Source organism: Streptomyces sp. LMG1-1-1.1 (assembly GCF_040815545.1).
Lineage (GTDB): Bacteria > Actinomycetota > Actinomycetes > Streptomycetales > Streptomycetaceae > Streptomyces.
In genome coordinates this window covers 1-56,377 of record NZ_JBFPNH010000026.1, presented here as the reverse complement: position 1 = coordinate 56,377, position 56,377 = coordinate 1, and the positions used below count along the sequence as shown (strand labels likewise).

Sequence of the window (56,377 nt, the reverse complement as noted above, 5' to 3'; positions counted from 1 at the left end):
CGGTGTCGCTCCTCCTCACCAACTTCGTCCTGCTGCGCAGGGCGGTGCCGCAGCACGTGCGGTCGTCGACGGCGGCGGAGCGCCCGACCGGGGCGCTGCGGTACGCGTCCGCCGACTACCTCGGCTCGCTGTTCCGGATGGCCGCGTACACGCTGGTCCCGCTGATCGTCCTGAACGGGCTGGGGGCCGAGCAGAGCGCGTACTTCTCCCTGGCGTGGATCGTCGGGTACGTGCTGTACCTGGTGGCCCGCAACCTGGGCAGCTCGCTGGTCGTGGAGGCCGTGCGGAGCCCCGGGCGGCTGGTCGAGCACGCGGTGAAGGTGCTGCGGCACACGGCGCTGCTGCTCGGGTCCGCGGTCTTCCTCGTCGTGGCGCTCGCACCGCAGATCCTGTACGTGTTCGGGGCCGAGTACGCCGAGCACGGGACCACGCTGCTGCGGCTCCTGGCCCTTTCCGCGCTGCCGAACATCGTCGTCAGCATCGCCATCGACCTGGCGCGGGCCCGGCGGCGGCTGCGCTGGGCGGTCGGCCTGCAGATCGCGATGTGCGTGCTCGTACTCGGGCTCACCAAGCTGCTGCTGCCGGTCATGGGGATCACCGGGGCCGGCGTCGCCTGGCTGGTGACGATGTCCCTGCTCGCCGCCCCCCTGCTGATCTGGCGTTCCCGCTGGCTCACGGCAGCACCCGGGAGGTCCTCGTGAACACCCTGCCGAGCGTGACCGTCGTCGTCTGCGCCTACACCCTCGACCGGTGGGACGACCTGCGGGCGGCCATCGGGTCGCTGCGCGCCCAGCGGCACCCCGTCGACGAGATCGTCCTCGTCGTCGACCACTGCCCCGAGCTGTACGAGCGGGCGACCACCGCCTTCACCGGGGTACGGGTCCTCGCGAACACCGGCCGCCAGGGCCTGTCGGACGGCCGCAACACCGGCGTCGAAGCCGCCCGTTGCGAGGTCGTCGCCTTCCTCGACGACGACGCGGCCGCCGAGCCGGACTGGTCCGAGGGGCTCCTCGCCCGGTACGCCGACCCCGACGTCGCGGGCGTCGGCGGCCTCGTCCGGCCATGGTGGGCGACCCGGCGGCCGGCGTGGTTCCCGCCCGAGTTCGACTGGGTCGTCGGCTGCTCGTACCGGGGCCTGCCCCGGCACCTCGCGCCCGTACGCAACTTCATCGGCGCCAACATGTCCTTCCGGCGCGCCGAGGTCGTCGCCGCCGGAGGCTTCCGCGCCGACCTCGGCCGCGTCGGCACCCGGCCGCTGGGCTGCGAGGAGACCGAGCTCTGCCTGCGCATCGCGGCCCGCCGCCCCGGCGCCGTCCTGCTCCACGAGCCCGCCGCCGCCGTCCGCCACCGGGTGCCCGCCGCCCGCGCCGGCTGGGCGTACTTCGTCTCCCGCTGCTACGCGGAAGGCCTCTCCAAGGCGCAGGTCGCCCGGCTCGGCGGCACCCGCACCGCCCTCTCCAGCGAACGCGCCTACCTCCGCTCGACCATTCCCCGGGCCTTCGCCCGCGCCCTGCGGCCCGGCCGTCCGGCCGGCCTCCGCACGGCCGGCGCCCTCGCCGGCGGCGTCGGGGCCACCGTCGCCGGCTACGCGGTGGGCCGCGCCCACCGCCCCGCTCCCTCCCCCCGGCCGACCGCCCTCCCGGAGTCGCGGCCTTCGGCACCCCGGCCGGCCGCGGCGGGCAGGGGGCGGCCGTGAACACGGCACCGGGCGACAGGACGGGGCGTGCGCCCGCCGGACCGGGTGGCGGGGAGCGCCGTGTGACTCCTGTGCCGGGTGGCGGGGAGGGCCCTGTGACCGCTGTGCCGGGGGACGGGGAAGGCCGTATGACCGCCATGTCGGGCGGCCCGGGGGGACGGGTGGCCGCCGTGCCGGGCGGCCGGGAGGGGCCCGTGGCCGCCGTGCCGGGGCGCCGGAAGGGGGTGGTGGGCGTGGGGTCCGCCGGGCTGGACGGGCCCGGGGCCGCCGTGCCGGTGTTCCTCTACCACTCGGTGGCGGTCGATCCGCCGTCGTGGATCGCGCCGTTCACGGTCAGCCCGCGGACGTTCGCCGAGCAGCTGGGCATGATCGCGGACAGCGGTCTGCGGATCGTGCCGCTGCGGGCGCTGGTGGCCGCGCAGCGGGGTGGGGCGCCGCTGCCCGAGCGGGCGGCGGTGCTGACGTTCGACGACGGGTTCGCGGACTTCCGGGCGACCGTGCTGCCGCTGCTCGTACGGTGGGGGATGCCCGCGACGCTGTACGTCACCACCGGTGGTCCGGTCGGCGGCGCGGCGGGCGGACCGTTCCCGCCGGGGTCGCGGATGCTGAGCCGGGGCCAGCTCGCGGAACTCGACGCGGCCGGGGTGGAGATCGGCGGGCACACCCGGACGCATCCGCAGCTCGACGTCCTTAGGGCCGGTCGGCTGCGGGAGGAAGTGGCGGGGTGCGTGCGGGAGTTGGAGGACGTGCTGGGGCATCCGGTGACCGCCTTCGCGTACCCGCACGGGTATTCGAGCCGCGCGGTGCGCGCGCAGGTGCGGGCGGCCGGGTGGACGTCGGCGGCGGCGGTGCGCGACGCGTTCAGTTCGGTGGGTGACGATCCCTGGCGCATCGCCCGGCTGATGGTGCGGGCCGACATGGGCCGGGAGCGGTTCCGGGAGTGGACGAGCGGCGCCGGGGCGCCGGTCGCGCCGTTCCCCGAGGGGGTCAGGACCCGGGGCTGGCGGGCGTACCGGCGGACGAGAGAGCGGCTGAACGTGCCGTACAAGGCGCTGCCCTGACGTCGACCGTCCAGCGTGCGGAAACGCTCTGACGCCGACTCACTTCTGCCAGACCCGTACCCAGTCCACCTGCATGCGGGCCCGGTCCACGCCGGCGGGCGGTTCCTTGGGCACGCCGACGGCCAGGTTGATCAGCACCTCCATGGGGACGTCCGGGATCCGGTCGGGGTCGGTCACGCGGAAGCGTTCGACGCCGTCGACGTACCAGACGAGGGCGTCGGGCTCCCAGAGGAGGCCGAACACGTGGAAGCGTCCGGCGAAGTCGGAGGGCCCGTAGGTGCCGCGCTGGCGGGCCCGCTCGCCGCCGGGCTCGCGCCAGTGGACGTACATGCTGACCCGGGTCGTGGAGTCGAGGAACTCCATGATGTCGATCTCCGGCGGGGTGAAGCGGGAGGCGGGCATCATCCAGAACGCGGGGAACATGCCGGCTTCGGCCGGGATGCGGATCGAGGCCTCGAAGTAGCCGTAGGTGAAGGTGCGGCGGGGTTCGCCGTACCACTGGTCGCGTCCGGTGGAGATCATGCCGGACCGCCAGGGGTAGGTCTTGTGGTCGCTCCCGCGCGTGGCGCGGCGCTGGGCGGTGAGGGTGAGACGGCCGTCGCTCACCGAGACCTGGCTCGGCAGGTACCACTCGGACTCGTCGTTGCTGCTGATGGTGCAGCCGTCCTTGTTCCAGTCGTAGCAGGTGGCCCAGAGGGCGGAGTCCAGGGTCGAGCCGTCGAACTCGTCGTCGAGGACGACCCGCCACGGTCCCGGCGTCGCGGGGCCGGAGACGGCGGTGGTGGGCGGGGGCGGCGGTTCGTCGCCGCCGGCCGGGCCGCCGCAGGCGGTGAGCGCGAGGAGGGCGGTGGCCAGCGTCAGCGCCGCCGGCCGCCCCCGGGACCGGCGGGTGCCGCTTCGGGTCACCGCGGTCCGCCCGCGACCGATCCCGCCACCCGGCGGGCGGCGAAGTCCGTACCGCAGACGAAGCGCAGGACGGGGCCGAACGTGGGGGCCGCGGCCAGGCTGGTGAAGTACAGGCCGGGTACGGACGACTCGAAGCCCGCCGACAGCACCGGCGCGCCGCCGGGCAGGGTGCGGACCGCCTGACGCAGGGTCGGCTCCAGGAGGGAGAGCCGGTCCACGTTCACGCGGTAGCCCGTGGCCGTGAGGATGTGGTCGGTGTCCACGAGCTCCGTCCCGCCGGCCGTGTCGGCGACCTCTAGACGGAGCGTCCCGTCGCCGTTCGCCTGCCGTGCCGAGGCCACCCGGTGCCCGCACATCACGGGGAAGCGGCCGTCCACCCGGTTCCGCAGCCACCAGGCGCCCGACGGGCCGAGCACGGTCTTCAGGAAGTGGTCGCGCACCGGGAGCGGCAGCCGGCGGTAGGCGCCCGCGCCGCGGCTGACGGCGGCGTGGGACCAGCCGGGGCCCAGCGGGGACGCCGGTTTGAGCAGTCGGGTCGCCCGGGAGCGGGACTCCGGCCGGTCCGTCTCCGGGGGCACGCCGAACAGGAGGGACCCGGTGCGGGCGATGACCGTGGGATGGGCGCCCGCCTCGTACAGCAGCGCGGCGCTCTCCAGCGCGGACTGGCCCGCGCCGACGACCGCGACCCGGCGGCCGGCGAACGTGGAGAGGTCGGCGTGGTCGCAGGGGTGGGACGCGAGGCCCGCCGGGAAGAGCGGGGCGAGGCCGGGAGGACGGTACGCGTACGGCACGAGACCGCTGGCGACCACCACGGAGCCCGCGGTGATCTCCTCGCCGGAGTCCAGGGTGACCCCGAACCCGCCGTCCGCGGCCCGCACGTCCCGCACGGCCGTCCGCTCGACCTCCGGCACCCGGTGCTCCTGGAACCACTCGCCGTACGCGATGAACTCGTCGACCGGGATCGGATACGTGTCGCCCACCGGCCGTCTGTCGTGGGCGGTGCGGAAGTCCGCGAACCGGTGGCCCCCGTCGGGGGTGGAGATCGACGAGGCGTTCGGGACGGACTTGAGGTACATGCCGTCGGGCATGTGGGCCCGCCAGCTCTCCATCGGCTCGCCGAAGACACGGGTCGTCACGCCGGCGGCTCGCAGCCAGGCGGCGGTGGCGAGCCCGTACGGACCTGCTCCGACGACCACGACGGGAAGCCGGCCGCGGCCGGTGCTGCCAGGCTCCGGGACCATCACGGACCTCCTCTCCCCCCGCTTTCCCCTCCACCAGACTGCACCTCGCCGGCCTGTTCCCGCTCGCCGTGGCGGCGGGGCAGCAGCGCGAGGACGGACGTCAGCACGGCGAGCACGAGCAGGCCCCGGGTGGCGGTGAAGACGCCGCCGAGGAAGAGCCCCACGGCCGCGAGCGTGGCCATCGCGAGGCCGAGCACGAGACTGAGCAGGGCGGCCTCGAGGACCGCGTACCGGGGCATGCCGCGCGCGGCGGCGGGACGCAGCGCGAGGACGGCCGCGAGGCCGGGGCAGACCAGCAGGAACACGGTCACGGTCGCCACCCGCAGCGGCGACGCCTCCGGCAGCAGGGTGGCGAGGAGCGCGAGCCACCCCGAGGCGGCGAGTCCCAGGCGGGGGAGCGTCGGGGCCGCGGTCACGGCTGCCTCCTCGGGACCGGGGGCCCGTGCCGGGTCACGGGGTGCCTCCGCCGGGTGGCGGGGTCACGTAGCGGTAGACCACGGCGTCCTCGTCGGCGTAGACGAGGGTGAAGCCCGGTGCTGCCGCCATCGCGGCCCGCATCCGCTGGGACGTGTCGGCGGGCAGCGTCCCGGTGAGGTAGCCGTTCATGTCCTGGGCCCGGCTCAGCACGACGTACGCGGGCTGCTTCTCGGTGGCGCCGTACAGGAACGCGGTCACCCCGGCCAGCGGGTGCCGCACGAGGCGTTCGGTGTCCTTGGTGCTCTGGTGGGCCAGCTGGATCCTGCGGTGCTGCTCGTAGCCCATGTCGAGGCCGGGGACGTCGGAGGTGAGCGTGACGATCGTCGAGCCCGGTGGGGCGTGGTCGGTGACGTAGCGTGCGGCGGCGACCTCGCCGGGCGTGTACCGGTTCACGGCCTCCTTGCCGTAGTAGCCGAAGACCAGGCCGCCGAGCAGGGCCAGGAACAGGGGGTAGACGACGAGCGGGCGCGAGGCGCGCTGCCGGGCTCCGGACGGCAGCAGCAGCGCGCCCACCAGGAACGCGGCGGAGGGCAGGGTGAAGAGGTAGGCCCGGAAGAGCATCTCGCCGCCGTAGGCGTTGGCGGCGAGCAGCGGGATCGGCGCCACGGCCAGCAGGGGCAGTCCGGTGCGCCGGGTCCAGGGGCGGACGACGAACGCGGCCACGGCCAGCACGATGACCGCGGCGGACAGCCCGCGGTCGATCCAGGACAGCAGGATCTGCCCCGGAGCGGCGTTGCCCGTCGAGGCGAGTCCCGAGGCGACGTTCTCGTCGGGCTGGACGAGGGACCGTACGAGGTTCGTGATGTGGACGGAGATGTACGACCGGGCCACGGTGGCGTCCCAGAGGGCCGTGAGGGCGACCGCGGCGGTGAGGACCGGCAGGGCGACCCGCCGGTTGCGGCGCGGCAGCGACAGGGCGGTGAGCGCGCTGATCAGCATCAGCGGGGTGAGGGGGTGGGAGACCACGATCGCGGCGACGAGCACCACGACGCCCGCGAGGAGCGGGGGCGGCCAGCCGCCCCGCCGGCGCGGATCGGGGCGGGGGAGCGCCGACGACGGCAGCTGCCGGAACAGTACGGCGATGACGGTCATGAAGAGCAGGAAGGCGAAGGTCTGCGGCGCGAAGTAGTCCTGGCCCACCCACGAGCAGCTGTAGAAGATCCAGACGGCGCCCCACACGAGCCGCCGGTCGCGGGTCACGGACCGGTACAGCAGGAGCAGCGGGGCGAGCAGCAGGGCGTTCGCGAAGGCGGGCGCCCAGGCGGCGTACCCGACGGCGGAGTCCAGCCCGGTGGCCCGCAGGAACAGGGCGTTGAGCTGGAAGAAGCCCGGCCAGTCGTTGTAGATGGAGAACCTGTCGGCGTGCGGCACCTCGCCGCCGTGGCGCAGCATCGCGTCGACGACCGCCAGGTGTTTCCACGCCCAGGAGTAGCGCAGGGTCGGGTACAGCAGCGTGGGCGTGGCGTGCAGCAGGGCGATCAGCCCGAACACGTAGCCGGTCAGCCAGGCGCTGTGGGTGCGGCGGTCGCTCAGGGCGAGGCAGAAGCCGAAGGTGAGCAGGGCCGCGGCGATCCAGAACAGCGGGGGCAGGACCTGGAGGAGTCCGAGGTCGCGCATGCGGTCGAGGGGGACGGAGCGCAGCGAGAGCAGCCAGAGGCCGAGCGAGAGGGGGAGCGCCGCGCGTACGGACCAGCGGCGCACGGCGGCGGTGCGGGTGGGGGCGGCGGCCGTGGGTGCCGTCGCGGATGCCCGGTCCCGCCCGGGCGGGCGGGACCCCACACGGGTGGCGGCGGGGTCCTCGGGGCCGTCCCGTGCGCCCGTCATGGCGTTCCCGCGCCGCGGGCGCACTCCCGCAGGACGGGGGCGACGGAGACGCCCAGCCAGCGGCGGCTGCGGCCGAACTGCCGGGCCTTGCGGAGGTTTCCCGACACGTGCCAGAGCCAGGTCAGCAGCGGCAGCGCCGCCGGGTCGGCGCCGCTGTCCGGGTCGACGCCGTGGGCGGACAGCAGCGCGCGGTCGGCTTCGGGGAGCCGGCCGCGGCGCAGGGCCTCGGCGACCTGCCGTCCCATCGGGGGGCCGCCGAGGGTCTCGCGGGTCGCGAGGACGAAGGTGCACGCGTCGATCTCGGCCGGGCCGTCGGCGCGGGCGTTGCCCCAGTCGAAGACGCCGGTGATCCGGGTGCGGTCCTCGTCGAGCAGGAGGTTGCCGATGTGGAAGTCGCCGTGCGTCCGGCCCCGCGTCAGGGTGGCGCCGGCGAGGGCCTCGTCGAGCCGCCGCCGCAGCGGGTCCAGGGCCGTCGAACCGGCGCCCGGCCTGCCCCGGCCGATCTCGTCGGCCAGGACGGCCAGCTGGTCGTGCGCCCAGTCGGCGGTGTGGTCCGCGGCGGCCTCCCTGCGGCCCGTCGCGCCCCGCAGGTCGGCGAGCAGGCGGAGCGCGGCGGTGACGGTGCGGTGCAGGTCACGGGGGTGCTCGGGGAGGAGCGGCCCGGCGGGGACGCCGGGGAGCCGGGTCTGCACGAGGGGCCGGCGGGGCGGCCCGGCCTCCGGCCGTCTGCCGACGGCGTCGGGCAGGAGCGGTCGCCACGGGTCGAGGCGCCGGTCGGCCGCGAGGCCGCGCAGATGGTCCCACTCCAGGGCGAGGGCCTCGCAAGCCCCGTCGTTCCTGGGGTACTTGACGACGACGCCGGTGCCCGCCCAGTCCACCGTGAAGACCAGCAGGTTCGCGTGGGACAGGGTGCGCCGCGGCATCACGGTCACTTCGCAGGGCCCCGCGTGGCGCACCATGCCGTGCGCCGCGGTCCGGTCGGCCAGTGCTCCCAGGGGCCGTGGCGTGCTGAGCGGGAGAGCGTTCCCCAAGGCGGACATATCGCTACCAACTTTAGAACACCCCCTGTTTTCCTGCCTTATGGGACAATGAGAGAGGCGCCTGGGGCGTCGGCCCGTACCTCCCACCGGGGCGCGGGCGAAGGGAGAACCGTGAGGCGCGCGCCGGAACGATCGCCTCTCGACCCGGCGGTGCCCGCGCTGCTCGCCAAGGTCGGCAGGTACCCGCAGCACCACGGCGGGCTCGGCGTGGTGCGCACCCTCGGCCGGGCGGGCGTCACCGTGCACGCCGTCGTCGAGGACCGCCTCACCCCGGTCGCGCTGTCCCGGCACGTGCGCCGCGCGTTCGTCCGGCCGACCACCGGCCTGGAGGACCCGGACGCGCTGCTCGCCGCCCTGCTCGCCGTCGGGCGGTCCGTCGGCACGCCGTGCGTCCCGGTGCCGACCGACGACGAGGCGGCGATCCTGATCGCCGAGCACGCCGACGCCCTCGCCGAGCACTTCCTGCTGCCCCCGGTCCCCCCGGGGCTGCCGCGACGGCTGGCCGGAAAGGCGAGCCTGCACGCCCTCTGCGAGGAACTGGGCGTCGGCTCCCCCCGCAGCCGGGCCCCCGCCGACCGCGACGAACTCGTGGACGCGGGACGGGAACTGGGCTTCCCCGTCGTCCTCAAGAACCGCGACGCGTGGACCCGGCTGCGCACCCCGGCGGTCGGCAGCACCACCGCGGTCCGCGACGAGCGCGACCTCCTCGACCGCTTCCCGCCGGGCGCGCTCCCCCCGGTCCTGGTGCAGGAGTACATCCCGCGGGAAGGGGCCGAGGACTGGATCACCCACCTGTACTGCGGTGCCGGCGGCGAGCCCCGGGTGGTGTTCACCGGCCTGAAGCTGCGGTCCTGGCCGCCGCACGCCGGGGTGACGACCCGGGCGGTGACCCTGGACAACCCCGTCCTCGCGGAGCTGGCGGCGGACCTGTGCCGCCGGACCGGCTACTGCGGGGTCGCGGACCTCGACTGGCGTTACGACGGCCGCGACGGGCGGTACAAGCTGGTGGACTTCAACCCGCGGACCGGCGCCCAGTTCCGCCTCTTCGAGACCGTCGACGGCGTGGACGTCGTACGGGCCCTGCATCTCGACCTGACCGGCCGTGACGTGCCCCGGGGTCCGCAGGCCGAGGGGCGGACCTTCGTGGCGGGGCAGCTCGACCTGCCGTCGGTCCTGGCATGGCTGCGCGAGGAGCGCCGCCGCCCGCCCGCCCCGCCGCCGGGGTCGGAGACCGAGCGCGCCTGGCTCAGCCGCGAGGACCCGCTGCCGGCCGTGGCCGAAGCGGTCCGGTTCCTCGGCACCGTCGCCCGCCGCGTCGGCCGGGACGTACGCGCCTCGCTCAGGTGAGATGTCCGGGTACGGGAGGGCCCCGGCGCGCTCCCGCGCCGGGGGCGGGGACGTGGCGGCGGCCGCGGCGGGGTCCGGAGTGTGCCGCGCTCGGGCCTGGCTTTTGTCGGCCGGATAGGCTCAGCGTCGTGGAGTCGCAGGAGAAGAAGAGTCGTCGGCCCTGGGTGGTGGGGGTTTCCGGGGCGTCGGGTACGCCGTACGCCGCCGCCGTACTGAGGGGGCTGCTGGCCGCGGGGGAGAGCGTCGACCTCGTCGTGTCGCGGGCCTCGCGGCTCACGCTGCTCGACGAGACGGGGATCTCCTTCCGGGACGCCCACTGGCGCGAGGACCTGGCGGCCTGGCTGGCGCGGGGCGCCGACGGGAAGCCGGACACCTTCGACGTCGCGGGCTCCCTGGACGACGTGCGCTACTGGGCGGCCGGTGACCTGGCCGCGGGGCCGTCCTCGGGTTCGTACCCGGCGAAGGGGATGCTCGTGGTGCCGGCCTCGACCGCCGCGGTGGCGGGAGTGGCGCTCGGACTCTCGAAGGACCTGCTGCAGCGGGTCGCGAGCGTGACGCTGAAGGAGCGGCGTCCGCTGGTGGTCGCGGTGCGGGAGACCCCACTGAACGGGCAGACGCTCAAGCACATGGTGACGCTGGACGAGGCGGGCGCCGTGGTGCTGCCCGCCTCTCCGGCGTTCTACGCGGGGGCGACGCACATCCAGGATCTGGTGGACTTCGTCGCCGGGCGGGTGCTCGACGCGGCAGGGGTGCCGCACGGGCTGTACCGCCGTTGGGAGGGAGAGCTCGGTGGTGGGGGCACCTCCCGGCGAAGCTAGGGGGAGCTCCCGGCTGATCAGCGCTTCTTGGCGCGCTTCTTCGCGGCGCGCTTCGAGGCGGCGGACGGCTGGTGGGCACGCGAGCGGTCGGCCAGGTCCTGCAGCTCGCGCATGCGTGCGTAGGCCATCTCGATCGTGTACACGGTGAACACCACTCCTGAAAGATCGTCGTTGATCTGCTGAAAGATTCACAGGGTGTCGCCCCTGTGTACCTTAGATTCTACACCTAAACTCGCGGTATCGCTGGACAATGGAAGGTTCCTCCCTATGGACGCCGTGGACAGGCAGCTCATCCAGGCCCTGCGTGAGAACGGCCGTGCCTCGTACGCCGAGCTCGGCCGGCTCGTGGGGCTCTCCGGCCCCTCCGTCACCGACCGCATCAACCGCCTTGAGGCGGCGGGAGTCATCACCGGCTACCGGGCCACCGTCGACGCCGCCTCGCTCGGCCTCGGCGTCACCGCCCTCATCGGCATCTCGCTCTCCGACGCCGCCGACCACGAGGACGTGGCCCGCCGGCTCAAGGACCTCGCCGAGATCGAGGACTGCTGGTTCATCGCCGGCGACGACTCGTTCATGCTCAAGGTCCGCGCCAACGACGTCGACGGCCTGGAGAAGACGATCCGCCGGCTCTCCGGCACCAAGGGCGTCTCCCGCACCCGTACCACCATCGTGCTCTCCACGAAGTGGGAGAACCGGGTCGGGGACCTCCCTGAGGAGGCCTGAGAGTACGGTGGTCAGAGCTTGATTTCGGAGATAAAGGGAGGCGGCCGTATGGACGCGGGGCTCAAGCGTGAGCTGGAGCAGAAGGTCCGGGACGGTGAGCGGCTCAGCCGCGAGGACGGCATCGCCCTGTACGAGTCCGACGACCTCGCCTGGCTCGGCGGTCTGGCCCACGAGGTCAGGACCCGCAAGAACGGCGACGTGGTCCACTTCAATGTCAACCGGCATCTGAACATGACCAACGTCTGCACCGCCTCCTGCGCCTACTGTTCCTTCCAGCGCAAGCCGGGTGAGAAGGACGCGTACACCATGCGCATCGAGGAGGCCGTGCGCCTCGCGAAGGCGATGGAGAACGACAACCTCACCGAGCTCCACATCGTCAACGGGCTGCACCCCAACCTGCCCTGGCGCTACTACCCGCGCTCGCTCTCCGAGCTCAAGAAGGCCCTGCCGAACGTCTCCCTCAAGGCGTTCACGGCCACCGAGATCCACCACTTCGAGACGATCTCCGGGATGTCGGCCTCCGACATCCTCGACGAGCTGATCGAGGCCGGTCTCGAGTCCCTGACCGGCGGCGGCGCCGAGATCTTCGACTGGGAGGTCCGGCAGCACATCGTGGACCACCGCACCCACTGGGAGGACTGGTCCCGGATCCACCGGCTCGCCCACGAGAAGGGGCTCAAGACCCCCTCGACCATGCTGTACGGGCACATCGAGGAGCCGCGCCACCGCGTGGACCACGTGCTGCGGCTGCGCGAGCTCCAGGACGAGACCGGCGGCTTCCAGGTCTTCATCCCGCTGCGCTACCAGCACGACTTCGTCGACATGCAGGACGGCAAGGTCCGCAACAAGCTCCAGGCGCGCACCACGATGGCGACCGGCGCCGAGGCCCTGAAGACCTTCGCGGTCTCCCGGCTGCTCTTCGACAACGTGCCGCACGTCAAGGTCTTCTGGGTCATGCACGGCGTCCAGACCGCGCAGCTCGCGCTCCAGCACGGCGCCGACGACATGGACGGCTCGGTCGTCGAGTACAAGATCACGCACGACGCCGACAACTACGGCACCCCGAACAAGCTGGGCCGCGAGGACCTGCTCGAACTGATCCGTGACGCCGGCTTCCGCCCGGTCGAGCGGAACACCCGGTACGAGATCATCCGCGAGTACCCGGGCCCGGACGCCGACCGCCGCGAGACCCCGCAGGCGATGCGTTTCTGACGCGGCTGTACGGAGGAAGGGCCGGCGGGAATCCCGCCGGCCCTTCCTCCGTATGACGTCCGTACGCCCTATGACGTCCGTACGCCCCTCAGGTCAGGGGCAGCAGCATCACGATGTCGTCGCGGTCGTCGCCCGGAGCCACCCGGATCGCTCCGGGGACGCGGCCGACCTCCTTGTAGCCCGCGCGGGCGTAGAAGCCTTCGAGGCCGAGGCCGCCCCGGCAGGTGAGGCGGATCGCCTCGATCTCCTCGAACCCCTCGGCCGTACGGGCGGCCCGCTCGACCGCCGCCATGAGGTCGAGGCCGTATCCCCTGCCCTGGTGGCGGGGGTGGACCATCACCGTGTAGAGCCACACCCAGTGGCCCATCAGCGGATGGGTGTTGAAGGTGAAGAAGGCCGTGGCGGCGATCTCGCCGCCCCCGTCGCGCCCGACCAGGAGGCGGGTGCGGCCCTCGGCCATCGCGACGACGTGCCTGAGCAGCGCGGGGCGGATGTCGTCGGGGGTGGCGGGAGCCACGAACCCGACCGCGCCGCCCGCGTTGGTGACGTCGGCCCAGAGGGCGAGGACGCCGTCGCGCAGGGCGGGGTCGACGGCCGGGTCCACCTCGAAGGTAAGGGACATGGAGCGAGTCTAGCTATTACGCATCGAGGGCCTCAAGGGATTCCGACCCGTGGACGCGCGCCCCTTCCGCGGCCGTGCAACCCCCGCTCCCGGCCGGCCTCCCGCCCCGTGCTTCACTGGAGGTGCGCTTGTCCCGTATGGGATCTTGGGTACTTTTCGGAACGTCGGAACGGAAGAGTGGGCTGACATGCTCCGCTACACGCTGATGCGTCTCGGCATCTTCGCCGGATGCTTCCTCGCCCTGTGGGGTCTCGTCTACGCCGGTGTGCTGCCGCGCGGCCTCGGCGACTCGAACCTCCTCTGGGTCCTCGTCCTCTCCCTGGTCGTCTCCGCCCCGCTGAGCTTCGTCCTCCTGCGCAAGGTGCGGGACGAGGCGAGCGCCGATGTCGTGGCGAGGGTCGACCGCGCGAAGGGCCGACTGGCCGAGAACCGGTCGCAGGAGGACGCGCTGTAGCGCCGTACACGAGGCGTGAAGGCTGCGTAAGCTTCCTCACAGACACCCACCCCTGGCAGGGCCTTCCAAGGCGCCGGCCAGGGGTGTTCTGCGTTTCGGAGGTGAAACGGGGCTCTCGCGCCCCAAAGAATGGCTTTGAGGTTCTCAAAGTTCAAGTGTTAACGTGTTCGACATGACGACAGCAGTGCGCCCCTCTCATGCCGCGAGCATCCCGCTCGTGGCGCGCCTGCACGTCGACCTGTGCCGCTGTATGTCCGCGGTCTGTCGCCGCGAGTCCTGACCTCCCCGGCATCATGCAGCGGCCCGCGCCCGAGCGCGTGCGTGCCGCACCCCGTCCTCGTACGTCCCCATACGCACCTGTGGAGTGTGTCTGTGTCCGCGCCCGCGAACGCGCCTGAGGCCAAGCCCTCGTCCCGCATACCGAAGATCCCCTTCTGGGCCCAGATCATCGCCGGTCTGGTCCTCGGCGCCCTGCTCGGCTGGGTCGCCCGCAGCCAGGACGTCTCGTGGCTGAAGGAGACCCTCGGCCAGGTCGGCGACATCTTCGTCCAGCTGCTCAAGCTGGCCGTCGCCCCGCTCGTCTTCTTCGCGATCCTGGTGTCGATCACCAACCTGCGGAAGGTGAACAACGCCGCCCGGCTCGCCACCCGCACCCTGCTCTGGTTCATGATCACCTCGCTGATCGCGGTCGGCATCGGCCTCGCGATCGGCCTGATCACCAACCCGGGCTCCGGCACCGGCCTCACCCCGCAGGACGGCAAGCTGCCGAAGCGCGAGGGCTCCTGGATCGACTTCCTCACCGGCATCATCCCGACGGACGTCATCACGCCGTTCACTGAGCTGAACGTCCTCCAGATCGTCTTCATGGCCGCCGTCGCCGGCATCGCCGCCCTCAAGCTCGGCGACCGCGCCAAGCCGATCCTCACCCTCTCCGAGTCGATCCTGGAGCTCCTCCAGAAGGCCCTGTGGTGGGTCATCCGCCTCGCCCCGCTCGGCACCGTCGGCCTCATCGGCTTCGCCATCGCCGACTACGGCTGGGACCTGATCGGCAAGTACGCGACCTTCACCGCCGACATCTACGTCGGCTGCGCCCTGGTCCTCTTCGGCGTCTACCCGCTGCTGCTCGCCACGGTCGCCAAGGTCAACCCGCTCCACTTCTACAAGGGCGCCTGGCCGGCCATCCAGCTGGCCTTCGTCTCCCGCTCCTCGGTCGGCACCATGCCGGTCACCCAGAAGGTCACCGAGCGCCTCGGCGTCCCGAAGGAGTACGCCTCCTTCGCCGTCCCGTTCGGCGCCACCACCAAGATGGACGGCTGCGCCGCGATCTACCCGGCGCTCGCCGCGATCTTCATCGCGCAGATCTTCGACGTGCAGCTCGGCATCGGCGACTACCTCCTGATCGCCTTCGTCTCCGTCATCGGCTCGGCCGCCACCGCCGGCCTCACCGGCGCCACGGTCATGCTGACGCTGACCCTCTCCACCCTCGGCCTGCCCCTGGAGGGCGTCGGCCTGCTCATGGCGATCGACCCGATCCTCGACATGATGCGGACCGCCACCAACGTCGCCGGCCAGGCGCTCGTCCCGGTGATCGTCTCCGCCCGCGAGAAGATCCTCGACCACACCGCGTACGAGAACGCCTCGGCCTCCCCGATCGACGACCTCGTCGAGATCGGCGAGACCGACCAGAAGGTCGCGGTCACCGCCGCCGCCTGACGCGTACGGCCCCGTAGGTCCACGTGCCCCCTGCCCCCGTCCGGGCAGGGGGCACGTACGCTTTCGCGGGGCATCCGGCGGATCTTGGAAGCAGGGGTGGACGCCATGGCCGACGGGGTGAAGGCGCGGCGGTTGCCGCGGGCCGTGCGGGAGCGGCAGATGCTGGACGCGGCGGTGCGGTGCTTCGCGCGGCACGGGTACCAGACCGCGTCCATGGACGAGATCGCGGAGCTCGCGGGGGTGTCGAAGCCCCTGGTGTACCTGTACCTGAACTCCAAGGAGGAGCTCTTCACCGCGTGCATCCGGCGCGAGGCGGGGGAGCTGCTCGCGGCGGTGGCCGCCGGCGTCGAGGACCGGAGCCTGCCGCCCGACGAGCGGCTGTGGGCGGGGCTGCTCGCCTTCTTCACGTACGCGGCGGAGCACCCGGACGCGTGGGTGGTGCTGAGCCGGCAGGCGCGGACGCAGGGGGAGCCCTTCGCGACGGAGGCGGCGCGGATGCGGGACGAGATCGCGGACTTCGTCGCCGCGCTGATCGGGGAGGCGGCGCGGGAGGCACGGGGCGGCACCGAGATCACCGTGCGGGACGTGGCGGCGCTGGCCCAGGCGCTGGTCGGGTCCGCCGAGTCCCTGGCGAGCTGGGCGAACGAGACGCCGGGGGTGACCGCGCGGGAGGCGGCGGCGACGCTCATGAACTTCGCCTGGGCCGGGCTCGGGAACCTCATGAAAAGCGAACGATGGTCTCCCCGACGGGCCTTACCGCACAGTAAGGTTACCGGCTAGTTAAAGCTTCGCCAGGGCGCAACGCACCGACGCACGACCTCAGTTCATCGCGATAACCGAGGAGCCGCACGTGTCCGTCGCCACCGCCGCATCCGGGACCGAACCGGTCGAACCGCACAAGACGCTGGTCGACGGGCAGGTGCGGGAGGTCACCGTCCCCCCGCTCGTCCCCGTGGTGCGCCGCGGCTCCCTCGCCGACCTGCCCTACGACAACGCCCGCCAGGACCCCGAGACGCCGCTCTTCTCCCGCAAGGACGCGGAGGGCCACTGGCACGACGTCACCGCCGCCCGCTTCGCCGCCGACGTCCACGCCGTCGCCAAGGGCCTCATCGCCCACGGCCTGCGCCCCGGCGACCGGCTCGCACTGATGGCCAGGACCACCTACGAGTGGACCCTGCTCGACTTCGCCGCCTGGGCCGCCGGACTCGTCACCGTCCCCGTCTACCCGACCTCCTCCGCCTTCCAGACCCGCTGGATCCTCCAGGACTCCGGCGCCGCAGGCTGCGTCGTCGAGGACACCGAACAGGCCCGGCTCGTCTCCGCCGAACGGCGCCAGGCCCCCGGCCTCGCCCACCTCTGGGTCCTGGACGCCGGCGCCGTCGACCAACTCCGCAGAGCCGGCTCCCGCGTCGCCGACGAGGCCGTCACCGCCCGCCGGGGACTGCTCACCCCGGAGACCCTCGCCACCCTCATCTACACCTCCGGCACCACCGGCCGGCCCAAGGGCTGCGCCCTCACCCACGCCAACTTCTTCGCCGAGGTCGACAACGCCGTCCGGCTCCTCCACCCCGTCTTCGTCTCCGAGAGCAGGGAACCCGCGGCCACCCTGCTCTTCCTGCCGCTCTCCCACGTCTTCGGGCGGATGGTGTCCGTCGGCTGCGTCCGCGCCCGGGTCCGGGTCGGCCACGCCCCCTCGGTCGAGGGCGAGGAACTCCTCACCGACCTCGCCGGCTTCCGGCCGACGTTCCTCCTCGCCATCCCGTACGTCCTGGAGAAGGTCTTCAACACCGCCCGCGCCACCGCCGAACGCGGCGGAAAGGCCGGGGCCTTCGACCGGGCCGCCCGCATCGCCCGCCGGTACGGGCGGCAGCCCTCGCCCTCGCTCGCCCTGCGGGCCGCCCGGGCCCTGTACGACCCGCTGGTCTACCGGCGCATCCGGAGCGCGCTCGGCGGCCGGGTGAAGTACGTGATCTGCGGCGGCTCCCCGCTCGGCGCCCCGCTCGCCGAGTTCTTCGCCGGCGCCGGCGTCGAGGTCTTCGAGGGGTACGGCCTGACGGAGACCACGGCCGCCTCCACGGTCACCCCGCCGCAGCGGCCGCGCACCGGGACCGTCGGCTGGCCGCTCCCGGGGACGTCCGTCCGGATCGCCGACGACGGCGAGGTGTGGCTGAAGGGCGGCCACGTCTTCGCCGGCTACTGGGACGCCCAGCGCGGGGTGGCCCTGCCGTACACCGACGACGGCTGGTTCCCCACCGGGGACCTCGGCTCGCTCGACGCCGAGGGCTATCTGCGGATCACCGGCCGCAAGAAGGACATCATCATCACGTCGGCCGGGAAGAACGTGGCCCCGGCCCCGCTGGAGGACTGGCTGCGCGCCCACCCGCTGGTCGCCCAGTGCCTCGTCCTCGGCGACGACCGGCCCTACGTCTCCGCCCTCGTCACGCTGGACCACGAGGGCCTCACCCACTGGCGGCGGATGCGGCACAAGGACCACCTGGCGCTCTGGGAGCTGGCCCGGGACCCGGACCTGCTCGCCGCGGTCCAGCGGGCCGTCGACGACGCCAACCGCCTCGTCTCACGGGCCGAGTCCATCCGCGCCTTCCGGGTCCTGACCGCCGAGTTCTCCGAGAGCTCCGGCCACCTGACGCCGTCCCTCAAGCTCAAACGGCGGGCGGTCCTGCGGGACTTCGCCCGGGAGATCGAGGAGATGTACGGCCCCGGAGCCGAATAGGCGCTCGGCCGCGTCGGCGGACCGGGGCCCAACGGGCCCAACGAGCCCGACGGGTCCGACGTGCCTTACGGCCAGAGGAGTTCGCGGGTCCAGCCGTCGGCCTCGCGGCGGTAGCGGAGGCGGACGTGGCGGCGCCGCTCGTCGCCCTGGAAGAACTCGACCTCGGCCGGTTCGACCACGTACAGGACCCAGGTCGGGGCGGGGGCGTCCGGCTCCGCCTCGGCCCGGCGCCAGGCGGCGGCGCTCGCCTCGGCGAGGGTGTCGAGGGAGTCGAGGACCTCGCTCTGGCGGCTGACCAGGGCGGAGGCGAGGGCGCCGGTGCTGCGGGCGTGGAGGTCCGCGTACGACTCCTCGGGGGTGCCGGTGGCGACGTGGCCGCGGACCCGGACCTGGCGGCCCCGGGCCGGCCAGTAGAAGCCGAGCGCGGCCTCGGGGCGGGCGGCGAGCTGGCGGCCCTTGGCGCTGGTCGCGTGGGAGGCGAAGTGCCAGCCGCGCTCGTCGGCGTCGTGCAGCAGCACCGTACGGACGTCGGGCCTGCCGTCCTCGTCCACGGTGGCCACGGAGAGCGCGTGCGGCTCGGTCTGGCCGGCCTCGACGGCCTCGGCGAACCAGTCGTGGAAGAGGGCGAGGGGCTCGGGCGGGGCGCCCGCCGGGTCGAAGGAGGGGAGCGTGGTGTCCCAGACCCGGAGGGAGAGCAGGGTGCGGTGGAAGTCGGTCATACGGCCACGTTAGGGCGCGGGGCGGCGGCGCCGCCGGTCGGCGCGGCGTAGTCCTCGATCGGGACCGCGTTCGCCGCCGCCTGGATGCCGTCGCGGATCTTCTTCGCGATGAGGTTCTTCCAGGGGGTCTTCGGCAGCGTCCGCACCATGAGCATGCGCAGGGCGATCTTCCACTTCGAGCCGACGGTCATCTCCTTGACGAAGCCCTCGGCCATGCGCTGGTTCTGCTCCACGCCCGGCCGCATCCGCTCCTCGTAGCGGGCGAAGGCCACCGTGTGGTCGCCGTGGGCCCTGGCCAGCTCGCCGGCCAGGACGTACGCGCCGGTGAGGGCCAGGCCGGTGCCCTGTCCCGAGGCGGGGGAGGCGCAGTGGGCGGCGTCGCCGAGGAGGACGACGCGCCCCTTCGACCAGCGGTCCATCTCGACCAGGGACATGGAGTCGAGGTAGAAGTCGTCGGCGTCCGCCGCGTGCCCGAGGAGCCGCGGGATCTCCCAGCCGTCGCCCGTGAACCGGTCGGTGAGGGCGCGCTTCTGGGCGGTGACGTCCCGGGGGTCGTGGGGGAGTTCCTCGGGCGAGGAGAAGATGAAGAGGTTCTTCGCGTCGGCCTCGCCGGCCGAGCTGTAGACGCAGACCAGCTTCCCGGGCAGCGCGTGGTACGTCTCCCAGCGGTCCAGGCCCAGGTGGTTGGGGGCGGTGAAGATGGAGATGTACGCGCCCAGGTGGCGCTTGAACCGCTCCTCGGGGCCGAAGGCGAGCTTCCGGGTGTTCGAGTGGAGTCCGTCGGCGCCGACGACCAGGTCGAAGCGGCGGACGGTGCCGCTCTCGAAGGTGACGGTGACGCCGTCCGCGTCCTCCGCGAGGGCGGCGATCGAGTCGCCGAAGACGTACTCGACGTCGTCGCGGGTCCGGTCGTAGAGGATCCGGGCGAGCTCGCCGCGCATGATCTCGTCGTCCTCCTCGACGCGTCCGCCAAAGATGTCCGCGGGCAGTTCGCCGATGGTGCGGCCGGCGCCGTCGACGTACGAACCGCCGCGCATGTCCGTGGACTTGGACCGGATCTCGTCGAGGACGCCCATCCGACGGCAGACCTCGATCGCGGTGCCGCGGATGTCCACCTTGTAGCCGCCGGTGCGGAGTTCGGGGGCGCGCTCGACGACGGTGGGGGTGAAGCCGTAGCGGTGGAGCCAGAGGGCGAGGGCGGGGCCGGCGATCGAGGCGCCGGAGATCAGGACGGTCTTGGCGGCGGGCCGGGCGGTGTCGCTCGCGTTGCTGTTCACGGCAGGACTCCTTGTCGGGTGTCTGCGGGCCGTTCTCCCTGCCCGCAGACATGACTATACGGATGTCCTACACGGTTGTCTATGACGCTTGTATAGATTCTTCGGCGGCTACCGGCCCCGGCCGAGCACCACCGTCCCCGAGGAGCAGAACCAGCCCCCCGTCCCCGACGCCACCGCCAGCTCCGGCAGTGAGCCGTCCGGCCGCCGCACCTGCCGCCCCGGAGCCTCCCCGCGCAGCTGCCGCACCGCCTCCACCAGCAGGAACAGCCCCCGCATCCCCGGGTGGCAGGCCGAGAGCCCACCGCCGTCCGTGTTCACCGGCAGCCGGTCCTTCTCCGCGAAGAACGCGCCGGCCTCACCCTTCGCGCAGAACCCCAGGTCCTCCAGCGTCACCAGGGTCATGTAGGTGAAGGCGTCGTAGACCTCGGCCAGATCGACGTCCGCCGGGGACACCCCCGCCCGCTCGAACGCCAGCCGGCCGCTGACCGCCGCCGGCGACACCGTGAAGTCCTCCCACTCCGACATCGTGGTGTGCGAGACGTGCTCGCCCGTGCCGAGCACCCACACCGGCTCCGTGCGGCAGTCCTGGACGTACTCCTCGGCCACCAGCAGCACCGCGCAGCCGCCGTCGCTGCGCAGACAGCAGTGCAGCTTGGTGAACGGGTCCGCGATCATCGGCCCGCCGAGCACCTCGTCCACCGTGATCGGGTCCCGGAACATCGCCTCCGGATTGAGCGCCGCGTTCGCCCGCGCCTGGACGGCCACCTCGGCGAGCTGCTCCAGGGTGGTCCCGTACTCGTGCATGTGACGGCGCGCGGCCATCGCGTACTTCGCGATCAGGGTGTGCCCGTACGGCACCTCGAACTGGAGCGGGCCCCGCGACCCGAACGACAGGTTCGCGGTGCGGCGCCCCGCCCGGATGTCGGCGCGGGCGGTGGAGCCGTACACCAGCAGGACCGCGTTCGCGTGCCCCGCGGCGATGGCGTCGGCGGCGTGCCCGGCCATGACCTCCCAGGTGGCGCCGCCGACGGCGGTCGAGTCCACCCAGCGGGGGCGCAGGCCCAGGTACTCGGCGACCTCCACCGGGGCGAGGGTGCCGAGCCCCGCCGAGGCCAGGCCGTCGATCAGCGAGCGGTCGAGGCCGCTGTCCACGAGGGCGCGGCGGGCGGCCTGGGCGTGCAGGGCGTAGGGGGTGGCCTCGTCGACACGGCCGCAGTCGGAGAGGGAGACCCCGACGACGGCGACACGGCGGGCGCTGCGTGTGATGGGCATGAATCTGACGGTACATCAGATTCTTTGAATCGGGACCGGCGGTTCTCTGGGCAACCGACCCCGCACCGCCCTAGCATGACGCACCGTCAGATACGGAGGGAGCCCCATGGACGCCGCCGATCACGCCGCGCTCACCGCCTCGCCGGCGGACCCGCTCGCCGCCCCGCCCCCCACGGCTCAGGCGGACCCGCCCCCCGCGCCACGGGACCCGGTCGCCGCGCGAAGGGAGCCACGCGCCGCGGGACGGGACCCGCTCGCCGCCCCGCTCACCGAAGAGCAGCGGGAACTCCGCCGCACCCTGCGGGAACTGCTCGCCGAACGAGCCGGACCCGACGGGAACCACGCGGCCACCGCCACCCCCGAGGGATACGACACCGCGCTCTGGACCCACCTGTCCGGCACCCTCGGCCTCACCGCACTCGCCCTCCCCGAGGAACACGGAGGCGCCGGCCGCGGCCTCGCCGAACTCGCCCTCGCCTGCGAGGAGACCGGCCGTACCCTCGCCCCCTCCCCGCTCCTCGCCACCACCGTCCTCGCCGCCCCCCTCCTCACGGCGCTCGGCACCCCCGCCCAGCGCGCCGAACTCCTCCCGCGCCTCGCCGACGGCAGCCTGACCTGCGCCCTCGCCGTCCCCGGACCTCTCGCCCTCGCCCTCGGCCTCACCGGCGACAACGCGGCACACGACTGGTCGGGCGGCGGCCGGGCCGGCGGCATCCAAGCGGCCCGCACGCCCGACGCCGGCTGGCGGCTGTACGGCGAGGCCACCCGCGTCCTCGACGGACACAGCGCCGGACTGATCGTCGTCGCCGCCCACACCGGAGGCTTCGCCCGCAGCCGCACCCTCCTCTTCCTCGTACGGGCCGGCACCGACGGCGCCCCCGGCCTCGTCCGCACCCGGCAGCCCGCCCTCGACCCCACCCGCGCCCAGGCCACCGTCCAGTTCCGCGACACCCCGGCCGAACTCCTCGGCGAGGAACCCGCCGACGTCCTCGGCGCCCTCGCCGCAGCGGGCCGGGCCGCCGCCGTCCTGCTCGCCGCCGAAGCCGTCGGCGCGGCCCGCGAGGCCCTCGACCGCACGGTCGCCCACCTCGCCTCCCCCGCACGGTCCGGCCGGCCCGCGACCCCCCTCCCGGGGGCCGGACACCGGCTGGGCGACCTCCACGTCCAGGTCGAAGCGGCCCGCTCCCTGACCCACTGCGCCGCCCGCGAACCCGGCCCAGGGCCCGAGAGCGGCCCCCTCGCCCTCGCCCACGCCCTGGAAGCCCTCCGCACCACCGCGGGCGAGAGCGTCCAGCTGCACGGCGGCACCGGCCTCACCTGGGAACACGAGGCGCACCGCTACTTCGAGCGGGCCGCCTCCGACGAACTGCTCTTCGGCCCGGCCCGGAGCCTGCGCGCCCGTGCCGCCGAACGGACCGGACTCTTCGGAGAGGTGGCGGCGTAGATGCCCGTCGGCGTGAGACTCGTACAGAAGGTGTCCTCCACCCGGACCTTCGCCAGGATCGCCCCGCACGTCATCCCGGCCATGGACCGGACCGTGCACCGGCTGACCCGGGGCAGAGTCCTGCTCAGCGCGCGCATGCTCCCCGGCGTGATCCTCACCGCCCGCGGCGCCAAGACCGGGCAGCCCCGCGTCACCCCCCTCGCCTGCATGCCCGAGCCGGACGGCGGCTGGCTCCTCATCGGCTCCAACTTCGGCCGCCCCGGCCACCCGGCCTGGACGGCGAACCTCCTCGCCCACCCCGACGCGCACGTGAACTGGCACGGCGAGGACATCCCCGTACACGCCGAACTCCTCGCCGGCGAGGCACGGGCCGCCGCCTGGCGGTCCGCCCTGGAGTTCTGGCCCCCGTACGCCTCCTACCAGGCACGGGTGGAGCGCGAGATCCGGCTCTTCCGACTGACCCGGAGGTGACCGGGGGCCGGCCGTCCGGCTCCGGTCTGTCCCGGACACGGCGACGCCGACGGCGGTACCGCTCCGCCGATCGGGGAGCGGGCCGCCGCCGGCGTCGACGACAGGACGGGTGAAGGGGCGGACGGGGCTATCTGGTCGGCTTCTTGCCGGTGATGCCCAGATGTACCAACAGGGCCAGGTTGGGCTTGAGTTCGGCCTGCTTCACGCCCCAGGTCTGGAAGCCCTTCTGGTGGCCGGCGACCGACGCCAGCATCGCCACCAGGGAGCCGGCCATGGCGGCGGGGTTGACTTCCTTGTCGACCTTGCCCTTGGCCTGGAGCTCCTTCACCGCGTCCGTGAGGGAGTTGGTGACCGAGTTCAGGATCTTCATGCGGATCTTGTAGAACCGCTTGTCCCCCTCGGCCGCGCCGAGGTCCACGACCCGCAGGATCGCGTCGTGCTTCCGCCAGAAGTCCAGGAAGCCTTCGACGAGTTCCTCGGAGGTCTGCCAGCCGGCCTTGCCGACCCACGAGCGGCCGGAGACCAGCTCGGTCAACCCGGCGCCCTCCTTGGCCATTTCCTCCGCGATCTCGAGGACCGCTCCCTCGACGTCCGGGAAGTACTGATAGAACGTCGCGGGTGAAGTACCCGCCTTCCGGGCCACATCGATGACCTTGACGTCCCGGTAGGGCGAGGAGCTGAGCATCTCACCGAGGCAGTCGAGCAGCTTCTGCCGCGTCGCCTGGCCGCGTCGTCCGGCCACGCGGCCGTCGACGGTGCGTACTTGTCCTGTCATGCCGTCAGCTTACCGAGGGGCGATCGGCGCGCGATTCGGCCGAGTGCAAATGGGGTGCGGACCCGCTCCGGGGCGTTCTGCGAGGTGGGCGCGGGTGCGCGGGCCCGGGCGCGGGGGCGGGTTCAAGCCAGGTTGCCGGCGCTCTCCAGGGGACCGGGGGAGCTCCGCACCCGAATAGGCTTATGAACAGCCTGTGGACAACTTCGGTGGACAACCCAGTCACCCCAAGGGTCGCAGGCCCGTAAAGGCCCCGTAAACACCCCTTCCCACCCGTACCGCCCCCGCGCGGGCCGTGCGGGGCCGCCTCCGCCGTCCTAGCGTGGAGTCATGGCCGTACGCATTGAGGGCACCCCCAGCTGGGTGGACGCACAGCTCCCCGACCTGGAAGCGGGCAAGCGCTTCTACGGCGAGCTCTTCGGCTGGACCTTCGACGCCGACCGCGACGAGGCCCTCCTCGACGGGCGCCGCGTCGCCGGACTCGTCCCCAAACGGGACGGCCGCATGCCCACCACCTGGACCCTCTACCTCGCCACCCAGAACGCGGGCACCCTCGCCACCCGCATCAAGGCCGCCGGCGGCCAGATGGTCATGGAGCCCTACCCCGTCGGCCCCTTCGGCGTCCTCGCCCTCGCCGCCGACCCCGGCGGCGCCGTCTTCGGCCTCCGCCAGGCCGGCGACGACGACGGCTTCGCCACCACCAACGAACCGGGCGCCTTCTGCTGGATGGAGGTGTACACCCGCCGCCCCGACGCCGTCGACACCTTCTACGCCACCGTCTTCGGCTACCTCGGCCGCCAGGCCGACGCCGCCGAGGAAGGCCGCGACGCCTCCTTCGACTACCGCGTCTGGTCGCCCCCCGGCTCCCGCCCCGGCGACGACACCGCCTTCGGCGGCCGCGCCGTCATCACCGACGACTTCCCCGCCGAGATGCCCGGCCACATCCTCGTCTACTTCGCCGTCCACGACTGCGACGACGCCTGCGCCACGACCGAACGCCTCGGCGGCCGCATCGCCACCCCGCCCTTCGACACCCCCCACGGCCGCATCGCCGTCCTCCACGACAACCAGGGCGCCCGCTTCGCCGTCCTCTCCGAACCCAAACCCCCGGAGTAACCCCCCCACGGCAGCCACCCGCCCGCCGCCGAAATGACCTGTGACACCGTTCCTAGAGGCCGAGCAGCAGGGGGTCCTGTCGCCAGGCCCCTTGCTCAGCCGCGTGCACCGAACGGTCTTGGGCACGCTGGTCGCCCGCGTTCGCTCCGCGTCCGGGCGGCACGGATCGTGTCCGTGGTCCGGGATCGCGGCGGCGGGGTTCCTCACGCCCGAGGGCGCCCGGTCCGGCCTGGACGGTCCGATGCCCCGCAGCATCACTCCGGTGCTGCGGGGGCGGTGCCGTCCGTCGCCGGATCGGGTGCCCTTGGGCGCGTCGTCCGATCGCCACGGCGGCTGCGTCGTGACGGGTGGTCCTACGGGTCTCGCCGGTGAGCGGTTTCCGCCAGTGCTGGGCGCCCCAGCGGCTGGTGTAGGCCGGGTCGACGGCGATGACCGTGATGCCGCGGGCGGCGGCCATGGAGGTCAGCCGGGACCTGAATCCGCTGGTGGGCATGACGGAGACGAGTTGCCTGAACCGGCGTTTGCGGCCGTGCTTCTCCCGTGTCTTCTCCATCGTGAAGTCGAGGTCTTCGACCGCGATCGCGCGGATGCCGTAGGCCTGTGCCCAGCGGAGGAGGCGGGTGAGGGCGTGGCGGACCTGTGCGTCGCGGTGTCCGGCCGGTCCGTTCAGGGTGAAGGGGAAGCGTCGGGGGCGGCCGATCGGGTTGCCATGGGTGTCGAGGCGCCAGGCAGCGAGGTGGTCGGCGTTCATGTCCACGCCGACCACGCCGCTGGATAGTGCCATGGCCGGGGGGACGGCGGGAGCCGGGGGGATCTGCCAGGACGCGGTCAGGTACCAGCGCCCGCGCTGCGCGTCGTAGTGGATGCGGTAGGCCACCGCCCTGTTCGCCCGGACCCGATCAGTCCACTCCTGACCCCGATGTGCGAACCGCACCCGCCCCGCGGGTACGTACCGGCCGCGAGGTGCGTTTGCCAGGGGCGCGAGCGGGGCCGGGAGCTTGATGCTGACCTCGCCGTCGGGGGCGACGCGGATGGTCTCGTTGCCGAACGGCTTGCCCGACTCGCCGTCGGCCTGGCAGAACCAGCGCTCTGCTTCCCACCGCGTACGCCAGTGAGCCTCGTCGGTTCGTGCCGCTTCGAGGTGGTGGCGGGTGTGGAGTAGTCCTTTCCCGCCGCGCACCACCCGCACGAGGCCCGCCTCCCAATCGGTCCGCGCGGCTACCAGCCTCTCCTCCAGTACTCCGAGGCGTCGTGACTTCACGAACCATTCGTGCTTCGACCGGTACCCGCCTGGGGCCTTCTTCGTCCCCTTCGCTCTGATCGGCTGGGAAAGCCGGTGCCGGATCATCCCGATCCCGGCCTCGAGCCGCTTGATGTGGGCGAGCTGAGAGCGCCGGGCCAGCGCCCACTGGTCATGCGTGGCCCTCGTCAGGCTTCCCGCCCAGCGTGACGACGACATCGGCGTCAGTGATCGCTTGCGCATGGCCCAGGACTCGGCCGAATGGCTCAGCCCCTCGTTGCAACGGGCCCTGAGGTCCCGCGACGCGAGGGAGCCCAGATGTGCACCCACCAGCGCGAGGACCTTTTCGTCCGTGGGCGTGAGGCCGTTGAGGCGAGTGCGGATCGTCACGCCTGACGGCCCCTGGGGCACGAAGGGCGGTTGGATCCGCGCGGTGGGCTTCACGCCACCCACCGTGCCATCGGCACCCGCACAAACGCATAGGTACCGCACACCTACAGCACAACAAGCGACATCTCGAACAACCGCTCGCATTCATTGAAAGGGAACACGTGACACCCCGATCCGCCCCCGGGTTCGCAACCGGGCCCTCGGACAGGAAGAATCAGGGCCACGGGGCCGTACCCTCATGGCCCGTACGGGGAGGTGGCAGGCAAGTGGAACAGCTGACGCAGCACGACCCGAGACGTATCGGGCCCTTCGAGGTGCTGGGCCGGCTCGGCGCGGGCGGGATGGGCCTGGTCTATCTGGCGCGGTCGGCCTCGGGGCGGCGCGTGGCGATCAAGACCGTGCGCACGGAGCTCGCGGAGGACCAGCTGTTCCGGGTCCGCTTCACCCGGGAGGTGGAGGCGGCGCGGGCGGTCTCCGGCTTCTACACGGCCGCCGTCGTCGACGCGGACCCGCGGGCGGCGGTGCCGTGGCTGGCCACGGCGTACGTGCCGGCGCCCTCGCTCGAGGAAATAGTGAACGAGTGCGGGCCGCTGCCGGCCCAGGCGGTGCGGTGGCTGGCGGCCGGTGTCGCGGAGGCCCTGCAGTCCATCCACGGGGCGGGGCTCGTGCACCGTGACCTGAAGCCGTCCAACGTCCTCGTCGTGGAGGACGGCCCGCGGGTGATCGACTTCGGCATCGCGTCGGGGGTGTCCAACACGCGGCTGACGATGACCAACGTCGCCGTCGGAACCCCCGCCTACATGTCGCCCGAGCAGGCCCGCGACTCGCGCAGCGTCACCGGCGCGAGCGACATCTTCTCGCTGGGCTCGATGCTGGTCTTCGCGGCCACCGGCCACGCGCCGTACCACGGTGCCAACCCGGTCGAGACCGTGTTCATGCTGCTGCGCGAAGGGCCCGACCTGGCCGGTCTGCCCGACGAGCTGCGGCCGCTCATCGACTCCTGCATGCAGATGGACGTGACCAGGCGGCCGTCCCCGGCGGACCTCCAGGCGCAGCTGGCCCCGCACCTCTTCGGGCCGGGCAGTGACGACAGCGGGACGGCCTCGGCGTGGCTGCCTCACAGCGCCACGGCCATGATCGAGCGGCGCCGGGGCGGCGGCCGTACGCCGGTGCCGCCGGTTCCGGCGGACCCCCCGGAGGGGTTCGCGGACCCGCGGTTCCCGGACCGGGCGCCCGCGGGCGGCCGGCGTCCCGCGCCCGGCGGTGCCCGGCACCCGGAGCCCGTGGGCGGCCCCGGCGGCCGGCACGCGGGTCCCGCCGAGAGCGCGGGCGGTCCCGTGCGTCTCGGAGGAGCGACGGTGCCGATCGGCCCGGGTCCCCGGGTCGCCGACACCCGGGCGGCGCTCGCCGTCGGCCTGAGCGCCGACGGGGGCCCGGCGACGGGCTGGATCCGTCCGCCCGGCGGCGGTCCGCACGGTGCGGAGCCGGGCCCGGCGCCCGGTTCGCGTCCGCTGAACGTCCCGGCGCAGGGCACCGACCAGACGGCGGCCCCGCAGCCCCCGTCGGAGCCGGGGCACTGGCGTCCGTGGCGTTTCCGCATGTCGAACGACGTGTGGGGGACGCCGGTCGTGGACGGCGACCTGCTGTACGTGACGTCGTTCGAGGTGCACGCCCTGGACACGGGCAGCGGCCGGCGCCAGTTCAAGACGCGGGACGTGGCCTGGTCGATGGCGGTCTCCTCGGGCCGTATCCACGCCTCGGACGGCCCGACGCTGTACGCGCTCGACGCCACCGACGGCGGCGAGCGCTGGCGGCTGCACACGGACGCCTGGGTGTACTCGCTCAAGGTGGACCGGGGCACGGTCGTCACCGGGACGCGGGGTGGCGGGGTGCAGGGCTGGGAGGCCTCCAACGGCGCCAAGCTGTGGGAGATCACCGGCGCCCAGACGGACTTCGAGACCCCGGAGGCGGGGCCCGCCGTGCACGGCGACACCGTGTACGTGTGGCGGGACGCCCGGCTCCAGGCCCTCGACGCCCGTACGGGGGTGGAGCGCTGGTCGTACCCGATCGGCGACGCCGCCTCCTGTGCCAACGTGCCGGTGCGGGTGGCGCCGGCCGAGGACGGCTGCGTGTACGTCTCCGCGGGCACCCGGGTGCTGTCGATCGACATCGCCGGCGGGCACGTCCGCTGGCACTTCGAGGCGCCGGCCGTGTTCCTGTCGCCGCCGGCGTTCGCGCCGGGACCGGCGGTCACGGGCGGCGGGGTGTACCTCTCCGACCACCTCGGCACGGTGTACGCGCTCGACGCCACCACCGGCCAGGACCGCTGGCGCATCGCGACCGAGCCGCGCCAGTCGGCCGAGCCGGTGCTGGTCGCCGACGGCAGCGTGCACGTCGGCAGCGGCAGTGCGCTCTACACGCTCGACGCGGTCACCGGCACTCCCCGGTGGCGGTTCGCGGCGGGCGGCGAGCTGGTCGGCTCGCCGGTCGTCGCCGACGGCCGGGTGCACTTCGGTTCGGCCGACCACGTGCTCTACACCCTGGACGCGACCGGCGGTCAGCTCCGCTGGAAGCTCGCCACCGGCGGCGAGATCACCGGCTCGCCGGTGGTCCGTGGCGGGGTCGTGTACGCGTGCAGCAAGGACCGCTGCGTGTACGCGCTCGACGCGGTCAAGGGCACGGCGACGGGCCGGGGGTCCGGCGCGCGATAGGTCCTGCCCAGCCCGCGGGGCCGGGCTGGGGAATCCGGCGAACCCGCCGCCCGCAGGGTGCTAGCCCTGCGGCGGCGGGTTCTCCCGTTCCTGGTCAGAGGTCGGTACGTCGAAGGTCCGGGTCGGCGCCTGCGGGGCCGAGGCCTGCGGGGGTCGGCCCGGCTCCTCGGGGGTGTCGGGACCGGTCACGGGCGGGCCGTCGAGCGTGGGGTGGGTGGGGCGGTACTCCCGGTCGAGCCGGTCCCGGGCCTTGCGGTCCGCCCGGTGGGCGCGGCTCTCGCGGCGCTCGCGGCTTGGCATGACGAGGGCGCCGAGGAGCAGCAGGACTCCGCCGCCGAAGGCGTTCGCGACGCCGTCGCCGAGGCCCTTGCCGTCGCCGGAGACCACGAGGCTGCCCTCGGCCTGTCCGACCCGGACCATCCAGAAGATCGTGAAGCCGAGGACGACGAGTCCGGCGAGGGCGACGAGCAGGCGGGAGCGGAAGACGACGCCGACGAGGGCGAGCAGGGCGCCGAAGGCGAACGGGAGCAGGATCGAGCCGAGCAGGTCGGGCCGGGCGTCGGTGATGCCGGTGAAGAGTTCGTCGATCGCGTAGTCGCGGCCGTGACGGCCGTCGTACCAGGCACGGAAGGGGCTCCAGACGGCGGCCGTCGCTCCGGCGAGAGCAAGGATCGAGCCGACGACGTTGCGGATCATCGATACGGCCTCCTTGGCGGTCCGGCTCTCGTTCCCGACGCTACGCCGGGTGCGGGGGGCCCGCCACGCGGCACCGGGGCATCCCCTAGGGTGTCGCGGACACGACGAAAAGGAGGGAGGCGGCGATGATACGGACGCGTCTGAAGCTCGCGGCGACGCTGGCGGTGGTGGTGCTCGCGCTGACCGGTTTCCACACCGGGAAGGGCGGCCACGGCAGCAGCGGCGGCAGCGGCGGCAAGAGCGGCAAGAGCGGCAAGAGCCGGAGCCACTCGGACTCGGACGACGACTCGGGCGGCGGCTGCTCCAGCGACGAGAAGAGCAACGACGACTACAGCGGCTCGGGGAGCTCGTCCGGCTCGTCCGGCTCGGGCGAGTACACCTACGACCCCACGCCCTCCGCCTCTCCGACGACGGACGCGATCGTCGAGGTCGTCGACTGCGTGGACCCCGCGCAGAAGAAGCGCAAGGGCAAGCCGGCCCGCAGGGCGGACACCACGGCCACGGTGAGGATCACTTCGGACGACTGGACGGAGAAGACCTTCCGCGTCGTCGTGTACTTCGAGGACGCGGACCGCAAGGAGGTCGACCGGGCCGAGACGACGGTCACGACCGGGCGCACGAAGACCTTCGAGGTGGCGATGGCCCACCCGGGGACCGTCGGGCGGGTGAAGAAGTGCTTCGCCACCGTCATGGGCGAGGTGACGGGGGCCACCCCCGCGGGCACCCCCACCACCCCTTCGCCTACCTCGTCCTGAACTCCGGCCCCCGCCGGGTGAACAGCTCCGCCTGCCGGTCCGAAGGCAGGTTCCCGAGCGTCACCAGGTGCGGGGCGTGGGCGAGGGCCTGGGTGCGGGCCGCCTCCCTGGTGGACCAGAGGGCCCGGACCGTGCCCTGGACGGCCTCGGTGGGGGCGGAGGCGATGACGGCGGCGGCCGCCCGGGCGGCGGCGAGCGCGCCGCCCGTCTCCGTGACCTCGCTGACGAGGCCGGTCTCGTACGCCCGGCGGGCCGAGATCCGCTCGGCGGATCCCATCAGGGCCATCCGGGCGATTTCCCCGTGGGGCATCCGCTGGGCCATGTGGATCGTCTCGAAGGCGCTGACCATGCCGTAGGTGGTGTGCGGGTCGAAGAAGGCGGCGTCCTCGCCGGCGATGAGGAACTCGGCCTCGCCGAGCAGGTAGAAGGCCCCGCCGCAGGCCATGCCCTCGACGGCGGCGATCACCGGTTTCCACAGGTCGTTCGCCTTGGGGCCGATCGCGAGGAGCGGGTCGTCGATCGTGTACGGGGACGAGGGCTGCGGCACGTTCCCGGCGGCGTCCCGGTCGATGCCGGTGCAGAAGGAGCGGCCACCGGCGCCGGTGACGACGATCGCGCGGACCTCGTCCTCGTACCGGAAGCCGCGCCAGACGGCGGCGAGCTCGCGGGCCATGTCCAGGGTGATCGCGTTGTGCTTCGCGGGGCGGTCGAGGGTGACGACCGCGACCCCGGTCTCCTTGTCGCGCTCGACCCGGACGCTCATCCGCGCTCCAGGAGCCAGCGCGGGACGGTGACGCCGTCGATCTCGGTGAAGGCGACCCGCACCGGGGCGCCGATGCGGAGCCGGTCCGGGTCGACCGAGTTCAGGGGGGCGTCCGGGGTGGCGACGACGTTGCCGACGAGGCGGATGCGCGGGGCGTCGGCGAGTTCGACGAGCACCGCGTTGTACGGGGCCTGGGCGGCGTACTCGGGCAGGAGGGGCGGGTGGGGCAGCACGTACGACCAGATCCGGCCCCGGCCGGACATCAGCCGCCATTCGCTGTCGAAGGAGTGGCAGTGCGGGCAGCAGGGGCGGGGCGGGAAGCGGAGCTCGCCGCAGTCGGGGGCCGCGCAGGCCTGGACGCGGAGCTCGCCCCGGGCGGTGTACTCCCAGAAGGGCGCACCGTCCTCGTCGGCGACGGGTGTCAGCATGTCGGGATCAACTCCTCACGCGCGAAGCAGGATGGCCGATGTGGGGACGCCCTCGCCCGCCGTGACCAGGCAGGTGGCGGCGTCGGGGACCTGGGCGGTGGAGGTGCCGCGGAGTTGCTTCACGCCTTCGGTGATGAGGTTGAAGCCGTGGACGTAGGCCTCGCTCAGCCCGCCGCCGCCGGTGTTGAGGGGCAGCCGCCCGCCGATCTCCAGGGCGCCGCCCTCGGTGAACGCGGCGCCCTCTCCTCGGCCGCAGAAGCCGTAGCCCTCCAGGGAGAGCGGTACGAGCGGGGTGAAGGCGTCGTAGATCTGGGCGACGTCGACGTCCTGGGGGCCGAAGTCGGCCTGCTTCCACAGGTGCCGGGCGGCGGTCCAGGCGGGTCCGGAGAGCGGGTCGTCGTTCCAGTAGTTGACCATGCCGTGGTGCTGGGCGGGCAGGCCCTGGGCGGCGGAGTGGACGTAGACGGGTCTCTGCCGGCAGTCGCGGGCCCGTTCGGCGCTCACGATGACGCAGGCGAGGGCCCCGTCGGTCTCCAGGCAGTTGTCGAAGAGGCAGAGGGGTTCGCTGATCCAGCGGGAGGTCATGTACATCTCGCGGGTCAGCGGGCGTTCGTACATGATCGCGGCGGGGTTCTGGTTGGCGCGGTTGCGGCAGGCGAGGGCGACGTTGAAGAGGTGGTCGCGGGTGGCGCCGTACTCGTGCATGTAGCGGCGGGCGAGCATGCCGATCTCGTCGGCGGGGCGGAGCAGCCCGTAGGGGCGGGTCCACTGGCCGGGGGTGGGCAGCTGGACGGCGGTGTTCTTCCAGGGGCGGGGGCCCGAGCCCCGTTTCCTCGACCGCCAGGCGACGCCGACGCTCGCCTGGCCGGTGGCGACGGCGGCGGCGAGGTGGCCGACGGTCGCGCAGGATCCGCCGCCGCCGTACCCCACTTTGGAGAAGAAGGTGACGTCGCCGGCGCCGATCGCCTTGGCGACCTCGACCTCGTCGGTCTCCTCCATCGTGTACGAGGCGAAGCCGTCGACCTCGGAGGGGTCGATCCCGGCGTCGTCGAGGGCGGCGAGGATCGCCCGGCAGGCGAGGGCCTTCTCGGTCTCGGGCAGGTTTTTGGCGAAGGTGGTCTGACCGATTCCGACGATCGCCGTGGCGTCCTTGAGCACCGAACCTCCTCATGGGGCAGCACTGCTGACAGCGCGTCAGGCTACCTCTAATCTGACGGATAGTCAGCTACAGGGAGGTTGGGTATGGACATGCGCGGTGACCTGGAGTGGGCCACGATCCCCGGTCTCGTACGGGCGGCGGCCGAACGGTACGGAAGGCGCGAGGCCGTCGTCGACGGACGGGTCCGCGTCACCTACGCCGAACTCGGCGAACGCGTCGAACGAGCCGCCGCCGCCTGCCTCGCCACCGGGATACGGGTCGGCGACCGCGTCGCGATCTGGGCCCCCAACACCCTCGACTGGATCGTCTCCGCCCTCGGCGCCGTCACCGCCGGCGCCGTCCTCGTCCCCCTGAACACCCGCTTCAAGGGCACCGAGGCGGCCCACGTCCTCCAGCGCTCCCGGGCCCGCCTGCTCTTCGTCACCGGCACCTTCCTCGGCACCTCGTACGTGGCCTCCCTGCGGCGGTCGGGCGTCGAACTCCCGCACCTGGAGAAGGCGGTGGTCCTCGGCGACACCGCGCCCGACGAACCCGGCTGGACGACCTGGAAGGCCTTCCTCGCCGAGGGCGACCGGATCCCCGCCGCCCGGGTCCGCGCCCGCGCCGACGCCGTCGACCCCGAGGACCCCTCCGACATCATCTACACCTCGGGCACCACCGGCCGCCCCAAGGGCGCCGTCATCGGCCACGCCCAGTCCCTGCGCTGCTACGCGATCTGGTCCGAGCTCGCCGGCCTCCGGGAGGACGACCGCTACCTCGTCGTCAACCCCTTCTTCCACACCTTCGGCTACAAGGCCGGCATCCTCGCCTGCCTGATGCGCGGCGCGGTGATCGTCCCCCAGCCCGTCTTCACCGTCGACACCGTCCTCGCCAACATCGCCGCCGAGCGCATCACCGTCCTCCCCGGCCCGCCCACCCTCCACCAGTCCCTCCTCGACCACCCGGCCCGCGGCGCCCACGACCTCTCCTCCCTCCGCCTCGTCGTCACCGGCGCGGCCGTGGTCCCCCTGCGGCTCGTCGAACGCCTCCGCACCGACCTCGGCGTCGGCACGGTCCTCACCGCGTACGGCCTCTCCGAGGCGAGCGGCATCGTCACCATGTGCCGCCGCGACGACCCGGACGCGACCGTCGCCACCACCTCCGGCCGCCCCATCCCCGACACCGAGGTACGGCTCTCCCCGACCGGCGAGGTCCTCGTCCGAGGCCACCACGTCATGCGCGGCTACTTCGAGGACCCGGAGGCGACGGCCGACGCCGTCGACGCCGACGGCTGGCTCCACACCGGCGACGTCGGCGTCCTCGACGACGCCGGCAACCTGCGCATCACCGACCGCCTCAAGGACATGTTCATCGTCGGCGGCTTCAACGCCTACCCCGCCGAGATCGAGCAGCTCATCGGCCTCCACCCCGACATCGCCGACGTCGCCGTCATCGGCGTCCCCGACCCCCGCCTCGGCGAAGTCGGCAAGGCCTACGCCGTCCGCCGCCCCGGCTCCCGCGTCACCGCCGACGACCTCATCGCGTGGTCCCGCCGCGAGATGGCCAACTACAAGGTCCCCCGCCAGGTCGAGTTCGTCACCGAACTCCCGCGCAACGCGAGCGGCAAGGTCGTGAAGGGGGACCTGCGGGCACGGGCATCGGGGTGAGACCGGCGGGCGTGCGCGGCGGGTACGTCCGGCGAACCACGCGAAGAGGGGCCGGGCATCTGCCCGGCCCCTCTTCGCGGTGGTCCGATCGCGTTGCGCACGGGCTCTGCCCGGACGGATCCCCCCTGGTTCCGTCGGGTGTCCCCCGCGTCCGTGTGCTCCCCCGTCGACCGGACCTCCCCGGTCGGCCCCGGCGACTCCCCCGATGGCGCCGCCGCGGCCGTTCTCCCCGTCGGGAATGGTCTACTTGGCCGGCTCCGTGGTGGCGTGCATGTTGTCGGTCGTGGCCGTGCCGGCGCTGCCGTCGATGGGCTCCGTGGTGGCGTGCATGTTGCCGCTGATGCCGAGCTTGTCGGCCACCGAGTCGGTGAGCGGAGCGTCCGTCGCGTGCATGTTCTTGCTGACGATGTCCTCGCCGGTGGCGAGCGTGGTCGGGTCCAGGTCGGCCATGCTGATCAACTCCCGTAAATGACTTCGGATGGGGCGAGTGGGCCCTGCCCTGCCGTTCCCCCGTGGACAGCCGGAGGGCCCACTCGGAGCCGTTCACCCTAGTGCGACGGTGTGACGGCCGTACCACCGACCCGTCTGCCCCCCGACGCGGCGGATCGATGAGTGAAGACTGCCCGACGGTCATAAACGAACGATGAACGGGCAGCTCAGTGGTCAGGCCGCGGCGGTCTCCAACAGCAGGGCCCGTACCTCGGATTCCTCCGGCGAGCCCAGCTCCACGAAGATGCCGAGGGCTTCCTGCCAGCAGACCCGTGCCCGCCCGTGCTGCCCTATCCCGGACAGCGCGCGCCCGAGGACGACGAGGACCTGTCCCCGGCGCCACTCGCCGCCCACTCCCCAGAGGATGGCCAGCGCCATCTCGGAGTTCGACGCGGCCTGGGCGTACCGGCGGGCGGCGATGTCGACCTCGGCGATCCTGAAGAGCGACATGCCTTCCCAGAGGCGCTGCCTGCTGTCCTGGAACACCTCGAGGGCTTCGGCGAGCCGGGCCGCCGCCTCGGCGAGCTGGCCGCCTTGGGTCAGGGCGAGTCCGAGTGCGTAGCGGCCGTTGGCGCCCTTGAGGGAGTGGCCCAGGGCGTCGTACATGTCGGTGCCCCGCTGGGCCAGTTCGACCGCGATGTCCGTCTGGCCCATGGCCAGGTGGATCCGGGAGAGGTTGCACAGGGCGCTGGCCTCGCCGGCCGCGTCGTCGCAGGCGCGGAACGCCGCCGTCGCCTGGGCGAGGAAGCGCTCCCCGTCGGCGTTGCGCCCCTGGTAGAGGGCCATGATGCCGAGGGCGTTGGCCGCCCAGCACAGGGGAAGGTCGTCGCCCGTCGTGGAGGTGAGGTCCATCGCCTCGTGGGCGTGGCCGTCGGCCTCGTCGAAGCGGCCCGCCACGTGCTGGACGTACGCCAGGGTCAGCGCCGCGCGGCCCTCGGCGCGGACGTCCCCCGCCGTGCCCGCTGCCTGCCGTAGGACCGTGGCCACCGCTTCGTACTCGCGGGAGTTGGCGCCTGACTCGGCGAGGTCCAGGGAGGCCCAGAGGAGGTCGACGCCGCGGCGGAGGGTGGTCGGGGAGGAGGCGGACTGGCGGGCGGTGGCGAGGAGGCAGTTGGCCTCGGCGTAGAGCCAGTCCTGGGCGGGGTGGCGGTCGGTGAAGGTGAGGCCGTCATGGGTGGTGGGTTCGAGGTGGTCGACGAGGCGGTCGCCGGGGCGTTCGATGGCGTAGACCCGGGCGGCGGTCGAGAGGTAGAAGTCGAGGAGGCGGGAGAGGGCGGCCTCCTTCTCGGAGGGGGGCTGCTCGTCGCGGTCGGCGCACGCACGCGCGTAGAGGCGGACGAGGTCGTGGTAGCGGTAGCGGCCCGGGGCGGCCGATTCGAGGAGGGACGTGTCGACGAGGGCTTCGAGGAGGTCCTCGGTGTCCCAGGCCGGGAGGTCGAGGACCGCCGAGGCCGCCGCGAGGGAGATGTCGGGTCCGTCGGCGAGGCCGAGGAGACGGAAGGCGCGGGCCTGGGCGGGTTCGAGCTGGCCGTAGCCGAGTTCGAAGGTGGCCTTGACGGCGAGGTCGCCGGCCTGGAGTTCGTCGAGGCGGCGGCGCTCGTCGGCGAGCTTGGCGGCGAGGACGGAGACGGTCCAGGTGCGGCGGGCCGCGAGGCGGGACGCGGCGATGCGGATCGCGAGGGGGAGGAAGCCGCAGGCGGCGACGACGTCGAGCGCGGCCTCCCGCTCGGATCCGACCCGCTCCTCGCCGACGATCCTGGTGAAGAGCTGGAGCGCCTCCTCGGGGGACATCACGTCCAGGTCGACGAGGTGCGCGCCCGCCAGGTCGACCATCCGGATCCGGCTGGTGACGAGGGCCGCGCAGCCCGCGGTGCCGGGCAGGAGCGGGCGGATCTGGGCGGCGTCCCGCGCGTTGTCGAGGAGGACGAGGACCCGGCGTCCGTCGAGCGTCGAGCGGTAGAGCGCGGCCCGGTCGTCGAGGGAGTCGGGGATGGCGGAGTCGGCGGTGCCGAGGGCGCGGAGGAACGAGCCGAGGACCGTCTCGGGCGCGGCGGCGCGGTTGCCGGCGCCCTGGAGGTCGACGTACAGCTGGCCGTCGGGGAAGTGCGGGCGGGCCTCGTGGGCGACGTGTACGGCGAGCGTGGTCTTGCCGACGCCGCCGATGCCCGCGAGCGCGGAGACCGCCATGACGTGGCCCTCGGCGGTGGCGAGGCGGGCGCCGAGTTCCCGTACGAAGGAGGCGCGGCCGGTGAAGTCGGGGACCGTGGCCGGCAGTTGGGCGGGGCGGGCGACGGGCGCCGCGGCCGGTGCGGGTTCCTCGACCGGGCGGGCGAGTTCGGCGTCGGCCTGGAGGATGCGCTGCTGGAGTCGGGAGAGTTCGGGCGTGGGGTCGACGCCGAGCTCGTCGGCGAGGAGCCGGCGCGTGTCCGCGTACACGGCGAGCGCCTCGGCCTGCCGTCCGCTGCGGTAGAGGGCGAGCATGAGCAGTTCGCGGAGCCGCTCGCGCAGCGGGTGCGCGGCGGTCAGCGCGGTCAGTTCGGAGACGGCCTCCGCGTGCGCGCCGACCTCCAGGTCGATGTCCAGGCGGGTTTCCAGGAGGGTGAGCCGCCATTCCTCCAGGCGGGTCCGCTGCGTCTCGGCGTACGGCCCCGGTACGGAGGCCAGCACCTCGCCGTCCCACAAGTCGAGGGCCGCGGCCAGCCGCTCCCGGGCGCCCGCCCGGTCCCCGCCCGCCCGCAGCTTCTCGGCCTCGGCGGCCAGCTCCTGGGCGGTCGTGACGTCGAGCGCGGCGGCGGAGGTGCGGAGCGCGTACCCGCCGGACTCGCTGACCAGGACCTTCGGGTCGAGCGCCTTGCGCAGGCGGGACGCGTACGTCCGGACCGCCGCGAGCGCCTGCGACGGCGGCTCCTCGCCCCACAGGGCGTCGATCAGCTCGTGTGCGGTGGCCGTCCGGCCGCCCCTGAGCAGGAGGGCGGCGAGCAGCGCCCGCTGCTGCGGCGACCCGGTGGGTACGGGCTCGCCGTCCCGCCATGCCCGTACGGGTCCGAGCACACCGAAGCGGAGGAGCCCGGGAGCGCCGGAGCCCGCCGCACCGGAACCCGCGTCGGCCTCCGCCCCGGCCTCTGCGCCCGCGCCGCCGGCCGCGGCCGTCCTCGGAGCCCGCTGCACCGGAACTCGCGGCCCGTTCTCACGGTCCATCGCTCCCCCTGCCCCTACCGCTGGTTTCGCCCAGGACAGTCTGCCTTGTCCGGAGCGGGTCCGTCAGCATCGGGTCGGCCGTAGTGCGGCCGTAGTGCGGCCGTAGTGGGGCCGTAGTGGGGCCGTGGTGCGGGCGTCGTGCGGCTGTCGTGTGGGCGTTGTGAGGGCGTTCTGCGTTCCACTAGCTGACGGGTCGTCAGATCGGCGCTACCGTGAAACCCATGGAGACCTTCCCGAAGATCATCTCGGTGGACGACCACACCGTGGAGCCCCCGCACGTCTGGCGGGACCGGCTCCCGTCGCGGTACCACGACACCGGACCGAGGATCGTCCGCGCACCGCTGAGGGAGATGACCTTCCTCGGCGGGAAGTTCGCCCCGGTCATGGGGGCGAAGGGGGACGAGGGACCGATCGGCGACTGGTGGGTGTACGAGGACCTGCACCGGCCGCTGACCCGGCTCGACACCGCCGTCGGCTACGACCGTGACGAGATACGGCTCGAAGTCATCACGTACGAGCAGATGCGGCCCGGCTCGCACTCCGTGCCCGAGCGGCTGGCCGACATGGACGTCAACCACGTCCAGTCCGCGCTGTGCTTCCCGACGTTCCCCCGCTTCTGCGGGCAGACGTTCACCGAGGCGGCCGACCGGGAGCTCGGACTGCTCTGCGTCCGCGCGTACAACGACTGGATGGTCGAGGAGTGGTGCGGGCCGGAGGCGCACGGCCGGCTGATCCCGCTCACGCTCATCCCGCTCTGGGACCCCGAGCTCGCCGCCGCCGAGGTGCGGCGCAACGCGGCGCGGGGGGTGCGGGCGGTGGCGTTCTCCGAGATCCCGCCGCACCTGGGGCTCCCCTCGGTCCACACGGACCACTGGGACCCGTTCTTCCGGGCGTGCGACGAGACCGGCACGGTCATTGCCATGCACATCGGCTCGTCGAGCCGGATGCCGTCGACCTCGGCGGACGCGCCGCCGGCCGTCGGCTCCACGATCACCTTCGCGAACTGCTGCTTCTCGATGGTCGACTGGCTGATGAGCGGCAAGTTCGAGCGCTTCCCGAACCTCCGGATCATGTACGCGGAGGGGCAGATCGGGTGGATCCCGTACATCCTGGAGCGCGCCGACGTCGTCTGGGAGGAGAACCGCGGCTGGGGCGGGGTCGCCGAGAAGGTGCTGCGCCCGCCGTCCGAGCTCTTCGCGGGCCACGTCTTCGGCTGCTTCTTCGACGACGCCTTCGGGCTCCGCAACCTCGACGCCATCGGCGCGGGCAACGTCCTGTACGAGACCGACTACCCGCACTCCGACTCCACCTGGCCCAAGTCCCGCGAGGTCGGCGAGGCCCAGATGGGGCACCTGGACCCCGATGTCGTCGAGCGCATCGTGCGCGGCAACGCGATCGACCTGCTCGGACTGACGCCGGAGGGGCTCTGGCGGCCGTAACCCTTGTCTGATGAGCCGTCAGGTACGAGCATGGCCTCCGGTCACCGTATCTGACGGTTTGTCATATCGAGGGGGTTCCCATGGTCGTCTACGGGATGCAGCTGCCCGTCCAGTCGCAGTCCGGCCTCTACGCCGAACCGTGGGAGGCGGCCGCCGGCCCGGCGGACCTCCTCGCCGTGGCCCGCGCCGCCGAGGCGCACGGGTTCGACTACCTCGCGAGCTGCGACCACGTGGCCATCCCCCGGCGGCTGGCCGGGGCGATGAGCACGGTCTGGTACGACCCGGTGGCGACGCTGTCCTTCCTGGCGGCCGCCACCGAGCGCGTCCGGCTCCTCGCCCACGTGGCCGTCGTCGGACTGCGGCATCCGCTCGTCACGGCCAAGGCGTACGCGACGGTCGACCACCTCTCCGGCGGGCGGCTGGTCCTCGGGGTCGGCGCCGGGCACGTACAGGAGGAGTTCGAGGCGCTCGGAGTGGACTTCGCGCGCCGGGGCGCGGTGCTCGACGAGACCGTCGACGCGCTGAGGGCGGCCCTCGGACCGGAGGAGTACCCCGAGCACCTGGGGGAGCGGTTCGCGTTCAAGGACCTCGGACAGCTGCCCCGGCCCGCACAGGAGCGGGTCCCGCTCTGGGTGGGCGGGTCCTCGCCGGCCGCCGTGCGCCGGGCGGCACTCAAGGGGGACGGCTGGCTGCCGCAGGGCGACCCGCGGGACGAGCTCGCCGACCAGATCGGACGGCTGCTCGCGGTCCGCGCGGACGCGGGGATCGAGGAGCCGATCACGGTCGGCGCGATCACCGAGGCGCTGTACGTCGGCGCGCCCGGCTGGGAGGTCGGCCGGCGGACCCTGAGCGGCCGGCCGGAGGAGCTCGCCGCCTCCCTGCGGGCGTACGGGGAGATGGGCGTCCACCAGATCCAGGTGCGGTTCCGGTCCCGGAGCCGCACCGAACTCATCGACCAGATGGCGGCCTTCGGCGCGGAGGTCGCACCCCACCTGAACTGAGGAGCGTGGCAGGCATGGGCAAGCTCGACGGGCGGGTCGTCCTCGTCACCGGAGCGGCACGCGGGCAGGGCGAGCAGGAGGCGCGGCTCTTCGCCGCCGAGGGGGCGAAGGTCGTCCTCGGGGACGTCCTCGACGACGCCGGCGAGGCGCTGGCCAAGGAGCTGGGGGAGGAGCGGGCGGCCTTCGTCCACCTGGACGTCACCAGCGAGGAGGAGTGGGCCGCCGCGGTGGCCGTCGCCAAGGCCCGGTTCGGCAGGATCGACGGGCTCGTGAACAACGCCGGCATCCTCCGCTTCAACGAACTGCTCTCCACCCCCCTGGAGGAGTTCCAGGCGATCGTGTCGGTCAACCAGACCGGCTGCTTCCTCGGCATCCGCACGGTCGCGCCCGAGATCGCGGCGGCCGGCGGCGGCACCATCGTGAACACCGCCTCCTACACGGGGCTCACCGGCATGGCCGGGGTCGGCGCGTACGCGGCCTCCAAGCACGCCGTCCTCGGGCTCACCCGGGTCGCGGCCCTGGAGCTGGCCGCCAAGGGGATCCGGGTGAACGCGGTCTGTCCGGGAGCCATCGACACCCCGATGAGCAACCCGGAGGGCGTGGACCCGTCGGCCACCGCCGAGCTCTACCGCAAGCTCGTCCCGCTCGGGCGGATCGGCCGCCCCGACGAGGTGGCGGCCCTGGCGCTCTTCCTGACCGCGGACGACTCGGCGTACATCACCGGCCAGCCGTTCGTGATCGACGGCGGCTGGCTGGCGGGTGTGAGCCTTTTCTGACGGGCCATCAGGTAGTGCGGCGCCGGGTATTGACCGCGCTCGCCCCGCGGTGCGACAGTCGGGCACATCACAGATCTGACGGTTCGTCAGAAACAAGAGGACGGTGAACCCCCTTGGAATTCGGGATCTTCGTACAGGGATACGTCGGCAAGCGCGCCGAGACCGATCCCGAAGCCGAGCACAAGGCCCTCATGGAGGAGACCGAGTACGTCATCCAGGCGGACAAGTCCGGGTTCAAGTACGCCTGGGCCTCCGAGCACCACTTCCTGGAGGAGTACTCCCACCTCTCCGCCAACGACGTCTACCTCGGCTACCTCGCCCACGCCACCGAGCGCATCCACCTCGGCTCCGGCATCTTCAACCCCCTCGCCCCGGTCAACCACCCGGTCAAGGTCGCCGAGAAGGTCGCCATGCTCGACCACCTCTCCGCCGGCCGCTTCGAGTTCGGCTCCGGCCGCGGCGCGGGCTCCCACGAGATCCTCGGGTTCATGCCGGGCATCACCGACATGAACCACACCAAGGAACTCTGGGAAGAGACCATCGCCGAGTTCCCCAAGATGTGGCTCCAGGACGAGTACGCCGGCTTCCAGGGCAAACACTGGTCACTCCCGCCCCGCAAGATCCTCCCCAAGCCGTACGGCAAGTCCCACCCCGCCATGTGGTACGCCGCAGGGTCCCCCTCCTCCTACGCCATGGCCGCCAAGAAGGGCCTCGGCGTCCTCGGCTTCAGCGTCCAGAAGGTCTCCGACATGGAGTGGGTCGTCGACTCGTACAAGACGGCCATCAAGGAAGCCAAGGCCATCGGCGACTTCGTCAACGACAACGTCATGGTGACCTCCACGGCCATCTGCGCCGAGACCCACGACAAGGCCGTCGAGATCGCCGTCGGCGGCGGACTGAACTACCTCCAGTCCCTCCTCTTCCGCTACCACGACACCTTCCCCCGGCCCGAAGGCGTCCCCGAGTGGCCCGAACTCCTCCCCGAGTACTCCGCCGAGATCATCGAACTCCTCATCCAAGAAGAGCTCATGATCTGCGGCGACCCCTCCGAAGTCCTCGCCCAGTGCAAGCGCTGGGAGCAGGCCGGGGCCGACCAGCTCTCCTTCGGCCTCCCCATCGGCATCTCCTACGAGGACACCATGAACTCCATCAAACTCATCGGCGAACACGTCATCCCCAAGATCGACACCGACCCCATCCACCGCACCACCCGCTTCCGCCAATCCACCACCCCCTGACCCGCCTCTTTTGGGTGCCCTGCCCCGGACTTCCCCCGGCGCCAGGCCCGGGGCCTTGCGCCCGCTTTCCCCAGGGCTCGGCCCGGGGCCCTGCGCCCGCCTTCCGCGGGGCCTGGCCCCGCGGGGGCCAGGCCCCAGGCCCCGGGCTCCCGGTGCCCCCGTGCGGGCCGCGCCCGTCGCGCGGCACGCGACCGGTACCTCGGCCGGTGCCGCCGCCGGCGCCTCCGGGCGGGGGCGACGCCTCCGGACCGTGGTCCCGCACCGTCGGGCTGTGCCCGCGCCACTGTGCTGCGGGCCCGCACCTACCGGGCTGCACCCGCACCCGCTGCCCCACCCCGTGCGGGCCGCGCCCGTCGCCCACTGCCGTGTGGGCAATCGTCCCGCCGGGGCGGGACGGGTGGGCACACGGGACGGCGCCCTTGGCGGCGCGTCCGCCCCTTCTGCCCTGGCCCGCACCGATACGGCGTCGCACGAAGGGGTGCGGGTTAGGGCGCGGAAGCCTAGGCCCGGCAGGGGGCGCCGTTCCGTTGTGCCCACCCGTTCCGCCCCAGCGGAACGATTGCCCACAACGAGGGGGGCTGGGGCGACCGTTGTGCCCACGACGAGGGGGCCGGGGCCGAGCCGTCCGTTGCCCGCAACGGGGGCGGGCGGAGGCCCGCGGTGGGGCGGGGCCCTCGACAGGGGGTGCCGACCCGATGGGGCAGGGCCCTCGACGGGCAGGGGCAGGCCCGGTGGGGCGGGGCCCTCGGGCAGGGGCAGGCCCGGTGGGGCGGGGCCCGCGGCGGGCGGGTGCAGGCCCGGTGGGGTGGCCCGCGGCGGGCGGGGCCCGTGGAGGGGGAGGTGGGGGAGAGGAGCGCGGGGCGGTGTCTTCCCGGACCGCCGTTCCCGTAGAGGCCCCGGCCGGAGGCCCCCCGCGGCGGCCTCCGGTCCGGGGCACACGTACGTCCGCGTCCGACGCGAGGAGAGGGACCGTCATGCTGGACCACTTGATCAAGGGCGCCACCGTCGTCGACGGCACGGGCGGCCCGGCCTTCGTCGCCGACGTGGGGATAAGGGACGGGCGCATCACGTTCGCGGAGGCGGGCGCGGGTGCCGAGGCCCGGACGAGCGAGGACGCCACGGGCCTGGTGCTGGCGCCGGGCTTCGTCGATCCGCACACGCATTACGACGCCCAGCTGTTCTGGGACCCGTACGCGACGCCGTCGATGAACCACGGGGTGACGACGGTCGCGGGCGGGAACTGCGGGTTCACGCTGGCGCCGCTGCATCCGGACCGGCCGGAGGACGCCGATTACACCCGGAGGATGATGTCGAAGGTCGAGGGGATGGCCCTCAAGGCCCTGGAGGACGGCGTCGACTGGAGTTGGTCGTCGTTCGCCGAGTACCTCGACGCGCTCGACGGTCGGATCGCCGTCAACGCGGGCTTCATGGTCGGGCACTGCGCGCTGCGCCGGTACGTGATGGGCGCGGACGCCGTCGGCGGGCAGCCGACGCCCGAGCAGCTGGAACAGATGGTGGCCCTGCTCAAGGAGGCCATGGCGGCGGGGGCGTGGGGGCTGTCCACCACGCAGTCCTCGACGCACTCCGACGGCGCCGGCGAGCCCGTCGCGTCCCGTCATGCCACGCCCGCGGAGCTGATCGCCCTGTCGAGGGCGGTGGGCGAGCACGAGGGCACGCAGCTGGAGGCGATCCTCGCGGGCTGCCTCGACCAGTTCTCGGACGAGGAGATCGAGCTGTTCGTGGAGATGACGGCCGCCGCGGGGCGACCGCTCAACTGGAACGTGCTGACGATCGACTCGGCCGTGCCCGAGCGGGTCCCGCGCCAGCTGACCGCGTCGGAGCGGGCCCGTAAGTCGGGTGGCCGGATCGTGGCGCTCACGATGCCGATCCTCACGCCCATGAACATGTCGCTCGGCACGTTCTGCGCGCTCAACCTGATCCCCGGCTGGGGCGAGATCCTCGCCCTCCCCGTCCCCGAGCGGATCGCGAAGCTCCGCGACCCGGAGGTGCGGGCCGGGATGCTGCGGCGCGCGGACTCGAAGGAGGCGGGCGTCTTCCGGCGGCTCGCGCACTTCGGCCGGTACGTCATCGGGGACACGTACAGCCGGGAGAACGAGGGGCTGACCGGCCGTGTGGTGCGGGACATCGCCGCCGAGCGAGGGCAGGACGCGTTCCAGTGCCTGGTCGAGATCTGCGCCAACGACGACCTGAGGACCGTGCTGTGGCCGATGCCCAGCGACAACGACCCGGCGTCGTGGGCGCTGCGCCGGGAGACGTGGGAGCACGAGGACGTGCTGCTCGGCGGCTCGGACGCCGGCGCGCACCTGGACCGGATGTGCGGGGCCCCGTACACGACCCGCTTCCTCGGCGACTGCCTGCGCGGCCGCAAGCTGGTGCCGCTGGAGCGGGCGGTGAAGATGCTCAGCGACGATCCGGCCCGGCTGTTCGGTCTGCGGGAGCGGGGCCGTATAGCGGAGGGCTTCCACGCCGACCTGGTCCTCTTCGATCCCGAGCGGATCGACGCGGGCCCGGCGACGCTCGTGCACGACCTGCCGGGGGACAGCCCTCGGCTCGACTCGCGCGCGGTCGGCGTCGTGTCGGTGCGGGTCAACGGCGTGGAGACCGTACGGGACGACGAGGTGACCGGCGCGATCCCCGGGCGCGTACTGCGCTCGGGCCGTGACACGAGGACGGTGAGCACCAAGTGACGACCGGGACGGTGAGGACCGGGACGGTGAGGACCGGGAAGGCGGGGACCCGGAGGGCGGGGACCCGGAGGGCGGCGACCGGGGACGTGGGGACCGGGAAGGCGGGGACCAGGTGACGACCGGGAAGGCGGGGACCGGGAGCGTGCGGGCCGAGCGGCTCTTCATCGGCGGCGAGTGGGTCGAGCCGGACGGCGGCCACTACGAGGTGATCGACCCGGCGTCGGAGGAGGTCGTCGGCCTGGCGCCGGAGGCGAGCAGGCGGCAGGTGTACGAGGCGGCGGCCGCGGCCCGTGAGGCCTTCGGGTCCTGGTCCCGGACGAAGCCGGAGGAGCGGGCGGCGATCCTCGACCGGGCCGCTGACCTGATGGCGAGGGACGCCGACGCGAACACGCTCCTCGCGCGTGCCGAGACCGGTGCCACCACCGGCACGGCCCGCGGGATGCAGGTCGCGGTGGGCGCGTCCCGCTTCCGGCGGTACGCGCGGGGCGCGATGGAGCCGGTCGAGCAGGCGCTGCCGCCGCAGATCAACGAGGCCGGGCCGATGGGGAAGGCCGGGGTGTTCGGGGCGGTGGCCGTACGGCGCCCGGTCGGCGTGGTCACCTGCATCACCTCGTACAACAACCCCTGGGCCAATCCGGCCGGCAAGATCGCCCCGGCGCTCGCGATGGGCAACACGGTCCTCGTGAAGCCGGCCCCGCAGGACCCGCTCTCCGTGTACGCGATGACCCGCGCCCTGGCGGAGGCCGGGGTCCCGGCGGGGGTCGTGAACGTCGTCACCGGCTCGGCGCAGGCCGTGGGCGAGGCGGCCGTCGACTCCCCGGACGTCGACATGGTGTCGTTCACCGGCTCCACGGCCGTCGGGCAGGCGATCGGCGAGGTCTGCGGCCGTTCGCTCAAGCGGCAGCTGATGGAGCTGGGCGGGAAGGGCGCCGCGCTCGTCTTCGACGACGCCGATCTGGACGCGGCGGTGATGGGCATCGGGACGACGTTCGCCTTCTACAGCGGGCAGATCTGTACGGCTCCGACGCGGGTGCTCGCGCAGCGCGGGATCTACGAGCGGCTGATCGAGAAGCTGACCGGCTATCTGGCCTTCATGAAGGTGGGGGATCCGGCGGCTCAGGGCACGGTCGTCGGCCCGGTGATCTCGGCGGCCCACCGCGACCGGGTGGAGTCGTACGTCGAGCTGGGGCGGAAGGAGGGGGCCCGGGTCGTCGCCGGCGGCGAGCGGCCGGACTTCGCCCGGGGCTTCTACGTGGCCCCGACGCTCCTCGCGGACTGCACGAACGAGATGCGGGTGGTGCGGGAGGAGATCTTCGGCCCGGTCGTCGTGGTCGTTCCCTTCGACGACGAGGAGGAGGGGATCGCGCTGGCCAACGACAGCGACTACGGCCTGATCGACTACGTGTGGTCCGGCGACGTCGCCCGCGCTTTCCGCATCGCGGGCCGGCTGCGGGCCGGCGGGGTGGGCGTGAACACGATCGGACGGAACATGGAGGCACCGTTCGGCGGGTTCAAGAAGAGCGGTGTCGGGCGGGACGTGGGCTCGTACGCGCTGCACGCGTACAGCGAGCTGCAGGCGGTCGTCTGGCCGGGGTGACGACCGGCCGGCGACCGGGGTCACGACCCGCCGCCGACCGGGGTGAGAAGCCTCTCCGAAAACGCACGGGAAAATTTCAAACCGGACATTCGGGGCATGGCTGCGGTTCCCGCATATCGGACACTCGACGACGGACCTACCAGTTGGTCGGTCCGTCACAGTGGTCGATCTTTCAATCATTGGCGATGGCCCGAGTCGACCCACTCAATGCAAGGCGATGATCGATCAAATGAGCGGAGTCCGATCTTCCGGATGTGGAAACCGCAGCATTTAACGTCGAGTTCATGACTCAGGTGGATGACCGGCCCCAGGCCGGGGACACGGTAAGGGGCGTCGACGTCCCGGGCGGCACCCCCGCTGTGCGCACCAAGGGACTCGGCGGGAACTCCGTCGGCCTCCTCGGCAGCGCCGTCATCGGCATCTCGACCGTCGCCCCCGTCTACTGCCTGACCTCCACCCTCGGCTCCACGGCCGGCGAGGTCGGCCTCCAGATGCCCGCCATCTTCCTCGCGGGCTTCCTCCCGATGCTCCTCGTCGCCTTCGCGTACCGGGAGCTCAACAAGGTCATGCCCGACTGCGGCACCTCGTTCACCTGGACCGTGAAGGCCTTCGGGCCCAAGATCGGCTGGATGTGCGGCTGGGGCCTGGTCATCGCGACGATCATCGTGTTGTCCAACCTGGCCGGCGTCGCGACCTCCTACTTCTGGCTCCTCGCGGGCGAGATCACCGGCAGCGACTCCGTCGCCGCCCTGGACGACAACAAAGCCGTCCACATCCTCACCTGCCTGACGCTCATCGCCGTCGCCACCGCGATCAGCTACCGCGGCATGACCGCCACCAAGGGCCTCCAGTACACCCTCGTCGGCCTCCAGCTCGTCGTCCTCGCGCTGTTCGTGGTGATGGCCCTGTCGAAGGCCGGCTCCTTCGAGACCTCGGTCGACTTCTCCTGGTCCTGGATGAACCCCTTCGCGGTGCAGTCCTTCGCGGCCTTCACCGCCGGACTCTCGCTGTCGATCTTCATGTACTGGGGCTGGGACGCCTGCATGGCGTCCAACGAGGAGACCACCGGCAGCGCGAAGACCCCCGGCCGCGCCGCCCTCATCGCGATGGTCGTCCTGGTCGGCTCGTACCTCGCCACCGGCATCGCCGCCCAGATGGTCGTCGGCTCCGGCGACCAGGGCCTCGGCCTCGCCAACCCGGAGACCTCCGACAACGTCTTCGCCGCCCTCGCGGGCCCCGTCATGGGCCCCACGCTCGGCATCCTGCTCTTCGTCGCGGTCCTCGCCTCGGCGGCCGCGAGCCTGCAGACGACCTTCATCCCGGTCGCCCGCACGGTGCTCGCGATGTCCACGTACGAGGCGCTGCCGAAGTCCTTCACCAAGGTCCACCCGGTCTTCAAGACCCCCGGCAAGGCCACCGTCGTCGCGGGCGTCGCCACCGGCGCCTTCTACACCGTGATGACCCTGGTCAGCGAGCACGTCCTGGTCGACACCATCTACGCCCTCGGCCTGATGATCTGCTTCTACTACGCCCTGACGGCCTTCGCCTGCGTCTGGTACTTCCGCGGCGAGCTCTTCCGCTCGGCCCGCGACCTCGCGTTCAAGGGCCTCCTGCCGGCGCTCGGGGGCCTCATGCTCACCGCCGTCTTCGGCAAGACGCTGTACGACATGTGGGACCCGGCCTACGGCTCCGGCTCCTCCGTCCTCGGCGTCGGCTCGGTCTTCGTGATCGCCGTCGGCCTGCTGCTCCTCGGCGTCGTGATCATGCTGGTCATGCAGCGCAGGAGCCCGGCCTTCTTCCGCGGCGAGATCCTGACGAAGGAGACCCCGTCGCTGGTCGTCGCCGACTGACCGCGCGCCCCTGACTTCCGAGTCACCCGAAAACGCGAAGGCGGCGGGCCCGTGGGGGGTCCCGTCGCCTTCGTTCGTTCTCGCGTACCGACACCGGAACCGGTGTCGCGGCTGCTGCCGCCGCTCAGTGGTGCCCGGGAAGCAGGCGTTCCACCGCCGCGTTGGCGGGCGGCAGGTCAGGGGTGCCGGCCGGCTTCGCCTTGGGGGTCAGGACGCCGCTGAGCGGAACGACCGACGGCAGGTTCATCCCGCCGGTGTCGGCGGTGGCGGTCCCGGCGGCGGAGACGGCGCCCGCCGCGGCGAGACAGGACAGGGCGGCTGCGGTGAGGATCCTCTTCATGACCGCACCAACGCGGACGCCCTGGATCCGGTTACTGCCGCGCGGCGACTTACCAGGACTGGCCCGCCGGCTGCCTGGTCGTCGCGTTGAGCCGGTTGAACAGGTTCGTGACCCCGAGCCACGCCACGATCTGCGCGAGCTGCTGCTCGTTGTAGTGGCGCGCGGCCTCCTCCCACACCGCGTCCGGCACGGCGTCCGGACGGTCCGCGAGCCGCGTCGCGTGCTCGGCCAGGGCCAGGGCCGCCCGCTCCGCGTCGGTGAAGTACGGGGTCTCCCGCCAGGCCGCCACGGCGTGCAGCCGCTCGTCGGTCTCGCCGTCCTTCTGCGCCTTCTGCGCTCCGCCGACCACGCAGAACCCGCAGTTGTTGATCTGGCTGGCCCGCAGGTGGATCAGGTCCAGCGTGCTGGCCGGCACGTCGCTGCCCGACTGGACGGCCTTGATCAGCTGGAAGATCGCGGGGCCGACGTCGGACAGGACGACGGCGGGGTTCGGCATACGAGCGGCCATGGTGAGCTCCTTGGAATGCGTCGGGGTACGGCTACGGGTACGGCTACGGCTGTGGCTACGGCGACGGGTACGGCCGTAGCCACGGCTGCGAGGTACGGAGTGCGGGAAGCGATGCTGCTGGGGCCGGTGGCCGGTTACGGGGCCACGCCGGCCGGCTGCCGGACGGTGACGTTGAGCCGGTTGAAGAGGTTGGTGACGCCGACGGTCAGCACGATCGAGGCGAGCTGCTTCTCGTCGAAGTGGTCGGCGGCCTCGTCCCACACCTCGTCCGGCACGGCGTCCGAGGCGTCGGCGAGCCGGGTCGCGGCCTCGGCGAGCGCGAGGGCCGCGCGCTCCTCGTCGGAGAAGAACGGCGCCTCGCGCCACGCGGCGACGGCGAACAGCTTCTCGTCGCTGACGCCGGCCTTCTTGGCGCTCTTCGCGCCGAAGTCGACGCAGAAGCCGCAGTTGTTGATCTGGCTGGCCCGCAGGTGCACGAGCTCAAGGATGGTCTCGTCGACCCCGCCCTGACGGGAGGCCTTCACCAGGTTCATGATCGCCGGGGCGGCGTCGGCCAGGACGTAGGCGGGGTTCGTCATGCGGGCCTTGGGCTCGTGCAGCGCCATGATCGCTCCTCAGCGTCTCTCGTTCGTCGCTTTCACAGCACTGACGGAGCACGCGAGGCGAATGTGACGGCTCGGGAGAACTTTTTCCGAAGAAATTTTCCGCGAGCCGGTCACAGGGCTCCGACCTGCGCTTATGTGGTCTCGGAGTCCTGCTCCGGCTCCGCCTCCGCGATGAGGGCGGTGGCGATCGTCCGGAAGCCCAGCCGGCCGTAGAGCCGGGCCACGTCCACGTCCGAGGCCGTCAGGAACACGAGGTCCGTGCCGTCGGCGCGGGCGTCCGCGACCAGGGCGGCCGTGACCGCGAGGCCGAGGCCGCGTCGCTGCGCCGCCGGGACGGTGCCGACGCCGACGACCTCGGAGACCGCGCCGACGGGCTGGTGCTGGCCGGCCGACAGGGCGTGGCCCGCGGAGTCGAGGGCCGCGGCGAGCCGGGTGAGTCCGGCCGTGATCCGGTGGGCGACCCGGTCGGCGGCGCCCGGCATCGGCGGCATGCCGAAGGCCGCGAACGGGGCGGCGACGGCCGTCTCCAGAGCGGCGTCGTCCGCGCCCACCATCCGAACCGTGACGCCCTCGGGCGCCGGCACGGTGAGCCCGTCGCCCTCCAGGACCATCAGCGGGTGCTCGTGCACGGTGAGCCCGGTCGCCTCGACGGCCGCCCGCAGCCCCGGCGTCGTCTCCGCCACCCACTCGAACGCCTCGGGCACTCCCAGCTCCCGCTGCCGCGCCCGTACGGCCTCCACCGCCTCGACGGCCACCTCGCCCTCGTGCCCGAGGGTCGGGCGCGCGTAATAGGGCCAGCCGTCGCCCGCCTGGACGAAGAGGGTGAGAGGCCCGAAGTCCTCGACACGGGAGGAGGGGCGGGTGACGGCGTCGTAGTACGTCTCGATTTGCTTCAGCACCCGGCCACGGTAGGGGGCGACGGCGGTACGCGCAGGCGGATTTCGGGTGCACCCGCGGGAACCGGCCGATGGCATGATCCCGTCACGGAGTGCAGGCGGAAAGAGGGGGAGCCATGAGTCGTACGACGCACACCTGTCCGGGCTGCGACCGAGAGGACCTGGTGCAGGCCGTGCCCGCCGTCTACCTCGCGGGCCGGAACGCCGTCACCAGCCGGGAACGCGACAGCGACGGCGACATGCGGACCGTGACGCGGACGGTGAGCACCGGCCTCTCCGACGCCCTCGCGCCGGTGCCCGAGCCGCCGACGTACGCGATCAGCTGCCTCGGCCTCCTCGCCGTGGCCGTCTCCGTCGGCACCTTCCTCGGCGGGGCCCTCGGCGGCAAGTGGTTCGCGGACGAGCCCGGGAGCGAGGCCGCCGGGAGCGAGCCATCGGGCGTGCCCGACTACTGGCAGGGCATACCGGCGGTCCAGCCCCCCGAACCCCCGCCGTCCTACGCCTTCCTGGGCTGGATCTCGGCCCTCGCCCTGCTCGCCGCCGTCCTCGTCTTCGCCGTCGTGGCACGGCGCCGGTCCGCGTTCGCCCGGATCACCCGCCGCCGCCACCACGCAGAGGAACTCTGGGCGCGGGGCTGGTACTGCCACCGCTGCGGCACCGTCCACTTCGAAGGCGTCCCCGGCGAGGACCGCACCCCGCTCACCCTCCAGCGCTTTCGCGAGAAGGTCTGGGAACACGGCGGGTACGGCGACCTCGCGGGGCAGCAGCGAGCCGTAAACCGGGCCCGCTGACGCGGGGGCGGCGTCCCCCGCCCGGTCAGTCCGGGACGCCCGCCCGGCCGACCCCACGACCCGGCCCGCCCCCGGCGTCCGCCGCGTCGTAACCCCCGGAACGCCCGGCGAGCCGTGACCCCCGGAACGCCCGGCGCGTCGAAGCCCTCGGAATTCGCGGGCCCACGCCCTACCGTGCGGCTATGCGGATCTCGACCACGATCTTCCTGACCGACGAGACCATCACCCCGGTGCGGCTGGCGCGCGAGCTCGAAGAGCGCGGGTTCGCCGGGCTCTATCTCCCCGAGCACACCCACATCCCGGTCGAAAGGGCCACGCCCTACCCGGCGGGCGGCGAGCTGCCCCGGGAGTACGCCCGCCTCCTCGACCCGTACGTGGCGCTCGGCCAGGCCGCGGCCGTCACCGAACGGCTCGGCCTCGGCACCGGCGTGACGCTGCTCGCCGAGCACGACCCGATCGCCCTCGCGAAACAGATCGCCACCCTCGACCACCTCTCCGGCGGCCGCTTCACCCTCGGCCTCGGCTACGGCTGGAACCGGGAGGAGGCGGCCGACCACGGTGTCGACTGGTCCACCCGGCGGGGCCTCACCCACGACCGGCTGGCCCTCATGAGGGCCCTGTGGGCACCGGAACCCACGGCGTACGAGGCCGCGTCCGGCGACTCCGTACGCGCGTCGGAGGTCTGGCCCAAGCCGGCCGGCGGCGCACCCCGCATCCTCCTGGGCGGCGCGGCGGGCCCCAAGCTCTTCGCCCGGATCGCCGAGTGCGCGGACGGCTGGATGCCGATCGGCGGCCGGGGCCTGACGGAGTCCCTCCCGGTGCTGCGCGCGGCGTGGGAGGCGGCGGGCCGTGACCCGAAGGCCCTCCGGCTCGTCCCGTACGCCGTCCTCCCCAACCCGGGCAAACTCGCCCACTACGCCGAACTCGGCTGCGAGGAGGTCGTCCTCCAACTGCCCCCGGGAGACGAGCCCGAGGTGCTGCGCACCCTCGACGCGTACGTCCGGTACCTCTGATGGGGCGGGGAGGGGCGGCCGACGAGGCAGGGGAGCGGCCCGCTTCCTGGGAAGACTCGAACACCCACCGCCCCACCCGCTCGTATGCTCGGTTCATGACTGATCAGCAGGCAGCCCGCCCCACCGAGAACGCCATGCGACGCGCCCTCAAGCGGGCCAGGGACGGGGTCGCGCTCGACGTGACCGAGGCGGCCGTGCTGCTGCGGGCACGCGGCGACGACCTGACGGACCTGGTGGCCTCCGCCGGCCGGGTGCGCGACGCGGGCCTGGAGGCGGCCGGGCGGCCCGGAGTCATCACGTACTCGAAGAGCGTGTTCATACCCCTCACCCGGCTCTGCCGGGACAAGTGCCACTACTGCACCTTCGTGACCGTCCCCGGGAAGCTCCGCAGGGACGGCCACGGGATGTTCATGTCCCCGGACGAGGTCCTCGACATCGCCCGGCGCGGCGCGGAACTCGGCTGCAAGGAAGCCCTGATCACCCTCGGCGACAAGCCCGAGGACCGCTGGCCCGAGGCCCGCGAGTGGCTCGACGCGCACGGATACGACGACACCATCGCGTACGTACGCGCCATGGCGATCCGCATCCTGGAGGAGACGGGGCTGCTGCCCCACCTCAACCCCGGCGTGCTGTCCTGGACCGACTTCCAGCGCCTCAAGCCCGTCGCGCCGTCCATGGGCATGATGCTGGAGACGACCGCGACCCGACTGTGGTCGGAGCCCGGCGGCCCCCACTACGGGTCCCCCGACAAGGAGCCGGCGGTGCGGCTGCGGGTCCTCGAGGACGCCGGCCGGTCCTCCGTCCCCTTCACCTCGGGGCTGCTGCTCGGCATCGGGGAGACCCTGGAGGAGCGGGCCGAGTCGCTGTTCGCGCTGCGGCGCGTGGCACGCGCGTACCACTCGATCCAGGAACTGATCATCCAGAACTTCCGCGCCAAGCCGGACACGGCGATGCGCGGCATGCCCGACGCCGAACTCGACGACCTCGTCGCCACCGTCGCCGTCGCCCGGCTCATCATGGGGCCGTCCGCCTGCCTCCAGGCCCCGCCGAACCTCGTCGACTCCGCGTACGAGCGGCTCATCGCCGCCGGCATCGACGACTGGGGCGGCGTCTCGCCGCTCACCATCGACCACGTCAACCCCGAGCGCCCCTGGCCCGGGATCGAGGAGCTCGCCGCACGGTCCTCCGCCGCCGGCTTCGAACTGCGCGAACGGCTCTGCGTCTACCCCGAGTTCGTCACCCGGGGGGAACCCTGGCTCGACCCCCGGCTCCTCCCGCACGTGCGGGCCCTCGCCGACCCCGAGACCGGCCTCGCGAACCCCGACGCGCCCGTGCGCGGCCTGCCCTGGCAGGAGCCCGACGAGGCGTTCACCGCCGCCGGCCGCACCGACCTGCACCGCACCATCGACACCACCGGCCGCACCCACGACCGCCGCGACGACTTCGACGAGGTCTACGGCGACTGGGAGTCGCTGCGCGAGGCCGCCGCACCCGGCATGGTCCCCGAACGGGTCGACGCCGACGTCCGCGAGGCCCTCGCCGTCGCCGCCGACGACCCGACCAAGCTCACCGACGCCCAGGCCCTCGCCCTGCTGCACGCCGACGGGCCCGCCCTCGACGCGCTCTGCGCGGTCGCCGACGACGTACGGAAGTCGGTCTCCGGCGACGACGTGACGTACATCGTCACCCGGAACATCAACTTCACCAACGTCTGCTACACCGGCTGCCGCTTCTGCGCCTTCGCCCAGCGGCGCACCGACGCCGACGCCTACACCCTCTCCCTCGACCAGGTCGCCGACCGCGCCGAACAGGCCTGGGACGTCGGCGCCGTCGAAGTCTGCATGCAGGGCGGCATCCACCCCGACCTCCCCGGCACCGCCTACTTCGACATCGCGCGCGCCGTGAAGAAGCGCGTCCCCGGCATGCACGTCCACGCCTTCTCCCCGATGGAGGTCGTCAACGGCGCCACCCGCACCGGCCTCTCCCTCCGCGAATGGCTCACGGCCGCCAAGGAAGCCGGGCTCGACTCCATCCCCGGCACCGCCGCCGAGATCCTCGACGACGAGGTCCGCTGGGTCCTCACCAAGGGCAAGCTCCCCACCGCCACCTGGATCGAGGTCATCACCACCGCCCACGAACTGGGCATCCGCTCCTCCTCCACCATGATGTACGGCCACGTCGACCAGCCCCGCCACTGGCTCGGCCACTTCCGCACCCTCTCCCGCATCCAGCAGGAGACCGGTGGCTTCACCGAGTTCGTCACGCTCCCCTTCATCCACACCAACGCCCCCGTCTACCTCGCCGGCATCGCCCGCCCCGGCCCCACCACCCGCGACAACCGCGCCGTCATCGCCATGGCCCGCCTCCTCCTCCACCCCCACATCCCCAACATCCAGACCAGCTGGGTCAAGCTCGGCACCGACGGCGCCGCCGAGATGCTCCGCTCCGGCGCCAACGACCTCGGCGGCACCCTCATGGAAGAGACCATCTCCCGCATGGCCGGCTCCAGCTACGGCTCCTACCGCTCCATCCGCGACCTCGAAGCCATCGCCGCCGCCGCCGGCCGCCCCGCCAAGCCCCGCACCACCCTCTACGGCGACGTCTCCCCCGAACGCCAACACACCGCCCGCGCCTCCGACGGCCACCTCCCCACCCTCCTCCCCCTCACCCAGAACTAACCGCCCCCCGTTGCGGCCCTCCCCACCGCGGACCTAATCCCGCCTCCGGGCCCAACGGACCTCGCGCCTCCGGCCCCCGGTTGTGGGGCGCAACGGAAGCCCACCCCTTCCCCCGTCGTTTCGGCCGCCGTCCGTTGCGCCCACCCCGGCCCCCCTCGTTGGGGGCGCCGTCCGTTGCGCCCACTCCGGCCCCCCCTCGTTGGGGGCGCCGTCCGTTGCGCCCACTCCGGCCCCCCTCGTTGCGGGCGCAACAGACGGCACCGACCCCGGCGCCCCTCGCTGTGTGCGCAACGGATGGCGCCCACCCTCGTTGTGGGCATTCGTTCCGCTGGGGCGGAACGGGTGGGCACAACGGAACGGCGCCCCTTGCCGGGCCTAGGCTTCCGCGCCTGAACCCGCACCACTGGTGCGGGTTCGTATGGGTGCGGGTAGGTGCGGGGGGCGGAGGCGCCGCCGAGGGCGCCGTCCCGTGTGCCCACCCGTCCCGCCCCAGCGGGACGATTGCCCACACGGGGGTGGGCCGGGG

49 protein-coding genes (1 of these 49 cut by a window edge) are annotated in these 56,377 nt (G+C 73.0%); 27 read left to right on the top strand and 22 right to left on the bottom strand.

Features of this window, described 5'->3' with window-relative positions; translation table 11 throughout:
* The 3 genes from MRBLMG1_RS15370 to MRBLMG1_RS15360 form a co-directional block, all read left to right on the top strand.
* On the top strand, positions 1 to 701 hold the 3' portion of the coding sequence (locus MRBLMG1_RS15370; RefSeq protein ID WP_367824561.1) for a lipopolysaccharide biosynthesis protein. The gene continues 685 nt to the left of window position 1, outside the view; 701 of the gene's 1,386 nt are visible here — the last part of the coding sequence; its start codon lies off the left edge, out of view; it ends in the stop codon at positions 699 to 701.
* Positions 698 to 1,696: a glycosyltransferase family 2 protein gene (locus MRBLMG1_RS15365; protein WP_367824560.1), complete on the top strand. Its 999-nt coding sequence runs from the start codon at positions 698 to 700 to the stop codon at positions 1,694 to 1,696. Before MRBLMG1_RS15370 ends, MRBLMG1_RS15365 begins: the two co-directional genes overlap by 4 nt.
* A 128-nt stretch (positions 1,697 to 1,824) precedes the next feature.
* A complete protein-coding gene (locus MRBLMG1_RS15360) occupies positions 1,825 to 2,757 on the top strand; it encodes a polysaccharide deacetylase family protein (RefSeq protein WP_367824559.1) in 933 nt (310 codons plus the stop codon).
* 39 nt (positions 2,758 to 2,796) lie between these two features.
* Here MRBLMG1_RS15360 and MRBLMG1_RS15355 read toward each other — a convergent pair whose 3' ends face one another.
* The 5 genes from MRBLMG1_RS15355 to MRBLMG1_RS15335 are packed head-to-tail and all read right to left on the bottom strand — an operon-like array spanning position 2,797 to position 8,128.
* On the bottom strand, positions 2,797 to 3,663 hold the full coding sequence (locus MRBLMG1_RS15355) for a glycoside hydrolase family 16 protein (protein WP_367824558.1): 867 nt from the start codon (positions 3,661 to 3,663) through the stop codon (positions 2,797 to 2,799).
* A complete protein-coding gene (locus MRBLMG1_RS15350) occupies positions 3,660 to 4,904 on the bottom strand; it encodes an FAD-dependent oxidoreductase (RefSeq protein WP_367824557.1) in 1,245 nt (414 codons plus the stop codon). Before MRBLMG1_RS15350 ends, MRBLMG1_RS15355 begins: the two co-directional genes overlap by 4 nt.
* The gene (locus MRBLMG1_RS15345; RefSeq protein WP_367824556.1) at positions 4,904 to 5,320 is read right to left on the bottom strand and encodes a hypothetical protein; all 417 of its coding nucleotides are present in this window, start codon (positions 5,318 to 5,320) and stop codon (positions 4,904 to 4,906) included. The genes MRBLMG1_RS15350 and MRBLMG1_RS15345 overlap by 1 nt, the downstream gene beginning before the upstream one ends.
* Positions 5,321 to 5,354: 34 nt before the next feature.
* Positions 5,355 to 7,205: a glycosyltransferase gene (locus MRBLMG1_RS15340; RefSeq protein ID WP_367824555.1), complete on the bottom strand. Its 1,851-nt coding sequence runs from the start codon at positions 7,203 to 7,205 to the stop codon at positions 5,355 to 5,357.
* The gene (locus tag MRBLMG1_RS15335; RefSeq protein WP_367824554.1) at positions 7,202 to 8,128 is read right to left on the bottom strand and encodes a phosphotransferase family protein; all 927 of its coding nucleotides are present in this window, start codon (positions 8,126 to 8,128) and stop codon (positions 7,202 to 7,204) included. The genes MRBLMG1_RS15340 and MRBLMG1_RS15335 overlap by 4 nt, the downstream gene beginning before the upstream one ends.
* Before the next feature lie 228 nt (positions 8,129 to 8,356).
* On the opposite strand from MRBLMG1_RS15335, the gene MRBLMG1_RS15330 reads away from it, so the two are divergent.
* Together MRBLMG1_RS15330 and MRBLMG1_RS15325 are read left to right on the top strand one after the other, a co-directional pair.
* Complete coding sequence (locus tag MRBLMG1_RS15330; RefSeq protein ID WP_367824553.1) at positions 8,357 to 9,592, top strand: ATP-grasp domain-containing protein; 1,236 nt, start codon at positions 8,357 to 8,359, stop codon at positions 9,590 to 9,592.
* A 128-nt stretch (positions 9,593 to 9,720) separates the two neighbouring features.
* Positions 9,721 to 10,410, top strand: a complete 690-nt coding sequence (locus tag MRBLMG1_RS15325) for a UbiX family flavin prenyltransferase (protein WP_367824552.1) — start codon at positions 9,721 to 9,723, stop codon at positions 10,408 to 10,410.
* A gap of 17 nt (positions 10,411 to 10,427) precedes the next feature.
* Here the strand turns inward: MRBLMG1_RS15325 and MRBLMG1_RS15320 are convergent, their stop codons facing one another.
* Positions 10,428 to 10,565: a hypothetical protein gene (locus tag MRBLMG1_RS15320; RefSeq protein WP_367824551.1), complete on the bottom strand. Its 138-nt coding sequence runs from the start codon at positions 10,563 to 10,565 to the stop codon at positions 10,428 to 10,430.
* Positions 10,566 to 10,677: 112 nt separating this feature from the next.
* On the opposite strand from MRBLMG1_RS15320, the gene MRBLMG1_RS15315 reads away from it, so the two are divergent.
* Together MRBLMG1_RS15315 and mqnE are read left to right on the top strand one after the other, a co-directional pair.
* Complete coding sequence (locus MRBLMG1_RS15315; RefSeq protein WP_128976305.1) at positions 10,678 to 11,133, top strand: Lrp/AsnC family transcriptional regulator; 456 nt, start codon at positions 10,678 to 10,680, stop codon at positions 11,131 to 11,133.
* A 48-nt stretch (positions 11,134 to 11,181) separates the two neighbouring features.
* A complete protein-coding gene (gene mqnE, locus MRBLMG1_RS15310) occupies positions 11,182 to 12,345 on the top strand; it encodes an aminofutalosine synthase MqnE (RefSeq protein WP_367824550.1) in 1,164 nt (387 codons plus the stop codon).
* An 88-nt stretch (positions 12,346 to 12,433) separates the two neighbouring features.
* On the opposite strand, the gene MRBLMG1_RS15305 is transcribed toward mqnE, so the two are convergent.
* Positions 12,434 to 12,967 (bottom strand): GNAT family N-acetyltransferase, encoded by a 534-nt coding sequence (locus tag MRBLMG1_RS15305; RefSeq protein ID WP_367824549.1) that lies wholly within the window; start codon positions 12,965 to 12,967, stop codon positions 12,434 to 12,436.
* Between the two features lie 187 nt (positions 12,968 to 13,154).
* Here MRBLMG1_RS15305 and MRBLMG1_RS15300 point away from each other — a divergent pair, with 187 nt between their 5' ends.
* From MRBLMG1_RS15300 to MRBLMG1_RS15285, 4 genes are all read left to right on the top strand, one after another.
* A complete protein-coding gene (locus tag MRBLMG1_RS15300) occupies positions 13,155 to 13,421 on the top strand; it encodes a DUF4229 domain-containing protein (protein WP_367824548.1) in 267 nt (88 codons plus the stop codon).
* Positions 13,422 to 13,793: 372 nt separating this feature from the next.
* Positions 13,794 to 15,134 carry a dicarboxylate/amino acid:cation symporter gene (locus tag MRBLMG1_RS15295; RefSeq protein WP_414721585.1) on the top strand — a complete coding sequence of 447 codons (1,341 nt, stop codon included), beginning with the start codon at positions 13,794 to 13,796 and terminating at the stop codon, positions 15,132 to 15,134.
* A 105-nt stretch (positions 15,135 to 15,239) separates the two neighbouring features.
* Positions 15,240 to 15,914 (top strand): TetR/AcrR family transcriptional regulator, encoded by a 675-nt coding sequence (locus tag MRBLMG1_RS15290; protein WP_367824546.1) that lies wholly within the window; start codon positions 15,240 to 15,242, stop codon positions 15,912 to 15,914.
* Positions 15,915 to 15,984: 70 nt separating this feature from the next.
* Positions 15,985 to 17,865, top strand: a complete 1,881-nt coding sequence (locus MRBLMG1_RS15285) for an AMP-dependent synthetase/ligase (RefSeq protein WP_367824545.1) — start codon at positions 15,985 to 15,987, stop codon at positions 17,863 to 17,865.
* 65 nt (positions 17,866 to 17,930) lie between these two features.
* On the opposite strand, the gene MRBLMG1_RS15280 is transcribed toward MRBLMG1_RS15285, so the two are convergent.
* The 3 genes from MRBLMG1_RS15280 to MRBLMG1_RS15270 form a co-directional block, all read right to left on the bottom strand.
* A complete protein-coding gene (locus MRBLMG1_RS15280; RefSeq protein ID WP_367824544.1) occupies positions 17,931 to 18,584 on the bottom strand; it encodes a pyridoxine/pyridoxamine 5'-phosphate oxidase in 654 nt (217 codons plus the stop codon).
* Complete coding sequence (locus MRBLMG1_RS15275) at positions 18,581 to 19,861, bottom strand: FAD-dependent monooxygenase (protein WP_367824543.1); 1,281 nt, start codon at positions 19,859 to 19,861, stop codon at positions 18,581 to 18,583. The genes MRBLMG1_RS15280 and MRBLMG1_RS15275 overlap by 4 nt, the downstream gene beginning before the upstream one ends.
* Positions 19,862 to 19,969: 108 nt before the next feature.
* Positions 19,970 to 21,133, bottom strand: coding sequence for a thiolase C-terminal domain-containing protein (locus MRBLMG1_RS15270; protein ID WP_367824542.1), 1,164 nt, complete (start codon positions 21,131 to 21,133; stop codon positions 19,970 to 19,972).
* A gap of 106 nt (positions 21,134 to 21,239) precedes the next feature.
* Here MRBLMG1_RS15270 and MRBLMG1_RS15265 point away from each other — a divergent pair, with 106 nt between their 5' ends.
* On the top strand, positions 21,240 to 22,577 hold the full coding sequence (locus MRBLMG1_RS15265) for an acyl-CoA dehydrogenase family protein (RefSeq protein WP_367824541.1): 1,338 nt from the start codon (positions 21,240 to 21,242) through the stop codon (positions 22,575 to 22,577).
* Positions 22,578 to 23,048, top strand: coding sequence for a nitroreductase family deazaflavin-dependent oxidoreductase (locus MRBLMG1_RS15260; protein WP_367824540.1), 471 nt, complete (start codon positions 22,578 to 22,580; stop codon positions 23,046 to 23,048).
* A 127-nt stretch (positions 23,049 to 23,175) separates the two neighbouring features.
* Here MRBLMG1_RS15260 and MRBLMG1_RS15255 read toward each other — a convergent pair whose 3' ends face one another.
* Positions 23,176 to 23,823: a TetR family transcriptional regulator gene (locus MRBLMG1_RS15255; protein ID WP_055642901.1), complete on the bottom strand. Its 648-nt coding sequence runs from the start codon at positions 23,821 to 23,823 to the stop codon at positions 23,176 to 23,178.
* 327 nt (positions 23,824 to 24,150) lie between these two features.
* Between MRBLMG1_RS15255 and MRBLMG1_RS15250 the strand changes: the two genes are divergently transcribed.
* A complete protein-coding gene (locus tag MRBLMG1_RS15250) occupies positions 24,151 to 24,936 on the top strand; it encodes a VOC family protein (protein WP_367824539.1) in 786 nt (261 codons plus the stop codon).
* Positions 24,937 to 24,988: 52 nt separating this feature from the next.
* Here the strand turns inward: MRBLMG1_RS15250 and MRBLMG1_RS15245 are convergent, their stop codons facing one another.
* Positions 24,989 to 26,566: an IS200/IS605 family accessory protein TnpB-related protein gene (locus MRBLMG1_RS15245; protein WP_414721584.1), complete on the bottom strand. Its 1,578-nt coding sequence runs from the start codon at positions 26,564 to 26,566 to the stop codon at positions 24,989 to 24,991.
* Positions 26,567 to 26,832: 266 nt separating this feature from the next.
* Between MRBLMG1_RS15245 and MRBLMG1_RS15240 the strand changes: the two genes are divergently transcribed.
* Positions 26,833 to 29,277 carry a PQQ-binding-like beta-propeller repeat protein gene (locus MRBLMG1_RS15240; protein WP_367824537.1) on the top strand — a complete coding sequence of 815 codons (2,445 nt, stop codon included), beginning with the start codon at positions 26,833 to 26,835 and terminating at the stop codon, positions 29,275 to 29,277.
* 60 nt (positions 29,278 to 29,337) lie between these two features.
* Here MRBLMG1_RS15240 and MRBLMG1_RS15235 read toward each other — a convergent pair whose 3' ends face one another.
* Entirely contained in the window at positions 29,338 to 29,973 is a 636-nt protein-coding gene (locus MRBLMG1_RS15235) for a hypothetical protein (RefSeq protein WP_367824536.1), read from the bottom strand.
* 125 nt (positions 29,974 to 30,098) lie between these two features.
* Between MRBLMG1_RS15235 and MRBLMG1_RS15230 the strand changes: the two genes are divergently transcribed.
* Positions 30,099 to 30,728: a hypothetical protein gene (locus tag MRBLMG1_RS15230; RefSeq protein ID WP_367824535.1), complete on the top strand. Its 630-nt coding sequence runs from the start codon at positions 30,099 to 30,101 to the stop codon at positions 30,726 to 30,728.
* Here the strand turns inward: MRBLMG1_RS15230 and MRBLMG1_RS15225 are convergent.
* The 3 genes from MRBLMG1_RS15225 to MRBLMG1_RS15215 are packed head-to-tail and all read right to left on the bottom strand — an operon-like array spanning position 30,715 to position 33,077.
* Entirely contained in the window at positions 30,715 to 31,491 is a 777-nt protein-coding gene (locus tag MRBLMG1_RS15225) for an enoyl-CoA hydratase/isomerase family protein (protein ID WP_367824534.1), read from the bottom strand. The genes MRBLMG1_RS15230 and MRBLMG1_RS15225 overlap by 14 nt on opposite strands.
* A complete protein-coding gene (locus tag MRBLMG1_RS15220) occupies positions 31,488 to 31,919 on the bottom strand; it encodes a Zn-ribbon domain-containing OB-fold protein (protein ID WP_367824533.1) in 432 nt (143 codons plus the stop codon). Before MRBLMG1_RS15220 ends, MRBLMG1_RS15225 begins: the two co-directional genes overlap by 4 nt.
* Before the next feature lie 15 nt (positions 31,920 to 31,934).
* Complete coding sequence (locus tag MRBLMG1_RS15215) at positions 31,935 to 33,077, bottom strand: lipid-transfer protein (protein WP_367824532.1); 1,143 nt, start codon at positions 33,075 to 33,077, stop codon at positions 31,935 to 31,937.
* Between the two features lie 90 nt (positions 33,078 to 33,167).
* Between MRBLMG1_RS15215 and MRBLMG1_RS15210 the strand changes: the two genes are divergently transcribed.
* Positions 33,168 to 34,724: a FadD3 family acyl-CoA ligase gene (locus MRBLMG1_RS15210; RefSeq protein ID WP_367824622.1), complete on the top strand. Its 1,557-nt coding sequence runs from the start codon at positions 33,168 to 33,170 to the stop codon at positions 34,722 to 34,724.
* A 243-nt stretch (positions 34,725 to 34,967) separates the two neighbouring features.
* Here the strand turns inward: MRBLMG1_RS15210 and MRBLMG1_RS15205 are convergent, their stop codons facing one another.
* The gene (locus tag MRBLMG1_RS15205; RefSeq protein ID WP_367824531.1) at positions 34,968 to 35,174 is read right to left on the bottom strand and encodes a hypothetical protein; all 207 of its coding nucleotides are present in this window, start codon (positions 35,172 to 35,174) and stop codon (positions 34,968 to 34,970) included.
* A gap of 213 nt (positions 35,175 to 35,387) precedes the next feature.
* Entirely contained in the window at positions 35,388 to 38,411 is a 3,024-nt protein-coding gene (locus tag MRBLMG1_RS15200; protein WP_367824530.1) for an AfsR/SARP family transcriptional regulator, read from the bottom strand.
* Between the two features lie 221 nt (positions 38,412 to 38,632).
* Here MRBLMG1_RS15200 and MRBLMG1_RS15195 point away from each other — a divergent pair, with 221 nt between their 5' ends.
* From MRBLMG1_RS15195 to MRBLMG1_RS15165, 7 genes are all read left to right on the top strand, one after another.
* Complete coding sequence (locus MRBLMG1_RS15195) at positions 38,633 to 39,850, top strand: amidohydrolase family protein (protein ID WP_367824529.1); 1,218 nt, start codon at positions 38,633 to 38,635, stop codon at positions 39,848 to 39,850.
* A gap of 80 nt (positions 39,851 to 39,930) precedes the next feature.
* On the top strand, positions 39,931 to 40,851 hold the full coding sequence (locus tag MRBLMG1_RS15190; RefSeq protein WP_367824528.1) for a TIGR03619 family F420-dependent LLM class oxidoreductase: 921 nt from the start codon (positions 39,931 to 39,933) through the stop codon (positions 40,849 to 40,851).
* A 14-nt stretch (positions 40,852 to 40,865) separates the two neighbouring features.
* Positions 40,866 to 41,627: an SDR family NAD(P)-dependent oxidoreductase gene (locus MRBLMG1_RS15185; protein ID WP_367824527.1), complete on the top strand. Its 762-nt coding sequence runs from the start codon at positions 40,866 to 40,868 to the stop codon at positions 41,625 to 41,627.
* Between the two features lie 113 nt (positions 41,628 to 41,740).
* Positions 41,741 to 42,865 carry an LLM class flavin-dependent oxidoreductase gene (locus MRBLMG1_RS15180; RefSeq protein ID WP_367824526.1) on the top strand — a complete coding sequence of 375 codons (1,125 nt, stop codon included), beginning with the start codon at positions 41,741 to 41,743 and terminating at the stop codon, positions 42,863 to 42,865.
* A 974-nt stretch (positions 42,866 to 43,839) separates the two neighbouring features.
* Positions 43,840 to 45,573 (top strand): N-acyl-D-amino-acid deacylase family protein, encoded by a 1,734-nt coding sequence (locus tag MRBLMG1_RS15175; protein ID WP_367824525.1) that lies wholly within the window; start codon positions 43,840 to 43,842, stop codon positions 45,571 to 45,573.
* A 142-nt stretch (positions 45,574 to 45,715) separates the two neighbouring features.
* The gene (locus MRBLMG1_RS15170; RefSeq protein WP_367824621.1) at positions 45,716 to 47,170 is read left to right on the top strand and encodes an aldehyde dehydrogenase family protein; all 1,455 of its coding nucleotides are present in this window, start codon (positions 45,716 to 45,718) and stop codon (positions 47,168 to 47,170) included.
* Positions 47,171 to 47,454: 284 nt separating this feature from the next.
* Entirely contained in the window at positions 47,455 to 49,020 is a 1,566-nt protein-coding gene (locus tag MRBLMG1_RS15165; RefSeq protein WP_367824524.1) for an APC family permease, read from the top strand.
* Positions 49,021 to 49,144: 124 nt separating this feature from the next.
* Here the strand turns inward: MRBLMG1_RS15165 and MRBLMG1_RS15160 are convergent, their stop codons facing one another.
* The 4 genes from MRBLMG1_RS15160 to MRBLMG1_RS15145 all read right to left on the bottom strand — a co-directional run bounded on the left by MRBLMG1_RS15160 (position 49,145) and on the right by MRBLMG1_RS15145 (position 51,372).
* On the bottom strand, positions 49,145 to 49,360 hold the full coding sequence (locus MRBLMG1_RS15160) for a hypothetical protein (protein WP_367824523.1): 216 nt from the start codon (positions 49,358 to 49,360) through the stop codon (positions 49,145 to 49,147).
* A gap of 49 nt (positions 49,361 to 49,409) precedes the next feature.
* Positions 49,410 to 49,868 carry a carboxymuconolactone decarboxylase family protein gene (locus tag MRBLMG1_RS15155; protein ID WP_367824522.1) on the bottom strand — a complete coding sequence of 153 codons (459 nt, stop codon included), beginning with the start codon at positions 49,866 to 49,868 and terminating at the stop codon, positions 49,410 to 49,412.
* A 134-nt stretch (positions 49,869 to 50,002) separates the two neighbouring features.
* Positions 50,003 to 50,473, bottom strand: coding sequence for a carboxymuconolactone decarboxylase family protein (locus tag MRBLMG1_RS15150; RefSeq protein WP_367824521.1), 471 nt, complete (start codon positions 50,471 to 50,473; stop codon positions 50,003 to 50,005).
* Positions 50,474 to 50,604: 131 nt separating this feature from the next.
* A complete protein-coding gene (locus MRBLMG1_RS15145; protein ID WP_367824520.1) occupies positions 50,605 to 51,372 on the bottom strand; it encodes a GNAT family N-acetyltransferase in 768 nt (255 codons plus the stop codon).
* A 113-nt stretch (positions 51,373 to 51,485) separates the two neighbouring features.
* Between MRBLMG1_RS15145 and MRBLMG1_RS15140 the strand changes: the two genes are divergently transcribed.
* From MRBLMG1_RS15140 to MRBLMG1_RS15130, 3 genes are all read left to right on the top strand, one after another.
* A complete protein-coding gene (locus tag MRBLMG1_RS15140) occupies positions 51,486 to 52,160 on the top strand; it encodes a hypothetical protein (RefSeq protein WP_367824519.1) in 675 nt (224 codons plus the stop codon).
* Between the two features lie 182 nt (positions 52,161 to 52,342).
* Positions 52,343 to 53,173 (top strand): LLM class F420-dependent oxidoreductase, encoded by an 831-nt coding sequence (locus tag MRBLMG1_RS15135; RefSeq protein ID WP_367824518.1) that lies wholly within the window; start codon positions 52,343 to 52,345, stop codon positions 53,171 to 53,173.
* 95 nt (positions 53,174 to 53,268) lie between these two features.
* Positions 53,269 to 55,851, top strand: a complete 2,583-nt coding sequence (locus MRBLMG1_RS15130) for a bifunctional FO biosynthesis protein CofGH (protein WP_367824517.1) — start codon at positions 53,269 to 53,271, stop codon at positions 55,849 to 55,851.
* Positions 55,852 to 56,377 lie beyond the last annotated feature (526 nt).

Coding starts and splice junctions, on each gene's coding strand:
- mqnE (WP_367824550.1), top strand. CDS start 11,182: ATGGACGCGGGGCTCAAGCGTGAGCTGGAGCAGAAGGTCCGGGACGGT.
- MRBLMG1_RS15135 (WP_367824518.1), top strand. CDS start 52,343: ATGCGGATCTCGACCACGATCTTCCTGACCGACGAGACCATCACCCCG.
- MRBLMG1_RS15305 (WP_367824549.1), bottom strand. CDS start 12,967: ATGTCCCTTACCTTCGAGGTGGACCCGGCCGTCGACCCCGCCCTGCGC.
- MRBLMG1_RS15200 (WP_367824530.1), bottom strand. CDS start 38,411: ATGGACCGTGAGAACGGGCCGCGAGTTCCGGTGCAGCGGGCTCCGAGG.
- MRBLMG1_RS15315 (WP_128976305.1), top strand. CDS start 10,678: ATGGACGCCGTGGACAGGCAGCTCATCCAGGCCCTGCGTGAGAACGGC.
- MRBLMG1_RS15270 (WP_367824542.1), bottom strand. CDS start 21,133: ATGCCCATCACACGCAGCGCCCGCCGTGTCGCCGTCGTCGGGGTCTCC.
- MRBLMG1_RS15190 (WP_367824528.1), top strand. CDS start 39,931: ATGGTCGTCTACGGGATGCAGCTGCCCGTCCAGTCGCAGTCCGGCCTC.
- MRBLMG1_RS15140 (WP_367824519.1), top strand. CDS start 51,486: ATGAGTCGTACGACGCACACCTGTCCGGGCTGCGACCGAGAGGACCTG.
- MRBLMG1_RS15335 (WP_367824554.1), bottom strand. CDS start 8,128: ATGCCGCGGCGCACCCTGTCCCACGCGAACCTGCTGGTCTTCACGGTG.
- MRBLMG1_RS15300 (WP_367824548.1), top strand. CDS start 13,155: ATGCTCCGCTACACGCTGATGCGTCTCGGCATCTTCGCCGGATGCTTC.
- MRBLMG1_RS15340 (WP_367824555.1), bottom strand. CDS start 7,205: ATGACGGGCGCACGGGACGGCCCCGAGGACCCCGCCGCCACCCGTGTG.
- MRBLMG1_RS15175 (WP_367824525.1), top strand. CDS start 43,840: ATGCTGGACCACTTGATCAAGGGCGCCACCGTCGTCGACGGCACGGGC.
- MRBLMG1_RS15350 (WP_367824557.1), bottom strand. CDS start 4,904: ATGGTCCCGGAGCCTGGCAGCACCGGCCGCGGCCGGCTTCCCGTCGTG.
- MRBLMG1_RS15225 (WP_367824534.1), bottom strand. CDS start 31,491: ATGAGCGTCCGGGTCGAGCGCGACAAGGAGACCGGGGTCGCGGTCGTC.
- MRBLMG1_RS15260 (WP_367824540.1), top strand. CDS start 22,578: ATGCCCGTCGGCGTGAGACTCGTACAGAAGGTGTCCTCCACCCGGACC.
- MRBLMG1_RS15360 (WP_367824559.1), top strand. CDS start 1,825: ATGACCGCCATGTCGGGCGGCCCGGGGGGACGGGTGGCCGCCGTGCCG.
- MRBLMG1_RS15150 (WP_367824521.1), bottom strand. CDS start 50,473: ATGGCGCTGCACGAGCCCAAGGCCCGCATGACGAACCCCGCCTACGTC.
- MRBLMG1_RS15155 (WP_367824522.1), bottom strand. CDS start 49,868: ATGGCCGCTCGTATGCCGAACCCCGCCGTCGTCCTGTCCGACGTCGGC.
- MRBLMG1_RS15185 (WP_367824527.1), top strand. CDS start 40,866: ATGGGCAAGCTCGACGGGCGGGTCGTCCTCGTCACCGGAGCGGCACGC.
- MRBLMG1_RS15165 (WP_367824524.1), top strand. CDS start 47,455: ATGACTCAGGTGGATGACCGGCCCCAGGCCGGGGACACGGTAAGGGGC.
- MRBLMG1_RS15265 (WP_367824541.1), top strand. CDS start 21,240: ATGGACGCCGCCGATCACGCCGCGCTCACCGCCTCGCCGGCGGACCCG.
- MRBLMG1_RS15230 (WP_367824535.1), top strand. CDS start 30,099: ATGATACGGACGCGTCTGAAGCTCGCGGCGACGCTGGCGGTGGTGGTG.
- MRBLMG1_RS15255 (WP_055642901.1), bottom strand. CDS start 23,823: ATGACAGGACAAGTACGCACCGTCGACGGCCGCGTGGCCGGACGACGC.
- MRBLMG1_RS15235 (WP_367824536.1), bottom strand. CDS start 29,973: ATGATCCGCAACGTCGTCGGCTCGATCCTTGCTCTCGCCGGAGCGACG.
- MRBLMG1_RS15160 (WP_367824523.1), bottom strand. CDS start 49,360: ATGAAGAGGATCCTCACCGCAGCCGCCCTGTCCTGTCTCGCCGCGGCG.
- MRBLMG1_RS15290 (WP_367824546.1), top strand. CDS start 15,240: ATGGCCGACGGGGTGAAGGCGCGGCGGTTGCCGCGGGCCGTGCGGGAG.
- MRBLMG1_RS15280 (WP_367824544.1), bottom strand. CDS start 18,584: ATGACCGACTTCCACCGCACCCTGCTCTCCCTCCGGGTCTGGGACACC.
- MRBLMG1_RS15205 (WP_367824531.1), bottom strand. CDS start 35,174: ATGGCCGACCTGGACCCGACCACGCTCGCCACCGGCGAGGACATCGTC.
- MRBLMG1_RS15220 (WP_367824533.1), bottom strand. CDS start 31,919: ATGCTGACACCCGTCGCCGACGAGGACGGTGCGCCCTTCTGGGAGTAC.
- MRBLMG1_RS15210 (WP_367824622.1), top strand. CDS start 33,168: ATGCGCGGTGACCTGGAGTGGGCCACGATCCCCGGTCTCGTACGGGCG.
- MRBLMG1_RS15130 (WP_367824517.1), top strand. CDS start 53,269: ATGACTGATCAGCAGGCAGCCCGCCCCACCGAGAACGCCATGCGACGC.
- MRBLMG1_RS15195 (WP_367824529.1), top strand. CDS start 38,633: ATGGAGACCTTCCCGAAGATCATCTCGGTGGACGACCACACCGTGGAG.
- MRBLMG1_RS15250 (WP_367824539.1), top strand. CDS start 24,151: ATGGCCGTACGCATTGAGGGCACCCCCAGCTGGGTGGACGCACAGCTC.